Source organism: Gordonia sp. 852002-51296_SCH5728562-b (assembly GCF_001665475.1).
In the GTDB taxonomy this organism is placed as follows: domain Bacteria; phylum Actinomycetota; class Actinomycetes; order Mycobacteriales; family Mycobacteriaceae; genus Gordonia; species Gordonia sputi.
Window position 1 is genome coordinate 1 of sequence record NZ_LZMI01000001.1, and the last position, 55,489, is coordinate 55,489.

The 55,489-nt window shown below is 64.7% G+C and carries 62 protein-coding genes, 1 tRNA gene and 1 pseudogene (1 of these 64 cut by a window edge); 30 read left to right on the plus strand and 34 right to left on the minus strand.

All coding sequences use genetic code 11. The features are described 5' to 3' along the window. The first annotated feature begins 808 nt into the window (after window positions 1-808). The 7 genes from A5766_RS24205 (at window position 809) to A5766_RS00035 (ending at window position 8,829) form a co-directional block, all read left to right on the plus strand. On the plus strand, window positions 809-1,021 hold the full coding sequence (locus tag A5766_RS24205) for a helix-turn-helix transcriptional regulator (RefSeq protein ID WP_156527317.1): 213 nt from the start codon (window positions 809-811) through the stop codon (window positions 1,019-1,021). A gap of 147 nt (window positions 1,022-1,168) precedes the next feature. Then, complete coding sequence (locus tag A5766_RS00010) at window positions 1,169-3,298, plus strand: DNA primase family protein (protein WP_064902901.1); 2,130 nt, start codon at window positions 1,169-1,171, stop codon at window positions 3,296-3,298. After that, the gene (locus A5766_RS00015) at window positions 3,295-3,699 is read left to right on the plus strand and encodes a VRR-NUC domain-containing protein (protein WP_064902903.1); all 405 of its coding nucleotides are present in this window, start codon (window positions 3,295-3,297) and stop codon (window positions 3,697-3,699) included. The genes A5766_RS00010 and A5766_RS00015 overlap by 4 nt, the downstream gene beginning before the upstream one ends. Further along, complete coding sequence (locus A5766_RS00020) at window positions 3,696-4,952, plus strand: hypothetical protein (protein WP_064902905.1); 1,257 nt, start codon at window positions 3,696-3,698, stop codon at window positions 4,950-4,952. Before A5766_RS00015 ends, A5766_RS00020 begins: the two co-directional genes overlap by 4 nt. 1,130 nt (window positions 4,953-6,082) lie before the next feature. Further along, entirely contained in the window at window positions 6,083-7,990 is a 1,908-nt protein-coding gene (locus A5766_RS00025; RefSeq protein ID WP_064902907.1) for a hypothetical protein, read from the plus strand. Then, the gene (locus tag A5766_RS00030) at window positions 7,987-8,259 is read left to right on the plus strand and encodes a hypothetical protein (protein WP_064902909.1); all 273 of its coding nucleotides are present in this window, start codon (window positions 7,987-7,989) and stop codon (window positions 8,257-8,259) included. Before A5766_RS00025 ends, A5766_RS00030 begins: the two co-directional genes overlap by 4 nt. A gap of 45 nt (window positions 8,260-8,304) precedes the next feature. After that, on the plus strand, window positions 8,305-8,829 hold the full coding sequence (locus tag A5766_RS00035; RefSeq protein ID WP_064902911.1) for a hypothetical protein: 525 nt from the start codon (window positions 8,305-8,307) through the stop codon (window positions 8,827-8,829). An 87-nt stretch (window positions 8,830-8,916) separates the two neighbouring features. Here A5766_RS00035 and A5766_RS00040 read toward each other — a convergent pair whose 3' ends face one another. Together A5766_RS00040 and A5766_RS00045 are read right to left on the minus strand one after the other, a co-directional pair. Next, complete coding sequence (locus tag A5766_RS00040) at window positions 8,917-10,404, minus strand: type IV secretory system conjugative DNA transfer family protein (protein ID WP_064902912.1); 1,488 nt, start codon at window positions 10,402-10,404, stop codon at window positions 8,917-8,919. Between the two features lies 1 nt (window position 10,405). After that, a complete protein-coding gene (locus A5766_RS00045; protein WP_064902914.1) occupies window positions 10,406-10,681 on the minus strand; it encodes a hypothetical protein in 276 nt (91 codons plus the stop codon). Between the two features lie 201 nt (window positions 10,682-10,882). On the opposite strand from A5766_RS00045, the gene A5766_RS00050 reads away from it, so the two are divergent. From A5766_RS00050 to A5766_RS00100, 12 genes are all read left to right on the plus strand, one after another. Then, complete coding sequence (locus A5766_RS00050) at window positions 10,883-11,104, plus strand: hypothetical protein (RefSeq protein WP_064902916.1); 222 nt, start codon at window positions 10,883-10,885, stop codon at window positions 11,102-11,104. After that, window positions 11,101-11,979 carry a hypothetical protein gene (locus tag A5766_RS00055; protein ID WP_064902918.1) on the plus strand — a complete coding sequence of 293 codons (879 nt, stop codon included), beginning with the start codon at window positions 11,101-11,103 and terminating at the stop codon, window positions 11,977-11,979. Before A5766_RS00050 ends, A5766_RS00055 begins: the two co-directional genes overlap by 4 nt. Next, the gene (locus tag A5766_RS25250; protein ID WP_269449441.1) at window positions 11,976-12,104 is read left to right on the plus strand and encodes a hypothetical protein; all 129 of its coding nucleotides are present in this window, start codon (window positions 11,976-11,978) and stop codon (window positions 12,102-12,104) included. Before A5766_RS00055 ends, A5766_RS25250 begins: the two co-directional genes overlap by 4 nt. After that, window positions 12,101-12,289 carry a hypothetical protein gene (locus tag A5766_RS00060; RefSeq protein ID WP_064902920.1) on the plus strand — a complete coding sequence of 63 codons (189 nt, stop codon included), beginning with the start codon at window positions 12,101-12,103 and terminating at the stop codon, window positions 12,287-12,289. Before A5766_RS25250 ends, A5766_RS00060 begins: the two co-directional genes overlap by 4 nt. A 1-nt stretch (window position 12,290) precedes the next feature. Continuing rightward, complete coding sequence (locus tag A5766_RS00065; protein WP_064902922.1) at window positions 12,291-13,349, plus strand: hypothetical protein; 1,059 nt, start codon at window positions 12,291-12,293, stop codon at window positions 13,347-13,349. After that, the gene (locus A5766_RS00070; RefSeq protein ID WP_064902924.1) at window positions 13,336-14,286 is read left to right on the plus strand and encodes a hypothetical protein; all 951 of its coding nucleotides are present in this window, start codon (window positions 13,336-13,338) and stop codon (window positions 14,284-14,286) included. The genes A5766_RS00065 and A5766_RS00070 overlap by 14 nt, the downstream gene beginning before the upstream one ends. After that, a complete protein-coding gene (locus A5766_RS00075) occupies window positions 14,283-15,260 on the plus strand; it encodes a hypothetical protein (RefSeq protein ID WP_064902926.1) in 978 nt (325 codons plus the stop codon). Before A5766_RS00070 ends, A5766_RS00075 begins: the two co-directional genes overlap by 4 nt. Before the next feature lie 16 nt (window positions 15,261-15,276). Beyond that, window positions 15,277-15,615, plus strand: a complete 339-nt coding sequence (locus A5766_RS00080) for a hypothetical protein (protein WP_064902928.1) — start codon at window positions 15,277-15,279, stop codon at window positions 15,613-15,615. Between the two features lie 66 nt (window positions 15,616-15,681). Beyond that, window positions 15,682-16,113, plus strand: a complete 432-nt coding sequence (locus A5766_RS00085; RefSeq protein WP_064902930.1) for a hypothetical protein — start codon at window positions 15,682-15,684, stop codon at window positions 16,111-16,113. 174 nt (window positions 16,114-16,287) lie between these two features. Next, window positions 16,288-16,746, plus strand: a complete 459-nt coding sequence (locus A5766_RS00090; RefSeq protein WP_064902932.1) for a hypothetical protein — start codon at window positions 16,288-16,290, stop codon at window positions 16,744-16,746. Beyond that, window positions 16,743-17,066, plus strand: a complete 324-nt coding sequence (locus A5766_RS00095; protein WP_064902934.1) for a hypothetical protein — start codon at window positions 16,743-16,745, stop codon at window positions 17,064-17,066. The genes A5766_RS00090 and A5766_RS00095 overlap by 4 nt, the downstream gene beginning before the upstream one ends. Next, entirely contained in the window at window positions 17,063-17,521 is a 459-nt protein-coding gene (locus A5766_RS00100) for a hypothetical protein (protein WP_064902937.1), read from the plus strand. Before A5766_RS00095 ends, A5766_RS00100 begins: the two co-directional genes overlap by 4 nt. Window positions 17,522-17,545: 24 nt before the next feature. Here A5766_RS00100 and A5766_RS00105 read toward each other — a convergent pair whose 3' ends face one another. Together A5766_RS00105 and A5766_RS00110 are read right to left on the minus strand one after the other, a co-directional pair. Further along, window positions 17,546-18,478, minus strand: a complete 933-nt coding sequence (locus A5766_RS00105) for a hypothetical protein (RefSeq protein WP_156527318.1) — start codon at window positions 18,476-18,478, stop codon at window positions 17,546-17,548. A gap of 159 nt (window positions 18,479-18,637) precedes the next feature. After that, window positions 18,638-18,937, minus strand: coding sequence for a helix-turn-helix transcriptional regulator (locus A5766_RS00110; RefSeq protein ID WP_064902941.1), 300 nt, complete (start codon window positions 18,935-18,937; stop codon window positions 18,638-18,640). Window positions 18,938-19,329: 392 nt separating this feature from the next. On the opposite strand from A5766_RS00110, the gene A5766_RS00115 reads away from it, so the two are divergent. Next, a complete protein-coding gene (locus tag A5766_RS00115; RefSeq protein WP_082965402.1) occupies window positions 19,330-19,776 on the plus strand; it encodes a GNAT family N-acetyltransferase in 447 nt (148 codons plus the stop codon). A gap of 33 nt (window positions 19,777-19,809) precedes the next feature. On the opposite strand, the gene A5766_RS00120 is transcribed toward A5766_RS00115, so the two are convergent. Continuing rightward, a complete protein-coding gene (locus A5766_RS00120; RefSeq protein ID WP_064902945.1) occupies window positions 19,810-20,100 on the minus strand; it encodes a hypothetical protein in 291 nt (96 codons plus the stop codon). Further along, entirely contained in the window at window positions 20,078-20,806 is a 729-nt protein-coding gene (locus A5766_RS00125; RefSeq protein ID WP_231894493.1) for a DUF6308 family protein, read from the minus strand. Before A5766_RS00125 ends, A5766_RS00120 begins: the two co-directional genes overlap by 23 nt. A 339-nt stretch (window positions 20,807-21,145) precedes the next feature. On the opposite strand from A5766_RS00125, the gene A5766_RS00130 reads away from it, so the two are divergent. Together A5766_RS00130 and A5766_RS00145 are read left to right on the plus strand one after the other, a co-directional pair. After that, window positions 21,146-21,793 carry an MspA family porin gene (locus tag A5766_RS00130; RefSeq protein ID WP_064902947.1) on the plus strand — a complete coding sequence of 216 codons (648 nt, stop codon included), beginning with the start codon at window positions 21,146-21,148 and terminating at the stop codon, window positions 21,791-21,793. A gap of 1,627 nt (window positions 21,794-23,420) precedes the next feature. Beyond that, complete coding sequence (locus tag A5766_RS00145) at window positions 23,421-24,095, plus strand: SMI1/KNR4 family protein (protein WP_064902953.1); 675 nt, start codon at window positions 23,421-23,423, stop codon at window positions 24,093-24,095. Window positions 24,096-24,117: 22 nt separating this feature from the next. Here A5766_RS00145 and A5766_RS00150 read toward each other — a convergent pair whose 3' ends face one another. Beyond that, a complete protein-coding gene (locus A5766_RS00150) occupies window positions 24,118-24,684 on the minus strand; it encodes a recombinase family protein (protein WP_064903019.1) in 567 nt (188 codons plus the stop codon). A gap of 261 nt (window positions 24,685-24,945) precedes the next feature. Next, window positions 24,946-25,851, minus strand: coding sequence for a DUF3883 domain-containing protein (locus tag A5766_RS00155; protein WP_064902955.1), 906 nt, complete (start codon window positions 25,849-25,851; stop codon window positions 24,946-24,948). Window positions 25,852-25,991: 140 nt separating this feature from the next. On the opposite strand from A5766_RS00155, the gene A5766_RS00160 reads away from it, so the two are divergent. Then, window positions 25,992-26,765, plus strand: coding sequence for a hypothetical protein (locus A5766_RS00160; protein ID WP_064902957.1), 774 nt, complete (start codon window positions 25,992-25,994; stop codon window positions 26,763-26,765). A gap of 2 nt (window positions 26,766-26,767) precedes the next feature. Here A5766_RS00160 and A5766_RS00165 read toward each other — a convergent pair whose 3' ends face one another. Continuing rightward, the gene (locus tag A5766_RS00165; protein WP_064902959.1) at window positions 26,768-28,057 is read right to left on the minus strand and encodes a 5-methylcytosine restriction system specificity protein McrC; all 1,290 of its coding nucleotides are present in this window, start codon (window positions 28,055-28,057) and stop codon (window positions 26,768-26,770) included. After that, the gene (locus A5766_RS00170) at window positions 27,999-29,870 is read right to left on the minus strand and encodes an McrB family protein (RefSeq protein ID WP_197501248.1); all 1,872 of its coding nucleotides are present in this window, start codon (window positions 29,868-29,870) and stop codon (window positions 27,999-28,001) included. Before A5766_RS00170 ends, A5766_RS00165 begins: the two co-directional genes overlap by 59 nt. A gap of 111 nt (window positions 29,871-29,981) precedes the next feature. Here A5766_RS00170 and A5766_RS00175 point away from each other — a divergent pair, with 111 nt between their 5' ends. Then, window positions 29,982-30,761 (plus strand): sensor domain-containing protein, encoded by a 780-nt coding sequence (locus A5766_RS00175; protein ID WP_064902961.1) that lies wholly within the window; start codon window positions 29,982-29,984, stop codon window positions 30,759-30,761. 269 nt (window positions 30,762-31,030) lie between these two features. On the opposite strand, the gene A5766_RS00180 is transcribed toward A5766_RS00175, so the two are convergent. Genes A5766_RS00180 through A5766_RS00190 form a run of 3 tightly spaced genes read right to left on the minus strand, consistent with a single transcriptional unit; the run spans window position 31,031 to window position 33,346 of the window. After that, window positions 31,031-32,056, minus strand: coding sequence for an ImmA/IrrE family metallo-endopeptidase (locus tag A5766_RS00180; RefSeq protein ID WP_064902963.1), 1,026 nt, complete (start codon window positions 32,054-32,056; stop codon window positions 31,031-31,033). Beyond that, a complete protein-coding gene (locus tag A5766_RS00185; protein ID WP_064902966.1) occupies window positions 32,056-32,964 on the minus strand; it encodes a hypothetical protein in 909 nt (302 codons plus the stop codon). Before A5766_RS00185 ends, A5766_RS00180 begins: the two co-directional genes overlap by 1 nt. A 19-nt stretch (window positions 32,965-32,983) precedes the next feature. Continuing rightward, window positions 32,984-33,346 (minus strand): hypothetical protein, encoded by a 363-nt coding sequence (locus A5766_RS00190; RefSeq protein WP_156527319.1) that lies wholly within the window; start codon window positions 33,344-33,346, stop codon window positions 32,984-32,986. Window positions 33,347-33,518: 172 nt separating this feature from the next. On the opposite strand from A5766_RS00190, the gene A5766_RS00195 reads away from it, so the two are divergent. Beyond that, window positions 33,519-34,103: a hypothetical protein gene (locus A5766_RS00195; RefSeq protein ID WP_064902970.1), complete on the plus strand. Its 585-nt coding sequence runs from the start codon at window positions 33,519-33,521 to the stop codon at window positions 34,101-34,103. Between the two features lie 180 nt (window positions 34,104-34,283). On the opposite strand, the gene A5766_RS24570 is transcribed toward A5766_RS00195, so the two are convergent. Next, window positions 34,284-34,568, minus strand: coding sequence for a hypothetical protein (locus A5766_RS24570; RefSeq protein ID WP_064902972.1), 285 nt, complete (start codon window positions 34,566-34,568; stop codon window positions 34,284-34,286). Window positions 34,569-34,575: 7 nt separating this feature from the next. Further along, complete coding sequence (locus A5766_RS00205; RefSeq protein WP_051997857.1) at window positions 34,576-35,205, minus strand: TetR/AcrR family transcriptional regulator; 630 nt, start codon at window positions 35,203-35,205, stop codon at window positions 34,576-34,578. Between the two features lie 61 nt (window positions 35,206-35,266). Here A5766_RS00205 and A5766_RS00210 point away from each other — a divergent pair, with 61 nt between their 5' ends. Next, complete coding sequence (locus A5766_RS00210; RefSeq protein WP_138985162.1) at window positions 35,267-35,896, plus strand: DUF998 domain-containing protein; 630 nt, start codon at window positions 35,267-35,269, stop codon at window positions 35,894-35,896. A 271-nt stretch (window positions 35,897-36,167) separates the two neighbouring features. On the opposite strand, the gene A5766_RS00215 is transcribed toward A5766_RS00210, so the two are convergent. Then, the gene (locus A5766_RS00215) at window positions 36,168-37,334 is read right to left on the minus strand and encodes a hypothetical protein (RefSeq protein ID WP_064902974.1); all 1,167 of its coding nucleotides are present in this window, start codon (window positions 37,332-37,334) and stop codon (window positions 36,168-36,170) included. A gap of 171 nt (window positions 37,335-37,505) precedes the next feature. On the opposite strand from A5766_RS00215, the gene A5766_RS00220 reads away from it, so the two are divergent. After that, window positions 37,506-38,537 (plus strand): hypothetical protein, encoded by a 1,032-nt coding sequence (locus A5766_RS00220; RefSeq protein WP_064902976.1) that lies wholly within the window; start codon window positions 37,506-37,508, stop codon window positions 38,535-38,537. Between the two features lie 42 nt (window positions 38,538-38,579). Here the strand turns inward: A5766_RS00220 and A5766_RS00225 are convergent. From A5766_RS00225 to A5766_RS00300, 16 genes and pseudogenes are all read right to left on the minus strand, one after another. Beyond that, window positions 38,580-39,582 (minus strand): annotated as a pseudogene (locus A5766_RS00225) (IS481 family transposase). Window positions 39,583-39,588: 6 nt separating this feature from the next. Then, complete coding sequence (locus A5766_RS00230) at window positions 39,589-39,963, minus strand: nuclear transport factor 2 family protein (RefSeq protein WP_064902978.1); 375 nt, start codon at window positions 39,961-39,963, stop codon at window positions 39,589-39,591. A gap of 35 nt (window positions 39,964-39,998) precedes the next feature. Next, complete coding sequence (locus A5766_RS00235) at window positions 39,999-40,793, minus strand: SDR family oxidoreductase (protein ID WP_331710674.1); 795 nt, start codon at window positions 40,791-40,793, stop codon at window positions 39,999-40,001. Window positions 40,794-40,863: 70 nt separating this feature from the next. Continuing rightward, complete coding sequence (locus tag A5766_RS00240; protein ID WP_231894494.1) at window positions 40,864-41,391, minus strand: TetR/AcrR family transcriptional regulator; 528 nt, start codon at window positions 41,389-41,391, stop codon at window positions 40,864-40,866. 206 nt (window positions 41,392-41,597) lie between these two features. Further along, window positions 41,598-42,398, minus strand: a complete 801-nt coding sequence (istB, locus tag A5766_RS00245; RefSeq protein ID WP_064902984.1) for an IS21-like element helper ATPase IstB — start codon at window positions 42,396-42,398, stop codon at window positions 41,598-41,600. 45 nt (window positions 42,399-42,443) lie between these two features. Beyond that, the gene (istA, locus tag A5766_RS00250) at window positions 42,444-44,072 is read right to left on the minus strand and encodes an IS21 family transposase (RefSeq protein ID WP_064902986.1); all 1,629 of its coding nucleotides are present in this window, start codon (window positions 44,070-44,072) and stop codon (window positions 42,444-42,446) included. A gap of 199 nt (window positions 44,073-44,271) precedes the next feature. Next, window positions 44,272-44,571, minus strand: coding sequence for a PadR family transcriptional regulator (locus tag A5766_RS00255; protein ID WP_039993498.1), 300 nt, complete (start codon window positions 44,569-44,571; stop codon window positions 44,272-44,274). A 19-nt stretch (window positions 44,572-44,590) separates the two neighbouring features. After that, a complete protein-coding gene (locus tag A5766_RS00260; protein WP_007237546.1) occupies window positions 44,591-45,862 on the minus strand; it encodes an APC family permease in 1,272 nt (423 codons plus the stop codon). Between the two features lie 231 nt (window positions 45,863-46,093). Beyond that, entirely contained in the window at window positions 46,094-47,458 is a 1,365-nt protein-coding gene (locus A5766_RS00265) for a 5-methylcytosine restriction system specificity protein McrC (protein ID WP_064902989.1), read from the minus strand. After that, the gene (locus tag A5766_RS00270; RefSeq protein WP_197501252.1) at window positions 47,458-49,245 is read right to left on the minus strand and encodes an McrB family protein; all 1,788 of its coding nucleotides are present in this window, start codon (window positions 49,243-49,245) and stop codon (window positions 47,458-47,460) included. The genes A5766_RS00265 and A5766_RS00270 overlap by 1 nt, the downstream gene beginning before the upstream one ends. Window positions 49,246-49,432: 187 nt before the next feature. Further along, window positions 49,433-50,332, minus strand: coding sequence for an MT-A70 family methyltransferase (locus A5766_RS00275; RefSeq protein WP_064902994.1), 900 nt, complete (start codon window positions 50,330-50,332; stop codon window positions 49,433-49,435). A 142-nt stretch (window positions 50,333-50,474) separates the two neighbouring features. Beyond that, the gene (locus tag A5766_RS00280; protein WP_064903001.1) at window positions 50,475-51,035 is read right to left on the minus strand and encodes a hypothetical protein; all 561 of its coding nucleotides are present in this window, start codon (window positions 51,033-51,035) and stop codon (window positions 50,475-50,477) included. A gap of 128 nt (window positions 51,036-51,163) precedes the next feature. Beyond that, window positions 51,164-51,874, minus strand: a complete 711-nt coding sequence (locus A5766_RS00285; RefSeq protein ID WP_064903003.1) for a DUF2786 domain-containing protein — start codon at window positions 51,872-51,874, stop codon at window positions 51,164-51,166. Window positions 51,875-51,925: 51 nt separating this feature from the next. After that, window positions 51,926-52,681: a hypothetical protein gene (locus A5766_RS00290; protein ID WP_064903005.1), complete on the minus strand. Its 756-nt coding sequence runs from the start codon at window positions 52,679-52,681 to the stop codon at window positions 51,926-51,928. Continuing rightward, window positions 52,678-53,034, minus strand: a complete 357-nt coding sequence (locus tag A5766_RS00295; RefSeq protein WP_064903007.1) for a hypothetical protein — start codon at window positions 53,032-53,034, stop codon at window positions 52,678-52,680. Before A5766_RS00295 ends, A5766_RS00290 begins: the two co-directional genes overlap by 4 nt. After that, the gene (locus A5766_RS00300; RefSeq protein ID WP_156527320.1) at window positions 53,034-53,573 is read right to left on the minus strand and encodes a hypothetical protein; all 540 of its coding nucleotides are present in this window, start codon (window positions 53,571-53,573) and stop codon (window positions 53,034-53,036) included. The genes A5766_RS00295 and A5766_RS00300 overlap by 1 nt, the downstream gene beginning before the upstream one ends. Window positions 53,574-53,747: 174 nt before the next feature. On the opposite strand from A5766_RS00300, the gene A5766_RS24215 reads away from it, so the two are divergent. Next, window positions 53,748-53,875: transfer RNA gene (locus A5766_RS24215), tRNA-Ser, on the plus strand. A 111-nt stretch (window positions 53,876-53,986) separates the two neighbouring features. Beyond that, on the plus strand, window positions 53,987-54,361 hold the full coding sequence (locus tag A5766_RS00305; protein ID WP_231894495.1) for a hypothetical protein: 375 nt from the start codon (window positions 53,987-53,989) through the stop codon (window positions 54,359-54,361). Between the two features lie 10 nt (window positions 54,362-54,371). Here the strand turns inward: A5766_RS00305 and A5766_RS00310 are convergent, their stop codons facing one another. Both A5766_RS00310 and A5766_RS00315 read right to left on the minus strand, forming a co-directional pair. After that, complete coding sequence (locus A5766_RS00310) at window positions 54,372-54,857, minus strand: SRPBCC family protein (RefSeq protein ID WP_005208156.1); 486 nt, start codon at window positions 54,855-54,857, stop codon at window positions 54,372-54,374. 4 nt (window positions 54,858-54,861) lie between these two features. After that, window positions 54,862-55,224 carry an ArsR/SmtB family transcription factor gene (locus tag A5766_RS00315; RefSeq protein WP_005208154.1) on the minus strand — a complete coding sequence of 121 codons (363 nt, stop codon included), beginning with the start codon at window positions 55,222-55,224 and terminating at the stop codon, window positions 54,862-54,864. Between the two features lie 105 nt (window positions 55,225-55,329). Here A5766_RS00315 and A5766_RS00320 point away from each other — a divergent pair, with 105 nt between their 5' ends. Beyond that, window positions 55,330-55,489, plus strand: the 5' portion of a protein-coding gene (locus A5766_RS00320; RefSeq protein ID WP_064864217.1) for an Rv2732c family membrane protein. 305 nt of this gene lie beyond the right edge of the window; 160 of the gene's 465 nt are visible here — the first part of the coding sequence; it begins with the start codon at window positions 55,330-55,332; its stop codon lies off the right edge, out of view.

Below are 55,489 nucleotides of genomic sequence, written 5' to 3' on the forward strand. Positions count from 1 at the left end.
GTTGCAACGCGTACCGCAGGGCGGGTCGCGAGGAACACATCGGACAGATGCAGGGTGGCACCGCAGCCCCGGTTGCCTCACTTCTGACGTGCCTGTTGCAACGCGTACCGCGGAGCGTCTGTGTCACTTTTGCGTGGTGTGCCACACTTCCTGCTTCCGAAAAGTGGCACACCGTTACGGACTGTTTCCGCTGGTGGAAGGCTCTTCGCTTCTCTTACTGTGTAACTTTTCAACCTCGAGGATCTAGAAAGTGACACACCGTTTCCGTCTGTTTCCGCTGGCAGGAGGCGTATGAAGCCGTCTGGACGGCGGTTTGTGTCACTTTTCCCGCAGAGTTCTTTGCGTCCATCGAGCCGAAGCTCCGTCGCGATGGGCTCTGTGCGAAATGTGAGAAAAGTTTTTCCGCACCCCCCAAAAGTGGCACATGACACCCGATTTGGTGCCTGACCTGCGGAAATGGTGTGTCACTTCTGATCGCTAAAAGTGGCACACTCGACATCTCGTCACACCGTCGCCGCCAGATGCGTGTTGCCCGATGGCGTCTGCTGGCTTCCACGACAGCTACCCATTGATGTGATGTTCGTCACATTTGGGCCAGTCGTTTGGGTACTTTGTGTTATCCGCCTCGGTTTCTCTCGAGGCTGCCTCACCTCCCGCTACGGGTCGATCTCGGCGAGAAGTGTGATATTCGGAAGGCAAATGCACCCGCCGTCGTAATCGATTGCGCGGCATGACATTACGCGACTGACGTGCGTAGATTCGGCTCTGCAAGGCACGAACCGGCACGAACCGTCACGAAAGGACCGGGATGAACGACCATAAGCAGCTGACGATGTCGCCAAAGACGCTAGGTCGCAGCCTCGACCGCTCCACCGGCACGTTGAAAAATTGGCGCATGCGCGGCATCGGCCCGCCGTACATCAAAACCAGTGATGGCGGTTCGGTTTTGTATCGCATCGAGGACGTGACCGCGTGGCTCGAAGAGCGTGCCGCTGCAACGGCGGGGACTCCCGCCGCCTGAAAAAGCAAGAGCCCCGGCGGCAACCGGGGCGTCTTGATCAAACTCGAGAACAAAGGACTGACTGGGTATGTCTGCAACAACTGTTCCCTATCACGATAATGATACATCTTCTCCTGCGCCGCAACTGCTTCGAGCAGGTGAGTCACAGTGACCGACTACACCGAAGACAGCCACTTCGACGAGGAGCTCGCTGCCCAGGAGGCGGCCGATCTCGAGTACGAGGACTCCGACACCGAAAACCACTTCGAGCTCGCGGCTTGCCTTCGCGACGCTGACGGTCGCCGGTACACCAGCTCCACGGCGAGGCTCGCGGAGCGTGCGTGCACCGAGTATCTGGCAGAGTCGGACCTCGACACCTTGCGCGCCGCCGCTCCTGCACAGGTGGCCGACGCGCTACTCGGCCGCATCAACGACGCGATTCTGGCGCAGAACGCCGCCCTCAAGGCCGACGAGCTCGTCGGTTTGAAACTGGTACCCCTCAAGGAGCTCAGATTCGCCGAGATCGCCCGCCTCATCGCGTCGCTCTATCACGTGTGCCGATTGAAGCCGAGCAGCAGGTCTACTGATAAGGAGCTGGACCTCGTTGGGGTGTATGACGACGACCCCGCCAGCCCGCATTACGGCACCTACCAGACCTCGCTGGAGGATCTGCGCGCGATCGCCCGGCGCTACTGCCCGGACCTGACAACCAAGGAGTTCGCCGAGCTCATCGCGGCGCTGCGTGACCAGGTGCCGCGCACCGTCCGCGGACAGAACCCCAACCTCATCGCGGTGCGCAACGGCATCGTGGACTACTCCACCCTGCGTGTGGACGACTCGTTGCCATTCGACGACCCGAACCGGGTCATCACCATGCCCACGTTCCTGCCGTTCTCGCCCGAGTACGTGTTCCTGGCCAAGCTCGACACCGACTGGAACCCCGACGCCGAGAACGTCACCATCCACAACGACGCCGACAACACCGACTGGGACGTCGAGAGCTGGATGCGCGGCTTCCACAACAGCGTGGATGCCGACGGCGACGAGGTCACCGCCGACGAGGAGATGATCGAGCTGCTCTGGCAGATCATCGGCGCCGCCACCAGGCCGTACGTGTCCTGGAACAAGGCCGCGTTCCTGTACTCCACCCAGGGCAACAACGGCAAGGGCACGCTGCTGAGCCTAATGCGCAACCTGCTCGGCGTGGCCAACTACGCCTCGATCCCGCTGGCCGACTTCGGCAAGGACTTCCTGCTCGAGCCGCTGACCCGCGCCAGTGCGATCCTCGTCGACGAGAACGACGTGGGCACCTTCGTCGACAAGGCCGCCAACATGAAGGCCGTGATCACCAACGACGTGATCACCATCAACCGCAAGTACAAGGCCCCCATCGCCCACCAGCACTTCGGCCTGATGGTGCAGTGCCTCAACGACAAGCCGCGCTTCTCCGACAAGTCGGAGTCGATCTACCGCCGGCAGCTGTTCGTGCCCTTCACCAAGTGCTTCACCGGCGCCGAGCGCAAGTACATCAAGGACGACTACCTCAAGCGCCAAGAGGTCCTCGAGTACGTGCTCAAGCGGGTGCTGACCATGCACTACCACGAGCTCGCCGAGCCCGAGGCCACCAAGCTCATGCTTGACGAGTTCAAGGAGGCCAACGACCCGGTGCGCGCCTTCTGGAACGACGTGAACCGGCAGTTCAGCTGGAATCTGCTGCCCTTCCAGTTCCTCTACGACCTCTACCGCGGCTGGATGGGCCGCAACATGCCCAACTCCAAGCCGATCGGTCGCAACAAATTCATCGACGAACTGGTGGTGCTGGTCAGCGCCGACGAGACCGGGCCGTGGAGCTGTGAGGACCGCACCGCCCGACACCGACCCGGAGCCAGCATGATCCAGGCCGAACCGCTGATCGTCGAGTTCGACCTGGTCGACTGGATCAACCAGAGCGCCCCGCCGAGCAAGCCCCTGCTGCGCGCAACGCTGCACTCCGACCAGTTCAAGGACAGCTACCGCGGCCTCGTTCGTCGAGAGAAAGACCCGATGCTGGCCATCGCCAACGAAGCCGGACACCGCCCGTCGGCGGGCATCGGTGGCAGCGCCACCGCGACGAGCCACGCTGAATCCAATCCTGTCGGTGAGGAAAACCAGACCAGCACCGAGAACACAGAGAACACCGGACAAACCGCATCACAACTAGACGCTGAGGTCCGGGCCGCAGTCGCCGGCACAAAGCTCGACGGCCTGTTGTTACCGCACTCCGGACAACCCGCCGTGGTGATCGGTGCGGAGTCATGACCGCCACTACACCCCGCGAGCGCGTCATCGAGACATACCTGCGTGACGCCTGCAAAGCCCGAGGTGTCCTCTGCTACAAGTTCACGTCGCCCGGCCACATTGGCGTCCCCGACCGCGTCCTCATCGGACTCGACGTCGACGGCCAGCCCATCACGATTTGGGTCGAGGTCAAGCGACCCGGTGGGCGACCCCGCGCCTCTCAGCTGCATTGCCACGCCGAGATGATTCGCCACGGTGCCCGCGTCGCCGTCGTCGACACCCGAGCCGGCGTCGACGCACTCCTCGACGAGACGTTCGGGCCGGTCGGGCGCGACGACCGGACGGCACGGAGCGGGGACCGGATCAAAGGTGTCGCGGTAGTTGCCGCGATGGGCACCAGCACGAAAGGAGGACCACGATGAAGATGGTCAATCCGTTAAGTCTTGACACCGATGTCGAGACCTACGGCTATCGCTACTACTTCGCGACGCTCGTGGGATTCGCGACCCTCTCGGTGGCCGGCAACGTCCTGTACGGCGTGGCCCCGACGGTGCCGCCGTGGGTTGTCGCCGTCAGCCATGGCGCGCCGCCTCTGGTGTTCGCGCTCATGGTCCACCTGGGTGCCGTCATGGCCAACAGCTTCGGTGGAGCGATGAGGCGGCCCGGGCCGCGACCAGAACACGGCGAGCGCCACGTCGACTGGTCGTCGGTCATCGTGGTCGTGCCGCTCGTCCTGGCGGTGACCGCGGTGGCGGCGATCGCTCTCTACGTCTCGTTCGAGGGTTTGACCGGCCTGGCGGCGACGATGGGCTGGGGTGCATATTCGTGGACGCTGCCACTGCTGCTCGACATCCCGGCGGGGGTGGCCACGCTCGGCGTGCTGCTCGCGACGCACGCCATGCGGTCGGACGAGCATGCGGTCGACGGAGCGGATCGGCAGTCCGTTACCGCCCCACGGACCACGTTGGTCACTGACCAGGGTGACCACGTCGCGGACCGGCCCGTCGCCGTGGTCACTGACCACACGGACCAGTCAGTCAATGACCAGCTGACCAACCCAGTGACCACGGCGACGGACCAGGCGGTGACCACGCCGGTCGTACTCGTCACTGACCAGGTGGACCACCCTGTGACCAGCCGTGCGGATCGGGCGGTGACCACCGCGACGAACCGGGGTGATCATGCCCCGGTCACCGCCGCTGAGCTGGTCGAATCCGTGGTCAGTGACCGTCCGACTGCGGTCACGGACCACCGTGACCATGACGGTGACCGCGTGGTCACGGACCGGGTGACCACGCTCGACGGACCGGTCACTGACCACGATGACCAGGTGGTCACTGACCAGCTGACCGCTGTCGCGGACCACACGGTGACCACGGCGGGAGAGGAGGCCACCGAGCCGGTCACGGACCAACCGGTGACCGTCCCCCTCGACATCCGATCCGTCGCCGAACGTGTGCGGGAGGAACGCGATCTCGACGTCGCCGTCGACGTGCTCGCCGAGGCGCTCGGTCTGTTGGCCGAGGGCATCAGTCGTCGCAAGGTGGCAGATCAGGTCGGCGTGGGATCACACAACACTGTTAAGAGGTGGGCTGACGCGGCCGCCGACCTCGATCCCGCCTACGCCGCCGCGATCGGGCGGCCCCGGGAGCCGGGCTTGGTTGCCGTGGGATAGCTCGCGACGACCGCCTGGGAAGACCCCGCCGGTATGTTCCGGCGGGGTCTTCTGCTGTCCACGATTCGGTAGGTAAGCCTTTTGTGCGCCTTCGTGATTGGCTATCCCGAAGGCGAAACATGGTTATGTCGAGGGCATCTCGAAGGCGTGGTCGCCCTCAACCTGCCTTCCGTCCGTCTTCACGTGGCTCAAAAGGGTGTCTTGCCTTCCACCTGCCTGTGTGTTGCCTTCCGTCTGCCTTCTACCTGCCTTCGATACCGCCAACGCGGAAGGCATCCCGAAGGCGAACATATTGCCTCCGTTATTGTTTCAGCTCGATTCAGCCGGTTCTGCGTTATTCGATTTCGATATTCCTCGCGGCCTCTGGCACCCGACACCAACCGGGCCAGTTGACCGGCCGTCGCCCGGACCATTACCCCGCATCCGCACTGTCCCAGCGCTCCCGGTCCGGTACCGCGCCGGGGAGGGCCCAGTACCCCCTCGTGCCATCACGGCCGCATCATCGCCCACGGCACCGCTCTCGGCGTCGACCCCCCGATCCAGTCCTCGCCGACGCGGGCCTCGATCCACTACCCCGCGCCAGCATCCCCGGCACAGCGCACGGCTCAGGGATGGCGTACGCGGGCGAGCGCGTGCGCGAGGCCCGTGTACCCGGTGAGCCATCCGGCCGTGCCGGTCCTTTCGGCGCGGGTCTCCGTGGCCGGGCTCTCGGAGCGGTGCCCTGTCACAGAGCTCTCTCCCGCGCGGGCGCGGGCACCGTGTTGACATCGGCCACGTGGTGGCCGATCCACCACCCGGCGACAGGACGCGAGCGAGCGAGCGTTCGGAGGCGGTGGTGGTTGATGCTGGCGCGCAGCGCCATCCGGGCGCAAGCCCGGTCCAGGTCCCCCGGCGAGCGCCAGCGAGACCGGCCGCCCGAAGGGCGGCATGGGACAGGCGAGCGCAGCGAGAAGGAGCGCAGCGACTGTCCTGTCATATGGGGCCTACGACACCGATGCGGATTCCCTTTCGACCCTGTATAGTTATCCGCATAGTCGCATAAAGATGCAGTATCCGAGGCGGTGGGCGGGGAGCGAAGCGAGGGGCCCGGACCGCTGCTTCGGGATCGAGTCGAGAGAGGAGGCGCGGGTATGGCAACGGATCGCAAGAGCCGCGCCTCGATGGATCACTGGGGTTTGCGCTCCCGCGGAGCGGGGCAGGATCGGGGGCGGCGCGCGGCGATCATGCGTGAGGCGGAGCGCAAGACCGCGGGCATGGAGGAGACGCTCAAGCAGGCGGCGATGAATCCGGCAATCAATCCGGAGATGACATGGATGAACGTCGACATGGTCAACGACGGCGACGGCGGCTTCCGCGAGATGCGGTCGATCGAGGAGGCGCTGCAGTACGGCGACGCCCGGGTAGCGCGGATGGTCAAGGCACCGAAGGCCGGGTCACCGAAGCCGGATGCGAAGACCAGAGATGCTCGCGAGGGCTCCGGCGAGCGGATCGGCGACACCATCGTGGGGCAGCTGCCGCTCGGAATGTGCGAACCGGACGGCACCTATTTCCAGCCTCGCGATCCGAAAACCGGCCGCGGCAAGGTGTACGCCAAGGGCTCCAAGGCCGGTGAGCCGATTATGCTTCCGCGTTATCGCGCCAAGGATATGGGCGAGGCAGTGCGATACTTCGAGGCGTTTATCTCGTTTCAGGCTGCTCTACTGCCGGGCGGCCAGGAGAGCATTCACTGCTACTCGATCCAGTTCGACGAGGGCAGACCACACATCCAGATTCTTGCTGATGTGTTCGAGCCGGATGTCTCGAAGAAGAATCCGCAGGGTCTGAAATCCGGATACCAGAGAGCTTTCGGATCGCACAGGTCGGATCGGTTGATGCAGTCGACGGATCGCCGGACCGGTACGCCGCTGTTCAATGCGGACGGGTCACCGAAGATGGCCCGAGAGGCTGGCAGCCGCAAGATGTCGCGGTATCACGACGAGCTCAAGGCCCACATGCTCGAACTCGGCTTTGACATCGAGTCCGAGATTGACGTGGACCGGCACCTGCGCCGGCTCGATCTCGCCGATTACCAGGCCCTGCTGGACGCGCAGGCGGAGCACGAGGACTTGATCGCCGAGGACCTCGCGTTCGTTGCGGCCACCGCGAGTGAGATCGAGGATCATCAGGCGGCCGCAGTTGATGCGCTGGTCTATGCGCACGAGATGGCTGCCGAGGTGGAGCGGGACGAGATGCAGCTGTCGATGCGTGAGACGGCCTGGGCCGAAGAGGCCGCCGCGATCCGCCTCGCGCTCGACGATAGGGTCGCGGAGATCGACGCCGCCACGGTCGCGCGCACCGCGGAACTGGATCAGCGCGGGGCCGCGCTCGCTGAGCTGGCTGCAGAGATTCCGCGACTCCGCGCCGCTGCCGTCGATGAGGGTCGCGCCGAAGGCCGGGCTGCCGGCCGCGCCGAGGTCCGGCAGGAGCTCGACGCCGCACTGGTGGCCAGCGATGCGGCCGAGCGTGCGCGCGTCGCCGCTGCCGAACACGAACGTCGACAGCAGGAGGCAGCCGACCGAGCCGAGGCCGATCGTGGCGCGGCGGCCGATGATCGCCGTGCTGCCGCCGCTGAACGCCAAGCCATCAGCGAAACCCTGGACCGGGTCGACGATCTGGCCAGCCGGGCTGAGCGGTGGGCGGCCTATGACCACGCCAAGGTGACCGAGGCTATCCCCGATCCGCACATGCGTGAGGCACTCGCGATGATCCCGGCCTACGAACAGACCCCGCAGGGGTTTGTGCGCGGCCCGGACGGCAAGCCGGTGCAGAGCACGGCGCTGGATGTCGCCGGGCAGCTGGCACCGGCGCTGGCCGAACGGGACCGCCAGGCTGCGGCACAGGTGCGCCGGGCCGGCCGCGACGTTCGCGCCGAACTCGAGCGGCGCGCCAACGGCGGTTCGCTCGACGACGCGCGGGCCCGCATTGAGGCCGGCGAGCAGACGATGGCGCGTCAGGACCGAGAACGCGGTCCTGATCAGTCCCATGGATTGGACCGGTGATGGCGACGGACGAGCAGAGATATGGCGCGCCGATGATCGCTACGCCTTCGGTCCGCGAGCAACTCGCCGCGGCACGCGCCACAGCTCATGGAGAACACCGCTGCGGTTGGTGCAGCGAGTTGGCCGTGATGGTCGGCACGGTGTACGACCGGCCCCCGGGCCGCGACTTTCCATTGCTGCCGTGCGACGACTACGCCTGCTGGGACCACATCCGCGACCTGACCGAGCGCATGGTGCGGCGGCGGGCCGCGCTACCGCGTTGGGTTTGAGAGCTTCCCGGCCGGCCGGTCGGGATATATAGAGAGGAAGAACCGGTGCCCGAGAACGACACTGCCGCCACTGCGCGGTTGCGTGAAGCAGAGGCCCAGGCCCAGCGAGAGGCCGAGTCACGCCGGCAACGGCGTGAGGGGCAGGACACGAGCGATGAGATCGATGAGCAGCGTGAGGTCGACCAGGCAATGCGCGCTGCCTCCGGCCAGGAGAAGCGCGACACGACCGACATCGACCAGGACCGCCTCGATGAGATGCGGGACATGCTGAGCCGCCCTGGCGGCGAGGCCGCGGTCCGCAAGAAGTTTGGTGACGGCGCGATGAACAGCCCCGAAGCCCGCCTCGTTAAGCAACAGCAGGCGACCGTGAACTCCCGTGTCCGGCAGCAGATCAAGGACGCACAGGAGGCAGTCGACGCCGATCCGGCCAAGACAGCTGCCTCTGCTGCGACGGGTGTCGACACCGACGCCATCAGTCGCATCGAGCAAGCCGAGAAGACCATGGCCGAGCAGGATCGGGCCCGGTCGCGCGGACTCGATCGGGAAAACAGCCTGTCGCGATCACGGTGAACGGAATGCAGACCCCGACACCACCAGAGCCCACACGCGCAGCGAGACCCCCGGAGATATTCTCCGGGGGTCTCGTCGTAGTCGGTGTCATCCACGTAGGTCAGTTGCGTCCAGGTCGGGCAGCCGAACACGGACGCCTGCCATGCCGCTCAGCAGGAGTCGGCCGTACCCGGGTTCGGCGACGGTGAGGTCGGCGATCGTCATCGCCTGCCCTCGCTCGCGGGCATGGCTCGCTTGCGCTCCGGTCCGGCTGGCGGTTCCGCGTTCCTCCGTTGGGGTCAGCGTGACTGCGCGTTCCATCAACTCGATCTCGTTGGCACCAATCAGGAGCAAGAAACTCGGGAACGTGTTGCGCAAGATTTCGCACGACGCATCGCTCCAGACTCGTTTGAACTGGCTTGAGTTCTGCAGCCCGCCAAGCAACCTGATCTTCCAGCCGCGCCCCTGTGAAACCCACGACTCGAACAGCCGAGCGGGCGGAGCTGCAGCGTTGGCCAACTCATCCAGGACGTACAAGATGGTGCGCAGATCGTCGTAGTGCTCGCTCCAGTGCTGCGTGATCTGAGCCAACGTAATCGACGCGGGAGGTGCTGCGGCTCCATTTGACGGCGCCACGATATACAGCGTCGCGCCACGCTCGGACAGCATTGACGGCTCGAACGGCCGGTGCCCCGTGGCGACCGTGTCCAGTGACCAGCTCGACATCGCACTCTGACAGTTCATCCCAATACTGTCGCGCTGTTTCGCATCCATGCTTCGAGCTGCGAGAAGGGATTTCACATGCCTTGATCCGAGTGTGAGGCATCGTCGGATCGCGACGCTCCAGTTCGCTGACTCCATGTCGCGAGGTTCGGGCGCTGCGGCGGCGGTAGAGTCGGCGTCGACGCCCTCCTGCGTGACGCCCACACCGGATTGCTCGACGCCCTCCATCGGATCGGCGGCGTTGGGCCCCACGTCCTCACACGCGTCCAAGGCCCACGCGACCCCGCCGCCCCATACGCGCCGTCGGGTGTACGGGTCGACGTACCAGCCACCCGCACGCAGGAAACACGCTAATCGCCTGCGCGCCAACGATTTCCAAAATGAGGAGTCGCCGCCGCCTCCACCGTCGCCGCCGTCACCCATCTCGAGTAGCAGATCAGCAAGCTGGATAGCATCGTCGTCGCAGGTTAAGGCGGCGCACGGATCTGCGGAGACGGGGATGGCGTCGATGTCCCGCAACTCGCTGGGGCGTACTCGTCCCGCCAAATCCATGACGTAGACAGGGCCGTACTTGCTCCGACGTTCGATCGTGAGCTCGCACAGGTCGCCCTTGGAACTCATAGCCACGACTGGCCGCGGCCCCCAGGCCAGCACATTGGGTGCCAAAATCGAACGAGTTTTCGAAGCTCCTGTCTCGCCCGCCACCAGAACGTGTGGTGGACCCGCGGCGAGGTCGCCGTCCTGTTTTCCCCTGTTGCGCCAATCACGCACCACCGATTGGCCATCAGGCAGGTCGATGATGCCGACGTACGGCGCGTCGGGGAGCGCTGGTGGCTTCGCCGAGACGGAGCCGTTCCGGTTCAAGATTCCCATGTCATCTCTCCTTGGTATCCGCGTGCCCCGGCGTCGCTGCCCACCGTGCCGCGATAGCGGTGGCGCCCGCTACGGACGCACGCTCGGCGGCTTGATCGCGCGCCTCGTCGACGAGGGCCGCGAGATCGTCGGGGCCGATAGATGCGGCCGCCCACAACAACAGCGCCCTTGCCAACAACCCGGGCGTGATGCCGTGCTCGCGCGCCAGTTCGCGGAGTTCGTCGAGCTCGCCGACAGTCAGTGGCACCCCCTGCCTGGTGGTCAGTGAGTCCGACATTGGTTATCTCCCTTGGTTATTCGAGACTCTCGAATCATGCTGTCTACCTGCGACTTTCGGTCTGCCGATCCCTGGAATGTAGTTATTCCGGTGCGTTATTCCGTTGTGCTGCAACACATTTGAACCTTGCGGTGCGTCACGTGTTGAGCGTAGCGTAACCGGCAATAGCGGTACAGCCACAGGAATTGGAAGGAGGCAGACATGGCGCAAGGGACACAGAGCCGCAGCATCATCGGGATGATCGTCAACGCCAAAACCATTGTCGCCGCAGTCATTTTCGTCGCTGGCGCATTTGTTGGCGGCGGCCTGGTCGGTGACGAGAGCGGCAAGGACGCGGACCGGCAGCGAGCCACGATTGAGCACTGCTTGCCGCTTCAGACGGCCGGTCAGCTGGCCGCGTGCCTCGAGGGGAAGCTGCAGTGAAGGCCACTCGCTACGAGCGCGAACGGGCGAGCTGGCTCGCTCGTCACTCGAAGGACGGCAGCGTACTCCGCCGCCACTCGCAGCTGCTCGATCGACAGGCACGCCGAGCCGAGCTGGATGGCGCGGGCGTCGCACAGCCCGCGGGTCAGGACGAGGTGGAGCGTCACTGGCTGAGAACGCATCTTTTCGGCGACGCTTACTCGAGCAACAAGATGCTCTTCGCCGTGATCATCGCAATCGTCGCGGCAGTGACCGTGCTACCCGGCCTGGTCATCGGTGCGGGGATCTACAGAATGCTCTGGTTGCTCTCGCCGCGAATCACCCGGCCACGGATGTGGCCCGGTGTCGCGGCAGGTATGGCAGGTGCGGCTGCGGTACTCGTCGTCATGTTGTGGATGGCGGACGTGCCGATGCGCTACATCAAGATTCACCTGGATCGTTACTTCCCGTCGAACTTCTTCGAATGGAACTCGATCTCGTCATGGGGGTGGCAGGTCGTCGTCGCCCTGCTGCTCGCGACTTGGCTGATCTGGTCGTGGGGGTGGGCCGGGGTGCCGCGCAAGAAGCTGGTCGCCGCCAAACAGCTCCCCGACGGCTCGTGGGAGCGAGTCCCCGACAAGGACCTCGTCCGCCTCGATCCCGGCGTCGATCCGGACGAGGAAGAAGAAGTACGACCCGAGCCGCAGCGCCAGCTTGAGGCCCCGAAGCCCAAACCCGCGCCCGTCGAACCAACTCCGATCACGGTGCCGAAGCTGCCGGAACTGACACCTGATGAGATCGCGGCCCAGGAGATGGCGATGACCGAGACATTCGGCTTCGGTGACGACGCCGAGCCGGAGTTTGATCATGACGACGAGAAGGACGAAATCCAATGACTGACAGCATGATTACCGACAAGGCCACCGACACCGCAGCCATCGACGATCTCGCCGCCCTGCAGCTCGCGTTCCATTTCCTCGACACCGACGTCGACGACGAAGACGACGAGGTCATCCAATGACCCGCGGACACCTCGTCGGCATCACAGCCCTCCTCGTCGTCCTCAGCCTCCTCGCCCTGATCATCACCGGCGCCGTTCTCGGCGGCGGGTGGCGATGGGCCGGGGCGGGCGCGGGGGCGACATGTGCGGCGGTGATGGTCATCGGGGTTGTGGCGGGCGGACGAGACAGCAAGGGAGACAGCTGATATGACGAACCAACAGCCAGTCAACGTCCACATTCAGACCGGCACAGGCGAGGTACTGCGCATCGTCGGAACCATCATGGGTTTTGGCGGGATCGGGATGATGGCCTGGGCTTTTGGCCAAGGCTCATGGGCACCGTACGTCAGCGTCGGGGCGACTGCCGCGCTGGTGTTTTTCATTCGACAGCTCTGGGGGCGGCAGCTGATCGGGCTGCCGACTCGCTCTGCCACCGGAAGCGACGGTTGGGTGGTCGCCGACGCCATGTCGGGCGCGGCGCAGGGCCGTCTCGCTCGGACCAAACTCCCCACGCTACTCGCGATCTCGGTCCTGTACGGCGGTGCGTTCCTCGCGGCGCGAGAGCTGATCGCGGTGGGGTTGCGACCGATCACCGGGGGACCGGTCGCCGGTTACGCCAGCATCGCGATCACTGCGGCGCTTACCTTCTTCGTCGGCCAGATACTCCGCCGTGCTCGCACCACCGGGGCCGCCACTCAGGCGCCCGCCTGGGCGGCTGTGATGGCAGGTCGCGAGGACCAAGGTGATGAGGAGTTCGTGCTGGCCGTCGCCCGGTGGGTGGCCCAGGCGGCCACTGCCTACCTGCAGCGGTGCAACGTCGCGATCCTGGCTGTGGTCTCGATCGGATACGGAGTCGGCTTCTTGGGCGTGCGGCAGGCGATTTCGATCGGCCTGCACATCTTCGCGAACCTATACATCGCTGCTGGTGTTTCGCTTTTGCTGGGATCGGTGGTGGTCATGCCGGCGCTGTGGCCCAACATGATCGCGAGCCTGCGGCGCAACGGCGTGATCCGTTCGGCTCAGCCTGCGGCGGTGGCGGTACAGCAACCGTCCGCACCTGCACCAGCGCCCACGCTGGCACCGGTCGTCGAGCCTCCGCTTGCCCCCACACCTACAACCACGCCGAAGGCCGTCGAACACCCGGCCGCACCCGCTCCCGCCGCCGCACCCAAGAAGGTCCGCCGGGTCCGCAAGGTCGAACAGCCCACGCAGGTGACGGTCGTGCGCAAGACCGGGAAGAAGGAGAACTCCGATGTCCAAGCATGAGTTTCGCGATGAGGATGGCAATGTCATTGATCCGAGTGAGATCGAGAGCGGTGGCTATGAGGTAGTCGATGGCGCTCCTGCCGTCGAGCAAGCACCCGCACCGAAGCGCAAGCGCGGCAAGGTCGTCGCGGCCAGCGCCGCGGTCATCGCCCTGCTCGCAGGTGGGGGCGGCGCCGCCTACGTCCTGACCAGCGGCCACGGTGGCGGCCCGGCACCCGTGGCAGCACCGTCGTCGAGCGCGTCGGTGGTGGCTCCGTCATCGTCGACACTGGCCTCGAGCAGCCCGTCGAGCTCGGCACCCGCGGCCAACGGCGTCAACGCGACCCCGCTGCCGCTCCACGCGTGCCTGCTGGGGGAGGCCGACGGTGTCAACAGCGCGCAATGGCCGGCTGGTACCCCGCGCCCGAGCCTGGCAATGAAAGTAGTTGACAGCGTGGAACTGCCGCCGACATTTACCGGCCTTGCCAGCTCCCAGAAGTCCGACGCCGAGCACCGAGTCCAGATCCTGCAAACAGCCCCGGATGCACTCGGCATCTACTGGGACCAGCGGGATTCCGGACTCGGACCCGCGTGGTGGAAGGTGAGCGTCGAGACTCGCACCGGTCGCCCTGTCGTCGCTGGCGAGGGTGCGGGCACCGGCAACGACCGAGACTTCCCGGGTGCGTGCACGCGCACCTTCGAGAGCGGCACTTATCTCGTTGTGGGGCGTGGCATCCCCGGTGGCGCACAGGCTCAGCAACCGGGTCAGATCGCGCTGTCTGCGCTGAAGGTTGACGCATCGTCGCTGCAACCAGACGCGCCGCAGATTGTTTGGGCGGTCGCGGGTAACCGGCTGCTCAAGACTGAGTTGGTAAGGACCGGCACTGGTGCTGTGAGCGATCCCGAGTCGAGCGTATCCGCGTCGACCAGCCCCGAGCCCGGGGATGGTGCGCCATGAGCGACGAAGAGGTTTTCATCGACGAAGACGGCAACGTCGTCGATCCGGCTGAACTCGCGGCCGGTGAGTACGAGGTCGTCGACGATGCCGCCGGCACGGTGTCAAATCATCCTGCTGCACAGCTGATGACGGAAGTTCCGACATCGACCGGCCCGACGCCGAAAGCGCCGAAAGCTCTGCTCGCTGTCGGTGCAGCAGTTGTGGCGCTGGTCCTCGGCGGCGTGGTCTACGGCGCCCATTCGATCGGTAGCCAGAACACAGCGGGCGACATCAAGTCAGCCGCACAAGGCAAGAAGAATGAAATCGAGTCTTCCTACCGCAACGAGTCGTCGTCGGTGCGAGGCGGCGCCGAGGCCGAGCGCGCCGGGATCATGCCGGTCACCGCGTGTGGTGGCTACACCGGTTCGGGCTTGGCCGCGGCAGCGTGGACTGGTGATCAGCGGCCGTCGATGCGGCTGAAGATCACGAGCATTACCGACCTCCCTTCCGGATTCCGAGATCGGGCCGGTGATCTCCTGAAAGATGGCGCATCGCAGCCCTCACCGATCTCGACCTGGGCAGACCCTTCACAGGGTGCAGGGCCTGACGGCGGTACCGGCCCCCGCGTAGTGCTCTTGCAGCTGACCACGGATCAGATCGGTGCTTACACCGGCAGCGGAGGTGCGACTGAACAAGGCGGGAGCTGGTGGAAGGCAACGGCTTCCACCTCCCCGGTGCGCATCGCCGGTGAAGGCCCGGGCACCGGCACCGATCAGCCGATGCGCGGTGCGTGTCGGACCGACTTCCAGCCTGGCGATTACAACGTCGCCAGCAACGGCTCGACCGGCGATCGCACCCGACTCGCGGCGGTCATCGCCAGTGGTGAGTCGAAGAGCACGACCGCCTGGGCCATCGTCGGCACCAAGTTGGCCCAACTGACCCTCGAGCACGACGGCTCTGCCAGCTCGAGTCCTGCACCTACCCCCGAGAACTGAAGGAGCACAACACCCCATGAACACGAAATCACGCATCGTCGCCAGCACCGTCGCCGTCTCGGCAGCAGTCGGTCTGGCCACCCTCGGCGTCGGCCACGCCAGCGCTGCGATCCCAGACGGCCGATACATCCTGACGAGCACAGCCGGCGCCCACGCCCCCGCCACCGTGCACGCTGGCCATCTCAGCTACCTCGGCGAGGACCTGCCGCTGGTCCAGACGCCGGGCGGCGCGACGGTCGAGGCGGCGGGGTCGGCGATCACCTACAGACTCACCAAGCGGGGCCGTGCGTACAGCGGCCCGTCCACCGTCCTCGGAGTGCCGACGGGGGTGACCATCACACTGACACCGCGGTAGGAGCGAACGAAATAAGCAGCTAGACAACGTAATTCGACAATGCAAGCATCGAAACTAGGAGCCAAGATGAACAACAAGATCAAGACCGCAACCGTCGCACTCGCCGGAGCCGCTGCCATCGCCGGTCTCGGCGCTCTGGGCACGGGCACCGCCGCCGCCGATGTGCCAGCCGCCGGCAACTACACGCTGACCATCGATGGCAAGAGCCTGCCCGTCGCCGCGCACGAAGAGCCCGGCGACATCACGCGCCTCGTCGTCACAGGCGGGCCCCAGAAGGGTGCGGTTTACTCCGCGGTCGAATCCGCACCGGTCGGCCCGGGCCAGATCGATGCCTACGGCGCGGGTCTGCACATCGGCCCCGCTGGCCCGCTGACGGGTGGACCCACCATCGGCCGGGAGACCGTGCTCCACCCGGTCGGAGGCGGCGCGTGGCGCGGTGAGGATCGCATCGTCAACATCGTCATCCCAGGCACGTCGGCCACACTGACGCCACGGTGACACCTGGTGCAACGGGATTGCGAGAGCCCCGAGTCGGAACTTCCGACTCGGGGCTCTTGTTTTGTCGACTAGGCTCAAGACACTCCTGCGTGGACCCTCCGGGCCGCGAAAACTCGATACCCCCGACGCCATCACGGCGTCGGGTGCGAGCATGCGCAGACCACGAGGAGCCACATGGACCGGAACTACGACCCTGACTTCGACGCTCTCGTTCGCAACGTCGCCGGTACGAGCCAGACGCCGGCTCGCTACCTCGCCGACGAAGTAGAGGCCATCGCCAATGAGCTCGGCGTGACGTACGCGGTGAGGGACTACTTCGTCGGCCGCGACGGTAGAGAAGCGCGCGCCGACATCATCGTCGGCGATCCGGCCTCACCCGCCGTCGTCGTGGCGGTGGCTGGCTTCGACGCCCCTGGCTGGACCCTGACGTACGCGCAGCAGGAGATCACCACGATGGCCCGGGTACATCTGCCGACGACGGCGGCACTGGTGGTGATCGATGGCGCCGGTTGGGCGCGACGCCCCGGCGAGCTGCGCCGAGTACACCGGCTGCACGCGGATGGCCACATCGACGGTCTCTACACAGGATCCTCACTCGACCAGTTCCGCGATCAACTCCGGCAGGTCTCGTGACCACCCGAACCTGGCATCCACAGGTGCGACTCGCACGGGGATTCTCCGTCGACGAGCAGATGGTGGACATCATCGAGATGTGCTTCGATCATGGCTGGATCACAAGGTTCTCGTGCCAGGGCGGTGACGAGATGTGGGAGCGCAAAGTGAGCTGCCCCGCCTACATCGCCTTTGCCCGCCAGGACCATCTGGCCTTCGTTGACCATGTGGCACAACACGTTCCACCGGATTCGCTCGAGGTACACGGCGGCAGTGTGTCGGCCGTGTATTTCGAGCCGCGACTGATCCCACTGGTCGAGCGAGCATTGGCGCGGCCGTGATCCCGCTCGACATCACTGCATTCCTGGCCGAGGTGCGGTCGGCGTCACAGCTCGCCGACCGCGACCTCGAGGCAGAGGTCGCGGGAATTGTCCGTGACCTGGGGCTGCCGCACGTTGTGGGCGGTGTGTTCGCCGGCTCGGGTGGCAGCGCCCCGGCCAGTGTCGTCGTCACCGCACGCGGGGTGCCGTTTCTCGCCGTGACCGTGTGCAGGGAACCGGAACCCGTCGAGACGCTGGCCGCCGTGGTGTCGATGTCGCAGGTGGTGTTGGTCGTCGTCGACGCTGCCAACTGGCGATCCAGCTGGCCTGCGCTGCGACGGGTGCACCAGCTGTGGGAGCGCCGGATGATCGCCGGCGTCTACACAGCGCTGAGCATGGACGAGTTCCGCAGCGACGCGGCACGATTCACCGTGCTGCGTCGGATCCCGTCCGAACGACGCACGATCGGGCTCTGACCGACGAAATAGTCTCTCTACCAGTTACTTCGGTTCGCAACGGCTGACGTCGGCGGACTGCCCCAGCTTGATCCAGTCGTCGGAAGCGTAGAGCGTCGCGTGGTACAGCTTTGTGCCGCCGAGCAGGAGCACCCACAGCTTCGTGTCATCAAACTGGTCGCGGAGAATACTGATCGCGGCGTTCGCGTTCTTCGCCGTCCCATGTGCCGCGGCGGGAATGTCGATGCCGCTCTTGGCCTCGATTCGGTAGTAGCCGTAGTCATTGGACGTAGCCTCTGCGGCGGGCTGGGTACCGAAACTCTGGCCGCTGTAGGTCGTGGTCGAAACCACCCGGCCTGACGGGTCGAAGATGGTGAGGGTTTCGTTCGCGGGCGCGTTCACGGCGTTGGCCCCGAGTCTGCCCGCACCGACGCCGATATTCTTGTCGGCGTACTGAGTCAGCCGGACTGCGTCGATCGGGTCGGACAAGTCAGTGATCTGTGTGACCAATGACGATAACTGCGGTGGGAGGTCGTACGCCTCTGTCAGCATCACAACTCGCGTCGGCTGCCTGGACCCGTTGCGGGTCCAGGTTTCATCCCACTTGGCTTGGCGCAGACCGTCGATGTTCTTATACCTGCTGCTGGTCTCGTCGACCCAGCACCTGAACGCTGAGCTCTGTCCCGCACCCGGGTTGGCGGCATTCGTTGTGGTCTTGTCGTCACCACCACCGTTCACCAGCGCAACGATGATGCCTACCAGCGCGATAACAACCACGACCACGGTGATCGCGACGAGTGCAGCGACGGGCTTTGACAGCACTCGGCGCGGCGCGGTGGGTGCGGGCCTCCCGGATAGCTGAGCCAGAGTCTGTTCCGTGATCTCAGGCGCGCTCGGATCATCAAGCTGCCGGTCGTACCGAGCGCGACGTTGCGGGTCGCCGAGAATGACACGCGCAGTCTCAATCCTGCTGCGCATCACGGTGTCCCGTGGATCGGTGCGGGCCAACTCGCTGGTCAGCTGCGCGGCTAGAGACTCTGGCGACTGTCTCCGGTCGAGCTTGTGTATCAGGTACAGATCTATAGAGTCGGGCATGGTGTTGTCGTCCCCTCGTGTCGTGAGGGGGAGAGTGCGGGGTCAGTCTCTGGGCTCGAGCGTCTTGGCCGCTGCCGGGTCGGATTCGACCGCGGCCCATAGTTCTGACGGCTTGATCCCGAGAGCCCGGCATAGCGGGAACACGCGGTCCGACGACAGCGATGCCTCGCCGGATTCCAACCGCATGATCGCGGACCGGGACAATCCGGCCCGCTCAGCGAGTTCGGCCTGTGTGAGGCCCGCCCGCTTACGCGCGTCGATGACAGCGTTTGCCAGCGCCTCACGCTGCACGCGTCTGTCCTCCAGATCGCGCTCGCTGAACTGCGTCCTCGGTGCCGGCACCAGGCCAGTTTTCCATGCGCATGCCGCCGAACCCCCGCATCCTCTCCCTCGGGTGGTGATGATGTGTCTGCAATGTCGCCCTAGAGCGACATGCTCACCATACGGGGAGCGGGACAGAGTGCGACCGCGCCGCACCGAGTTCATTTGGCTGAACGAGCGGGGTCAGTTGTTTCCGACCGCTACTCAGCCGAAGTCCCATTAGCCTTGGGACCGTGGGGAAGAACAGCAAGCAACGTCGGGATCGAAAGAAGCGTGCGCGGAAAAGGCCGGAGGCACCTGGTGTCGGGAAGCGCTCTGAGGGTGCTCACGCGGTGAATGAGTCGGATGGGCCACGGGAGCGACACTTACGATTTGCGCGCCAACTCGTCGGAGATGGATTCACGTTCGCGCGGATGGAATCGGGTCAGCAGAGCGACGTCGAGGCCTTGGTGCGTGAGAACATTCACGGCGTTGGTTCGACTTGGACTATGCCCGAGGGGGATGGTTGTGCGGTGGCGCTTGCCCAGGATGGCACGATCGCCGGATGCCTGGTGATGGGGCTGGGTCAGGTAGGGGATGACTTCCTGGCGATCATCCAACACCTTGTCGTGGACCCTGAGTTTCGAGGTCGAGGAATCGGCACGGTCCTACTCGGAATCGCTCCGCAATTGGTCAGGCAATTCAACGGAGGTGCTACCGCCCACTGGCTGGGTCAGTGCGAGGAATCGATGCGCTCGTTCTATGCGGCGGCGGGGTTCACGGCACTCCAGCCCGATGAGCCGATAAGCCTTCCGTTCGCCAAGGGGTTGGTGGGCAACGGCAATCCTGAGTACAACTGTTGGTTCTACAGTCAGCGATGAGCCGGGCCGTCCTCGGTTGGGTGTAGCTGGGCGTCAACGTCCGGGACGGCTGAAGCCGATGCCGTGCGGAACCGCGCGGGCCGCTTCGGGGTGGTTCCACCGGTACGCGTCAGTCACATCCTGAAGCTGATGCTCAGGCCGGTTCGGATCGCGGTAGCGGGTGTCATTGACCAGCTTTCGATACTTCTCGGCGTCGGTTCGGGTCGCGGCGCGCCCGGCCTCGGTATCCGCGATGTCGGCGCTCAGGTCACGCGCGGTGCCCTCGGCAGCCTCGGTGAGCTTCTCGCCCTCGTAGATCAGGTCAAGCCAGTACTTCTGGTTCATGCTCGGTGATGCTACTGGTGGCGGGTTGTCGAGTGTCGGTTTCGTCGACCGGGCTGCGACCGCTGCCCCACATCCACGCGAGGATGTCGAACACCCTGATGGCGCTGATGTCGTCGCCGACGTCTGCCTTGTCCCGCAACGCGATCAGATGGCTGTGCAGCCGGCGGTCGTCGGCGTTGAGCGCGGCCCGCAGGTTGCGGTAGAAGCTGTGCTTGCCCGGGACGTGGCCGACAGCCGTGGTGACCACCGAGTCGATGACGGGCAGCAAGTGAGGTCGCTTGCGCGCCAACAGCTTGCTGGTCTTGGTACGCCCGACGTCGTGGTTCTGACGGACCTGCGACCACAGCGCCTCGGCCTTCTCGAGTACCTCGTCGCTGGCGTCGACGAGTTCGATGTCGGTGGGGATCTGACGCAGCAGCGTGCTCAGGCCGTTGCGGTAGTCCAGGTCGCGGTCGCCGAGAATCCGCAGCGAGGTTTGGCCGGGAATGTTGACGCTGAGCAGCGTCACCGCCACGAGGTCGTCACTGGTGAACTCGTTGGTGACCCCAACTCGGTCGCCGCCGCCGGCGAACCGCTCGAACCGCGACCCGGAGAACTCGGGCACACCGTCGACGCCGACGGCGAAGTATCGGCGCAGGGCGTCGATCGCGATGCCGGCGTGTTCGGGATCAAGGATGGGCGGCAGTCGGAAACCGTCGATGGTCATTCGGGGAACCTACCGACGACACTCGCGGACCAACACCAGAATGCGAATGTGACCACAATCACTTAGTGGACCCTCAGCAGCCATCCGAAGGCTGCTTTCGTGAGCATAACTACAGGTCGGGAGCGTGTCCGGATTAGGACTGTGGTCCGCTTCGCTCGCATCGTGTCGAATCTCCGTAACCGGGTGTTGCGAACCTGAGAGGCGCCTGACAGTCTGCCTCGGCAGCGAATGAGCGTTCGCGGTCTGTAGCGGTGTCGGGGGACGCCCACCCATGTCGTGGGTGTGGCGTGACGCCCCGTCTGGTTCCACACGTGGATGTGTGGCGGAAGGTGGGTTCGGATGGTTCGTCGACTGGGAATGTCATTGGCGGCGTTGGCAACTGCTGTGTCGGCACTGACCGTCGGTGCGGGGGTGGGGCAGGCGACGCCGACACCGTTGGCCTCCAAGCACGATCATCTGGTCACCGACGACAAGTGGACGTTGGACCTGAACGCCTCGGAGCTTGTGGTCAACCCGATGAGCAACTTGGCCAACAGCGCCGCCTCCCGCGAGGGCTGGGTGTCATCGAAGGTCAACGCCACCATCTCGGGCAAGGGCACCCAGCCGGTGCAGTCGGCAATCCTCGAACAATTCCTGGTCATCGGCTGTCAGGTCGACGTCACCGACGGCGCCACCCTCGGATTGGGGTTTTCGGTCGGTCCGAACGTGGGTGTGACGATTAGCGGCGTGCCTGGCGCCACTCTCGGTGCGTCGGCGTCGGTGTCGCCGAGCATTTCCACCCAGATCAAGCCGGGCAAGATTTCTGAAATCTCGTTGGGTAAGAAGCAGTTGCAGACCAACCGCGCCTCGGTGCGCGTCAAACGCGCCCGCGTGTCGGTCGATGGCTGTCTGGGACCGACCACGGTGCGCATCATCGCGCGGCTGTCGGTGTCCACACCCACTGCCGACGACACGATCAACGTGTTCTCCGCCCGGATGTGGCTGTAATTCGATGGGAGCGAAGATGAACGCGGATCACAGCATGGCGTCGACATCGAGGGGCAGGCTCACTGCTGCCTTATCGGCCGTCGCGGCGACTGTTGTCGGGATCGTGGTTGCAGCTACTGCGCTGACCACTGGTGGCGCTGGCGCGGAGACCCCGGCCGAACGGTGCGCCCGAGAAACCGCGACCTACAACCAAGCGTGGAAGCAAGCCTGGGTCGCCGCGCACCCCGGCTCAACGATTGACGACGCGCCCGCGCCCACGCCTCCTTACATATGCCATGATCCCGGCACTCCTACCTCGAGCGCTCCGTCGATGCCGTCTGTCACCGCGCCGAGTATCCCGACGACCTCATCGCCTGGACAGGGCGTGCAGCCCACAGCGCACGCACCAACGGACATCCCCGCTCCCGGAACGACTCCAATCGTGCCCGTGCCTGGCGGGTCAGCTCAAGAGGAACCGGAGAGCTCGCGCGCCGAAACTGTGACGATCCCGATTGGCAGCACCGGACAGTGGATCAAGTTGCGCTTACCAGGTGGCATGCCGGGAGTAGCCTTCGCTCGCACCGATCGGGGTAGAGCGCTCCAGCAGCTATCTATCCGACGACAGCCCGGAACGTCACCCGTTCAGATACCAATCGAATCATCAATACCTGCTGGCTCGTTCTGGCAGAAACTCGACGGCCAGCGCACAGCACTGATGGGACCTGGCAATGTCATGCTGACGATGCTACTCACCGATGGTTTCGATCTCGGAGTAAGGGGCAAGGATCTTGCTGCCGTATTTAAAGGCACTTCCAGTATTGGGACATTGTTGTCCCAGTCGCGGAACCCTGCGGATGCGAACGGGTGCACATGGACTAATGGTGGTGCGCTTTCAACAAACTGCGTGAATGTGACAGGCAGCGGCACCCACATCGACTCTATCCAAGGGCAGATTGGCCCAAGCGCCACACGGTCCCTCGGTTCGAACATGTGCGATGGAGAGGTCGAGTTTTCTTGGTACGACGGAAACGGGAATCGCCAACAACGGACCAAAGGGACGCCCGGTTGTACCCCAGTCGTACCAGGTATGCTCTGGTCGCAGACCCTGAACGTTGATGCGGACGCCAAGGACGGCTCGCAAGTGTGCACGCGTAGCCGGAGTAATTTAACTCAGGGCTCGTGGTCGCCATACGCCTGCGAAACGGTCAAGAGCTGATCGATGAAGTTTGAATCGAAGAAGAGCCTTGTTGGGTTCTCAATTGTCCGTGTTGCGGCCGGACTCTACATAGCGCTGTACCCCATCAAGAGCTGGGTCGGGCTGTTTCGAGGCACGGTCGAGGTGTCCGCCTTTTCGGTGATGTATCTTGTCGCGACGCTAGTTGTCGGAATATGGATAGCTGCACTGGGCGTGCGCGGTCTTCGTAATCTCAGAAAAGATGTTTAATCGTGAAGTTGTTGCTCACGCCTGCGGTCCACCTGGCTGCGATAGTGACAATCCTTTTCGTCATTGCCACGGTGTTCGCTCTGGTCTCGTTCGGAGTGGTTTTCTGGTGGCAGCCGCTGAGCGCGATCGTGTTCGGCGGAGTCTGGTACGGACTGTCTCGCCTTCGCGCGAGGACCAAGACCCGGACCGAAGGAAGTCGTTGACGTGATCGCATGGTTGGCCCTGCTGCGGCCCGCGGACTCGTTGGAGAGCGGCACCCTGGCCGAGGCGGTGGTGCACGCAGTCTCGACGGTCGGTGGCGTCGACTTCCACGAGGTCGTCGCTCGGGGTCGCGTAGCTGTGGAACCTGGGATCCGTTGCGACATCTACGAGTTGCCGACCAACGACCTCGATGACCTGGCGGGACTCGCCGGCACCGACGTCGGTACGGCGTCGGTGTACGACGTTCGCCGGTTCACCTATCGGCCGGGTATTTCGCTCGAGGAGGTGCGCGCGGCCGAGGAGGCACTCGGTGAGCCGTTGCCGCCGCGGTGGGTCACCTACCTGACGGGGTCGAGTGTGCTCGAGTTCGTCGAGGGCGAGGAGTACCTGCATCTCTACTCGCCCGCCGACATCGCCGATGTGACCAACGCCTACTACGAGTGGGTGCCGCGGATCGGTGCGGCGATGATCGCTGACGACGGCGGTTCGGGGCGGCTCATGCTGGATACGCGCGTCGGCGACGGCAGCCCGGTCGTGTACTTCTACCCCGGTGGCGATGACGGGTGGGGGGGCACCACCGTGCAGGCCGACAGCATCGACGCCTTCATCCTATCGGCGGAGGCGGGCACGTTCGAGATCGTCTTCGACGACGCACCGGAGTACCGACCGCGCCTGTAGTTGGCTCGATGATCCGGACTTCTCACGCTGACGCGGTGCTCTCAGCGATCACCCGGTGCACAGTCCCCACCGAGACACCGACCCCAGCCGCGATCTCGCGGATCGACTCGTCGCGGTCGCGGCGGGCGAGGATTGCCGCGCGCTTGTCGTCGTCGACGACGCTGGGCCGGCCACCGACCTTGCCGCGCCGGCGGGCGGCCTCCAGGCCGTTGCGGGTCTTGCGGCTGATGTCGCGACGGCGGTCCTCGGCCAGCGCGAGCGCCAGGTCCAGAACCAGTGACCGCTCGGTGTGCTCGCCGGCGGCGACGCCCTCGAGAACCTTGACGCCGATGCCGCGCTCGAACAGGTCGGTGAGCACGACCAGCCCCTCGAGCAGGTTGCGGCCGAGACGGTCGACCTCCTGCACAGTGAGCAGGTCGTTGGGGCGCAGGTAGTCCAGCGCGGCTTTGAGGCCCGGCCGGTCGTCGACGCCGAGCTTGCCGGAAACCTTCTCCTCGAACACCTTCACGCACAGCGGATCAAGCGCGTCATGCTGCCGACGCGTCTCCTGCTTGTCTGTGCTCACCCGCACCAATCCGACGAGCGACACGGTGGCCACCTCCGTTCAGCAAACGTGTTCGCAATCCTGCGCCCAGGTTACCATTTATTGAACGGGTTGTTGAACATTTCGGCCCAGGGGCGCGCCCCGAGGGGCAGCGGTGTTCGCGCTGTTCGACCAATGACCGTTTGTTGAACGAAAAGCTACGGTCGTCGCTCGTCGACGGTCGCAGCGGAGTGGTCGTGGGTTTAGATCCGGCGGTGCGAGGACTTGCTTCGGTTCCTTGCGGAGCACGAGGGTCGTCCCGCCCTTTTACTCGGCCCCGAACTCCCAGCGGTACTGCAGCGCCGTGAGGGTGCCGGTGTCAGGCTCGAACGGCATGATCAGCGTCTCTCCCTCGTCTTGGTCGATCCCGCCGTCGTCGGTGAATCGCATACCCGACCAGATGCCGATCATGCACTCGCCGGCGTGCCGACGCGCGTGCTCGATTTCGCCGCGCGTCAGGAACACAGATTCGCCACCGCCTTGCGTGCCCTTCGCCTCGAGGTAGAGCGTCTGGCCGTCTCTGGTGGCGATGGCGTCGTAAGGGCCGGAGTACCTGGTGTCGCGAACCGTCCAGCCGTCGTCACGGTAGTGCTGCATCAACCAGTTCTGTGCCGCGTCCTCGATGGCCTTTCGCCGCGCCGCGTTGGCGAGGAATCCCTGGCCAGGGCTCGATGCCTGATTCGCGCTGACGTGTTCGGTCCAGAGTGTTTCGAGGTCGTCGACGATGTCGGAGCGGATTTGCGTTCCACTCGCCATGGGCGCCCAGTTCTGTGCTGGGAAAGTCGCTTTCAAATCATCTGTGGGCAGGAGATCTTCGATCTCGACGAGTCGATCCCAAATGACGCCGACATAGTTGGCCGGGTTGCCGCTCCCATCCCAGTGCGCGTCGGTGTGGATGATCTCCCCGATGGAGCCGGCGTCGCCGGTGAAATCAACTGCTTCACCGCTGCCGACGATGCCGCGACCATGATTGCCCTGGCGCAGCATGAACACCAGGTCGCCGGGGTAGATGCCAGAGGTTCGGCGGCCGGTCGACCAGTTTTTATCGGCCGTGCCGTCGCTCTCAGTGGCCAGCACACACTGCCCATAGTCCGACCACGGGTAGTTGTCGGGGTTCCAGGTCAGCAGGAACGCACGTCTCTTGCCTCCGCTACTCTGTCGCTCTTGGTCCATGACGCACAGTCTCGCAGACACAGACGACGACGCGTACTGACGACCGTTCTGTGGGCAATCGAGACCTCTCCTTGCTGGTAGCGAAGATGAGACTCATCGAGCGATACGATCCGGTCGGATAGTTGCTATAGGTTTCTCTCATGACCAGCGAAAAACAGGTGGAGCCGGCCACAAAGTTCGAGCAGGTCCTGCGCGCATCGGCGCAGATGCCTGGGGTACGGATCAACAGGACCAAGTACCTGCGAAGTGAGCTCAAGCGGTTCTGCTCTGACGAACAGATCGACCAGGCAGTGGCCACGAGTCCCGCTGAGGCTGGTGTGCCGATCGATGTCGTGAATCGAATCGCCAACAGCGTGATCAAGAACGAGACCGGCAGGGTGACGGCCATTTCTGCTGCTGCCGGTGTACCAGGCGGTTTCGCGGCATTCGGCACCGTGCCGGCCGACATCGCGCAGTACTACGGCCATGTGCTCCGCGTCGTCCAGAAGCTGGCCTACATCTACAGCTGGCCGGAGCTCTTCGCAGAGGAAGGCGACGGTCTGGACGCGGCGACAGAGAGCATGCTGACCCTGTTCATCGGCGTCATGTTCGGTGTGAACGCCGCCCAGGCTGGGGTATCACAGGTATCTGCACTCATCGCCAAACAGGTCGCCAAACAACTTCCGAGGCAAGCGCTGACCAAAGGCACGGTCTATCCGGCGGTAAAGAAGGTCGCGACACTCATGGGAGTCCGCATGACAACGCAGATATTCGCAAAGGGTGCGGCGAAGATCGTGCCGCTAGTGGGGGCGGCAGTCTCGGGTGGACTGACTTTCGCGACTTTCATGCCGATGTCGAAACGGCTGCAGAAGCATCTGGCGAGCCTGCCGCTGACCAACCCCAGCCACGGCGCACCGAAGGCCACGGTGGATTGATGTCATAACCGCGCCTTGTCCGCCACGAGAGCGCGCAGCGCTTCGACACACTCAGCCTCAGTGATCGGCATCCGCGTGAACACGACCTGATGTCCGAGCTCGGTGCGCCACGGGCCTCGTGTTTCGGCGTAGGCGTCGGTGGTCTGCTCGGGGAACCGCACATAGGCGAGGGCTCCCAATGGTGGGGTGCCAGTGCTGTGCGCGGTGAGGTACGCGTTGAGTTGGTAGAGGTCCTCGCGATCGACTCCCCGTGGATCAGCCAGCGGCTTGTACTTGGCATCGATGATCGCTACCGGGCGCTCGACTGGTCCCACGACGATGTCCGGGTAGAGGCGGCCGAGACCGGAGTGGGGGTAATGCTGGCTACGTAGTAGAGGATGTCCCGCATCCAGGGCTGTACCGTGCGTGACGTTGGCGGCGCCGAAAGCTCTTCTTGCGCAATGCAGCAAGAACAACTCCCACAGCTCTGCGACGTCGATGAGCAGGCCGTCGGCAGAGTTGCCGGTCGCTCGTGACCGGAGCCCCTGGTGCTTGGCGATCTGGTGGGATAGCTCGGCGACACGCTTGTACGGCATGGCGATCGGGGTGTACCGGACTTGTGAGAGTTCCCGTCTGGCGGGCAACTTTGGTCGGAAACCGACCGCCGCGCGCAGCCTTGGCATGATCTCCTCGACCCGATCTCCCCGCCAGTCGCTGCGGCGCATCAAGCCGTCCAGGGTCCGATCAGCGACGACGATGGTTCTGGCGATCGGGTTAGCGATGTTCTTGGGGCGGTTGACCGAGGCAACTTGGGGACGACCGGACGCGCGCAGACGCAGCGTGTGTGCGACATCGAGTCTTCCTCTCGCCACCTCGGAGACGTGGGTGCGGGGCGCACGCAGACCCGGCAGCCCGTGACGCGCGGCGTTGACGAGCTCAGCTCTCCAGATGGCGGCAAGGAACTCCGCGATAAGGGCTGAGCTACCCACGTGATCGCCACTGTGCGGCGTGATCCTCACGTTGAGGGCGGCCCCCGCCCAGTGCTTGATAGTCTCGATTCCCAGTCGGGGCCTGATCTCGATCGCCAGTCCGTCCCAGTACATTTCGCCGACATAGCGACCAGCCCGCCACGTACCGGTCGAATCGCAGGACACGATCGGCCCGGGATCATCGGCTGCCACGGATCGTCCCAACCGCGTGGTGAGCCCGCCTGGGGCGACTTCTTCCCGTGCGATGTCGGTGAGCCGCCGCGTCTCATCGGGCGTGGGGTCGCGGTCTGGGCTGGCCAGATCTGCGAAGGTCAGTCGGTCCATAAGGACAGGAACACCTTCTCGAGGTGGTCGAGTTCGGCGTCGCGAATGTCGGAGCCGGCCAGGTACTGCTCGATAAGCGGCTTGAGGGACCTTGCCCACAGGTCGGTGAGTGGCGGTTGCGGTCTGCCGGTCTGCCTTTCGCCGTCCAAAGGTAAGTGCCGTTCGGGGGCCTGTTGCGACGCCCCTCGAGCCATCTGCCGATGAAGAACACGACGTCTGCGAAGTAGGTGTGTCCAATCTGGAACTGCCGCCCGAGCTCGGACGAGGCCGCGATCTCGTCATTGAGCGCCTGAGCACTCTTCGCAAGCGCCTCGAGCTGGGACGCGGCGTCGTCGTGCGTGAAGCGTGCCGGGAGTTCCACCAGCCACCGATCGGCGATGATCGCAAGGAGGGTGTCCGCCTCGAAGGGGCACTCGCGCCACAGGAATCGACGGCGCAGCGCGAAGTCGAGGGTCTCGACCGACTGGTCGATCTCGTTCATCGTGCCGATGACGTAGAGATTCTCCGGGATCACCAGGACATCGGGGTCCTGGTCGTGGTCGAAGCCGGGGAGCTTGCGCTCCTTACCGCGCTGTCCTGCCTCCAGCAGAGAGAACGCCTCACCGAGCATCTCCGATAGGTTCGTCCGGTTGATCTCATCGAGTACAAGAACCCCGGGGAGCGGTGGCAGGCCTTCGCCGTGATCCTGCTCCGCGAGCCGGTCGACGAGATTGGGTAGAAAGCCCGGGCGGTAGCGGGTGACGTCGCCCTCTAGGCGCAGCCCCCGGATGAACTGTTCGTAGCCGTACCCGGGGTGCAGTTGCAGCCAGGAGACGTTGTCGCTAACCGCCTTACCCACCGCGGCAAGGTTCTCGAAGTACTGTTTCGGCCCCCAGGCGTCGAGCGCCGCGCGGCGGATCACTGTCTCCGCTAGGCGCTCGGCCTGCCAGGTCTTACTCGTGCCAGGCGGACCATAGAGCACGATCTGCTTCTTCCACTTCAGCGCCTCGAGGTCGCCCACACCCTCGCTATCCACGCCAGCTGTGGCGCTCCATATCTGACGGAGATCGCCGGTGTAGAAGTCGACCTCGTCGGTGCCGAGGAAACCCTCGATCTGTCCGCGTATCGCCAGGAGCCGCTCGTCAACGTCGATCGGGGCGTCGTCGGGCAGGAGGCTCGCGAAGGCACTCGCGATCTCGCGCTTGTGGGTCCCGCTCGAGATCCGCTCGAACTCGTCGGGGCGCAGTAGGTGCAGGAGGATGTGCCGCATCTCCCGGATCGGAAAATCAGTGGAGTCTGCGAAATCGCGCAGTTCCCATGGATTGTCCAGCAACTCCGCTCGACGCTGAGGCGTTTCCCGCTTGAAGCGCAGCACGAAATCGATGAGGTAGCCCACCTGCAGGTCGCGGCGCGTGTTGAATCCAATGCCCGGATGACCGATCCGCTGACCCATGGCCCATATCGGATCGCCAGCGGCGGGTAGCTCGATCCCCGAGCTCTCGAGTGAGTTTTCCAGCACGGTGAGCTTGGTGCGCTCTGACACAGAGCTCGCGAACAACAGGTGGATGAGAATGACCTCCGTGCCGAGTAGGCGGGTTTGCTTGTCGGCTCCGTCCATCTGCTTGATCCACTTCGAAGTGAAACGCCCACCCCCCGCGTCTCCCTCGAGCGGCTTGCCGTTGAACCGGTCGTTGAGTTCCTCGACGACACCGAGAGCCCACGGACGGCAAGCGTCGGGGAAGAGTAACGACCTGTCGTCTAGGAGGCAGGTAACCTTCCACTGCTCGATTGTGGAGTCGATCAGTTCTCGACTGTGGCCGCCGAACCTCGCCATCCTCGCCTCATCCTCTGCGCTCTGTGCCTACCGATCCCCAGTGAAGGACGATACCGAGATAGCTCGCAGCAACTGTGTCACACCAACACGACGCGGTATAAGTTCTACCGCATGACCAGATTCAGACAACGCCAATGGTCGTCGAGCGCGTTGTTGTTCATCGGCGCACAGGTGGCGTTGGCGATCGCCGGGTGCTCAACCACGACCGAGCCTGTCGCCAACTCTTCCGAGTCGAGTAGGGCTGCACACCAGGCTTATCCGTACGCCGCGGCCTCGTCAAGTACCCCGTCGAGCGCAAAGTCTGTCACGCGGTCGCCTTCGCCCACTGCCGCGCCCTCTCCGATCGCGGCCAAGGATCTGCTCCTGACCGAGAGCGAACTGATCAACGGTCAATGGGCGGACGACGACGACACCGAGCCGGAGAACCTGCCGGACGTGGAGTCGACCTCTCGTGAGTGCATCAACCAGTACTCAGTCCTCAACTCCGCACCCGAGCAGACGAGTCGAGCGGCAGCGGCATGGCGCAGGCCCGCCACAAGTGAGCAGGTAATCAGTCGTGCTCTGGTCTACAGCGACGCTGCGGCGGCCGAGCGGACGTTCGACGCGTATCAAGCCCGAGTGGCCGACTGCACCACGTGGACAGTCAACGGCGCATTCCAGATGAATCAGACGCAGTTTCCGGTCGACCTCGGCGATCAAGCCGTCGGGCTTCAGCAGAGCAGTCAGGCACCAGATGGCAGCGTCCCGCCACTTGGCTACGACTACACCGTCACTATCCGACAGGGCAACGTGGTGATCTCGGTGAGCAACTCCACTCGCAGTCTGGATCTCGGGGGCCAAATTGACACCAAGACGCTCGCGGAGCGGTCGGTGGCTAAGGCGCATCGCTGACGAACCTCCACCGGCATTCCGGTCAGATCGCCTTGGCACGCCCAAGCGTGTTGACTCGGGCGAGTTCAACTGGATTGTGTGAATCGAAGCGATTACGAACCCTGTTTTGACGGAGAGTCCGACTTCTCAACCACTCGGTCAGGGTGTACCCGTATGGGTCGAACATTTGATCGAGGATGCTGGTACCCCCGCTCGAAGTGCGGGGTGCCTGTCGGACACCCATGAAAACAGTGAGCCAAGGCAGACGCAGACCGGGCTTCCGAATCCAATCAGAAGCACTCGTGGTGGCCGGACTGCATCTCAGCTTGCGAGTACTCCATACAGCAATCGCCACATATGGTCGTTCGTCTCAAGGTCGTTGCGCAGGAGCACTTGTGGCACGCTGGGCAGCGGAAGCTGGCGCATGCGTCGCACCGGCCCTCGGACCGCGACGGCTGGAAGGCTTCACCGCAGGACTCGTCTACGCACTCATGGTCCGGATACACGATCTTGCCCAACCCGCTGACGGTGGTTGGTCGCAACGCGATGAAGACGTACTGACCGGAGAAGTCCATTGCGGCTTCGATGTACATGCAGTCGAGGAGGCTGCCGGTCTGGTACTCGATACCTTCCGTGAATGCGCCGCGCGCCGGTCGCTCCCATGCCTCGGACGCCAGTCGGCGAAAGCCTTCCTGGCGGAGCCCCTTCGGCGGGGGCAAGTCGTCGTAGGTCGTGTCCGAGGTGATCACTACGCCGTCGATGTCGGCCACCGCGAGCAGCCATCGCGATGATCTACTTCGCAGCATGTCTTTGGCGCGCTGCAGCGTTGCAGAACGGCTGGCGTTGACGCGACCGTAATACCCAGCCATGAAATCCGCGGGGTGCAGGGCGACCTCATGGTGATCATCGTCGGTCAGTGGCATCAGCACCTGGACGGCGACCTGGTTCGACACCGCTTCCTCGACAGCACGCCGCTGCTGCGAAGGCAGGTCCATCAGCACGCACGCCCAGTCCAGGTGCTGCTGCTGAAGGTGGTGGCCCAACTCGTGGAGCACCGTGAAGTTGTTTCGCCGGCCCATCGCGACGTGCAGATGGATCGTCGGCGGCTGCGGACGGTAGTAGCCGCCTCCGCACTGGTCCGCAGGCAACTCGTCCTCGAATACAAGGTCGAGCTGATCGGATTCGGCAAGCGTTCCCAGCGGGTCCGTACGGAGCGTATCGAAGTCGAACTCGGAGCAAGTCTGAACGAGCGCCCTGGCCACTTCTTCTGCGTAGGCGACCGACCCGCACGCCTCCCAATCGATCATCGGCGGCATCAGGCCGGTGCCCGGCCCGTCCGTGCGATCGCGTCGCGCAGCTTGCGGTCGATCGCATCGGCGGTATCGGCGTCATCGCGTGCCGCGAGCGTGTACTCAGAGCGAGCAGCGCCGCGCACCTCGGCTTCGCTCCACCCGGTCGCCTCCATTCTTTCTTTGATGGCTGGCTTGAACCGTGGCGCCGCGAGACGGGTCACTACTCCAGCCAGCGGATCCGGTTGGAGTAGTGTCGTCTCGACGACGCCCAGGTGCTCGGCGAGAGCCGCAAGCTGCTCGTGATCGATCGCCTCAACACCATCCCAGATCGGACGCAGTTGCTGCGGGGACATGCCTAGCAGCTCCATCGTGGATTTCGACGAGCCCCCTGCGGCCAGGACTCTCTCAGAGTCCAGGCGCATCTCATCCTCGCCTCCGGCCATGTGGAAGCAGAGCTCAGACCAGTGCTCGACCAGGGCTCGGTCGGCATCGCGATTGTCCTCGTCCCAAGCGGATCCTGGTGCCGCAGGGAACGCCGGTTCCTCGCCATCCTCCAGGGCGAATGCAAGAGGGCGGATCACATCGCCATCAAGGAGCCGGCCGAGGTTCCGATCGAGGAGATGGAGGCCGATTCCGGTCTCGCGGGACGGCCACAACGTGACCGGAATGCCCAGCGGGGAGTTCTCGATGACGAGGCCAGGGGCGAATGACGCCTCCCCGGGCAGCGTCACTGGCCATGCCAGGGTGAAGTCATCTCGGGCGGCAGCGATGAGCGCGATGCCCAGAACCTCGTTATCCCAGGAGAGAATCCATAGGTCGCCGGGCCTCAGTGAGTCGGCGTTCACGCCGTCGTCCCACACCTTATGCGCAGACTCGGGCACGCCAGCCGGGCGGTCGCCAGCCACAAGATCCTCCTTGGTGGATTCGAGCAAAGAATCGCCAGAGTACAGGTCAGCAGTCGTGAAGACGATTCCTGAAGACCTCTTTGACGTCGGGAAGCTGATCCTTGGGCAATTTCCCAAGGTAGTCGCACACCCCCGGAATGCCAGTCCTCTCCTTGAAGACCGGGTGCACGTATCGAGCTGTCCACCAGCCGTGCTTCTCAAGGCCGAGTTCCGGCATGGGCGCACTGTCGCGAGCGTCGCTGTCCCTCGTCCCGGACGTCACTCGGGGCAGGCCGGTCCACACCGTATCGTCGCGGCGTTCGGCCATGCAGGCGAGTGGTCGAGTTGCCTTGCCAAGCCGACTCGGGTGCAAGACAGCTGCTTTGGTGACCTGGTACAGGTCAGCGAACTTGGCTTCTGTTCCCGGCATGCAGGGATGATACAAGTCGGTGCCGACAAGAAGCTGGCCGCGCTAGCGGTGTGCCGTACGAGCGAACTCATGCCTGATTTGATGTCGTACCTGACCATTAGCTTGATCCCGCCGGCTCTCGCAGGACTGAGGATGAGCCTCAGTCGCTGTCGAGTAGAGGTAGGAGTCAGACATGTTCCACGAATTCAAGAAGCTCTACGGCACGGCGGCTGTGCCCGCCATTCGCTTCGAGGCCGTCCAAGACCTCACCGCGTTGGACTGGCGGAAGGTCGACGATCCCAGCGAGATACCGAGCGAGCCCGGCGTGTACGCCTGGGTCGATACGGAAGGGTTCGTGCGATACCACGGCTCAGGCCGAGGTGCCGCTGGCCTCCACGGTCGACTACGCAACCAGCTGAGCTGGCGACGGAACCAACGGGAGCGGATCGCTGCGGCGGAGACCGACGACGACGTCGACCGGTGGTTCCGGGCTGCGATCGAATCCCCGGCGATTCGTCTAACGGCGGAGACCGACTGCGAATTGTGGGTGGCGGTCGCGATGGACCCACCGTGGGTACTCGGCACAGCCGAAGACGACGATCTTCCCACGACTGCACTGGGTTGGGAGACCTTCATCTCCGAGTTGTCGCACCTGACGACCGGTCGCCGGTCGCTCCTCGGCGGCGGGGCGTGGGAGTCGAAGCCGGGCACACTTGGCGAGAAGATGGAGCGCGTCGCCTGGTCCCGCTTGCAGCAGGTGCTGAAGTACGGCAAGTGAATACGTGGCGTCCGGGTCGAGAGGCCCGGACGCCCATCACACTTCTGTAGCGATCGAATCGCTGAAACGCAGTGTCCGTTCGTAGCTCCCTGAGCGCGACACGCGACCGGACGGGCCTTGCGGACGGAGGCCGACACAGGTTGTGACTTGCGGCGATAAGTGTCGTGGTTCCCGCGTCGATTATCGTCCGATGAGGAGTGCTTCTTGGGCGGCGTCGACGGCCTCGGGGATGAGGCGCGTCTGCTTGTTGATGTCGAGTATGCGATTGAAGAAGCAGATCGTCGAGTTGGAGAAGGCGAACGAGATCCTCCGGTCAGTGAGCATGTTTTTCGCGACCGAGCTCGGCCGCCCCTCGTAGAGATGATCGCGTTCGTCGACAAGATGCGTGGTCGTTTCGGGGTCGAGCTCGTTTGCCGTGTGATGCGGCAGGCCGAGGTGGGGTTCCCCATGTGGGATGCACGCCACCTCTCGGTCAACTGGCCGGATCTCCGCCGCTCAGGTGGGCGAAGTGGCGACGGACGATGGTGGCGGCGCGGTGCGGCGGCATCCGGTCGGGCTCGGAGGCTCGAGCGACTGCGAGACCGTCGAGGACGGCGAGCAGATGCCCGGCTTCCTCGGCCGCGTCGAGCTGTGGGAAGAGGTCGGCGATGAGGCCGCGCAGGTAGTTCTCTGTCAGTGACCATCCGGCAGCAAAGGCATCGGCGACGGCGCCACACTGCGTAGCCTTCGCTGCGAACCACAACCAGACGATCGTGGCGTTAGTGTCCCCGGCCTCTCCATCGGGAGCCTCAATCGCGTTGGCCAGGAGTTGACAGAAGGCGAGGAATGCAGCAGCTGCCCCCTCCTCGGCCAGCACCCGATGGGTCAACTCTTCAGCACGCGACTTGAACTGGGCGGTTACGTGATTGGCGGCGGCGACCAACAGAGCATCCTTGGTGGCGAAATGATACTGAACGGCACCAATAGAGACACCTGCCTCAGCAGCCACTCGCCGCACTGACAGACCGTCAAGACCGTCACGGACCAGCACTTGCACGACAGCGTCCATCACCAGCTCCCGGACGGAGTTGCGGCCACTTCCGGTCATTGCTACGGTATCCATACGTTCGTATGGTACATGAGGGGACGTAGTGAATCGATACCGCGCCGGAGCCGTGGCTTGGATGGCCAGCGCTGTGATATTCCCTGTGCAGCTGCTGGTCGCGCTGCGGTGGCCCCAGGGGTACTCGGTGACGCACAACGCCATCAGCGACCTCGGGGTCGTCGGTTGTGGGCAATTCTCCGAACAGGGCCAGCAGGTGCGCGACGTTTGCTCTCCATGGCATCCACTGTTCAACGCCGGCATGGCCGCATCCGGTGTGCTGATCATGATCGGCGCGATCTTGATGTACGGCTGGTGGGACAGCCGCTCAGGTCGAGCTGGGATGATCTTGATGGCGCTGACCGGGCTCTTGGTCTCGATCGTCGGCCTGGCGCCGTGGGACATATATCCCGGGGCGCACGATAGTGCCGCACTCGGCCAAGCGGTCGCACAGTGGCTGGCAATGGGCATGCTCGCCGCAGCTGCTGGGCCGGGGCGCTTCCGCCAGCTCACAATTGTGGCCTTGGTGGTGTCAATAGTCGGGTTCGCAGCGTTCCTCGCGGCGCTGGAGGGGGCCGAGGTGCCTTGGTTGGGGCTCGGCGGCGCCGAACGGATCTCCTTTGACACGCTTAGCCTCTGGACGGCCCTTGCCGGTGTAGCTCTCATGACAAGCCGCGGAGTTCGCGATAAGGCTTCAACCAGCGCCTGCTGACAGATCGTCGGTCCAAAACAGAAGGGGGCTCACCGTTCCCGCTACGTGTTGGCGATCGTCTTGCGGGACGCCGTCCCGCAGTCATCGCTCCGGAGCCACAACGACGGGGCCGCCATCGAGCGTCGGAAGATCCCCGCCAATGAGCGGACGAAGTCACAGACCTGGCCCAGCGGGTGGCGCGCGGCGTCGTGTTGGGTGTCCCGCTGAACGACCGGCTTACGGACGGGCGGCTGGGCGCGGCGATGAGGTGGTCAAGACCAGCGCTCGGTCCTCACACACGCGACGAGTCCTTTGGCGAGAATGGCAGGAGCCACCTGTTCGATGGGTTGATGATCCGCTTATCCCGCTGGCGCGCGGGAAGTGGCACTGCTCGGATCGGCGGTCGATCGCTAGGGTTGACCTCGACGTCGGGCATGAAGTTGGCGTGCATCGTGATGTCGATACCGGTGAGAGTGCCGTCGAGCCGCTTCTTCGTCAGCTCCAAGACCGTCGTGCGGACGACACTGCCGGAGGCACGGACCGGCCCTGTTATGCAGCTCTGCACGTCGGCTCGTGTGAAGAGCACGACCTGTCCTGATGGACCGGTATAGCGTCGCCTCGCCACTTGCCAGAGGTCGGCGATCGCGTGGTAGATCATCGTGGCGGTGGAGAGGTCCTGGTCCGGTAGTGATCCGGTCATGCTGATGTGGTGCTTGGGACCGTTCTTTGGTGCACCCGGCTCCGCGGGTCCATGCAGGTAAGCGAGCAACCCACCGTCGTGCAGGCGAATCTCGTCGTCGCCGGTCTTGAGCGTCATCGCACCCGTGTCTACCCGGACGGTCGTCAGGCCGTGTTTGGCCGCATTGTAGAGGAACGATTCGCTCAGGAAGCGCGAGGCGCTGTAGCCCAGAAGCAGTTTGATCGCGTCGACTGTGGCGCTGAACTCCTCGTCCGTCGCTCGGAGCGCCGCGTCACGCGGGTCCGTCCCGCCCAGGAACACCAAGGCGATGTCGGACTCGTCGAAACCGTTCTCCCGGCTCTTAGCGACCTTCTCCTTGAACTCGGCGAAGTTGGTCGAGGCCGACATCCCCAGCCAGGGGCAGTCCGGCTTCTCGGCGTGTGCGTAGAACAGGCGGAGGAGCATCTCGGCCGCGTGGTGGAAGATCATGACCGCCTCGGTGGCGATGTAGCGCTCACGCACGTCATTTGCAGGCGGTCCGGTCGGGTCCATACCCAACGAGCCGATCCTGCGAGGCGTCGCCAGCAGCGGAGCGATCTGCTCGGTCGGTAGCGCCATGAGCGAGAGGGCCTCGATTCGCAGCCGCAGGAACTCGGCGGGGTCGGCGGTGTAGAAAGTGGCGTTGAGCTCAGGGAACAGCTCCGGTGCCAGCGGCAGGGGGTTGTCCGCGTCGGTTGACGGCTTCGGTTTTGCCTTTCGGCCCTTGGAGCTACGAGACATGTATCAATCATGCTTGCGAGCCGGCGCAGGGGAGTACGCGAGGTGCAGTCGTCTGCGGGACAGTTCACCGACCGGCTTGCGGACGATGTTTCACCGGCTCCGAGTCGACAGTTGGTTGTCGGTGCCCGCGGCTATTGTCCAGGCCACCATCGCCTACACACCGGAGGCCTCATGTTCGACGCCCACGTCCTCAAGGTCCTTATCGCCTCCCCCGGCGACACCGCGCCCGAGCGCGACGCGATCGAGCGTGCGCTCCACGGCTGGAACAGCTCTCGCGCCGAGCGCGAGCAGATCATGCTCGCCCCCTGGCGCTGGGAGAACAACGCTGTTCCCGAACTCGGCGGGAGCGCGCAGAGCATCATCAACAGTCAGGCCGTCGATTCATGTGACGTCGTCCTCGCGGTCTTCGACGCGCGGTTGGGGACTGCGACCGAGGCCGCGGTGTCGGGAACAGCCGAAGAGATCCAGCGCGCCCACGCGTCGAACAAGCCGGTCCACGTCTGGTTCTCAACCGAACCCCTTCCGCGTGACATTGCGCCCGAAGAGCTTGAGCGCCTTAATGACTTCAAGGCGCAGATGCGATCTGCCGGTCTCCTGGGAGAGTACGGCAGCCCGGACGACCTGCAGCACGAGGTGCGCAAGGCGATCGAGTACGACCTGACCAAGCTCGATCTGGGTCGTGTGACCGTGCGGTCGGGCACCAGCGCCCAAGCGCGAAAGGTCGTGACATCGGTTCTCCCCGTGGCCATTTTCGGAGAAGGTATGTGGCGCGTGTCGCTGGCGAACAACAGCGGTGCGCCCATCACCGGCATTGAGGTCGACGTCCGCGCGACGGTATCGGGCGACGCGGTCGAGGTTGTGCCGGCGAAGTCCCGCATCGACCTCGGCAGCGTGGCCGGGAATTTGATCGGCGAGGTCTTCGGGGGCGCTTTCGGGACAGGAGCTTTCGGCCCCGCACTCAGGGGGTTCGGTGGGATGGGCGGTAGCGCAATTTCTCCCATGGCGAAGCAGCGCTTGCAGGGTCAGTTCAATGACTTCATGGCCGACGGATTCGAGACCGCACTCGCCGCGCAAGGAGGCACTGTCATCGTCTATGCCTCGGACCCGCAGGCCGAGCTGTCTGTGACGGTGACCTTCGATGACGAGAACAGCGTCAGGTGGACTCGGGTCGACAACAGCGAGCCCGTTCAGGTGCATGCGTAGCGGGCAGCTCTACCCAGCTGTCAGTGCTGGTGTTCCGTGTGGCTAGGTGTAGGAGGCCATGACGTTGTTGACTTGTGAAGGTGTCGCGGAGGCTGGCGGCTGTCCGCCGTGCGCACTGTGGGGCCGGTGGTAGTTGTAATGGAGGTTCCAGACCTCGAGCGCAGTAGCCCTCTCTTGCTCTGAGCGCCAAGTTCGGGCGTAGAGAAACTCCTCGGCGAGGATCCGGTTGTAGCGCTCGATTTTCCCGTTGTGCCGCGGCGTGTACGGGGTGATCCGTTGGTGCCGGCTCGCGCGCATCGCATCGGCGAACGCGGCGGCGCGGTAGCAGGAGCCGTTGTCTGTCACGATCCGTTCGAGTCGTGTGATGCCGTGGGTTGCGAACCATGCTCGCGCGCGATCGAGGAATGCGACGGCGGTCACCGCCTTCTCGTCAGGCAGTGCCTCTGTGTAGGCAAGTCTCGAATACCCGTCGATCGCAGAGTGCAGGTAGACGTAGCCGGTCTTTGCGCCGCGTGTTTTTGTCCTCGCGACGGCCCTGGCTTCTGGGCTGTTCTTCCCGTGCACGCGCCAGCCGCCGCCGTCGGGGATGCGACCGGTCTTCTTGACATCGATGTGCACCATGTGGCCGGGGCGTTTGGCGATGATCTTCCTCGGTTCGCGGTTCGTGTCGCCGTTCGGGTCGATGAACTTCCGCCGGTTCAAGCCGAGCTGTGCGAGTAGCCGGGTGATCGTTCGGCGACTTACTGGGGTGCCGTCTTGGTGAAGCTCGAACGCGATCCGGGAGGCAGACCATTTGTGTTGGCGGCGCATTGCCTCGATCTGCTTCACCAGTCGGCCTGGTGGCGCTGGGCTGGCGCGCTGGAGCGGAGGAATGATCGATCAGCCCGAGCTTGCCATGTTGCTTGTAGCGGTTCACCCACTTGGACGCTGTCGCGCGGGAGATCCCCATCTCGGCGGCCACGTGTGCGATCGGGCGGGTGCGAGATCGCTGGATCAGCCGATTTCTCCCTTCGACGGTGAGGGGCGCGTTCGCATGCACCTTCATGGCCGCTCAGTTCACGCCCATGAACATGTATACGGTTGTCACTTGGCCGTCGGCGTTGCGGAACACGACGTCGACGCCGCGGCCGACGACGTCGCCAGAGGGGGCTGTCATCGACCAACGCAGCAGAAGCGCGTCATCGGCGGGGAGCTGCTGGTCGTAGCTGAACGTGAGTCCCTTGGACATGATCATGTCTTCGTGAACGCGTGCGATGTGCGCCGCAATCTCTGCCGTCCCGCGGAGGGTGATTCCGAGGGATGAGATCACGAGCTTGCCCTCGGGAGCCCACAGCTGCTCGATGATGTGGCGTCGCTGGTCGGGATTGGGCTCGGTCCAGGTCGACAAGTAGTGCTGCTGGAAGTCGATGGGGGCGTTGGTGTTCATGGGTTCTCCTCAGTGGATCGGTGAGTGAAGGGCTTTTAGATGGTCTTGACGGTGCCGCCGTCGATGACGAGGTCAGCGCCGAGGATGCTCGCGGTCGCGGGCGAGGTGAGCAGGGTGATGAGAGCTGCGACTTCGTCCGGTTCCACCAGTCGGCCACCAGTGACGCCAAAGGTCGCCGGAAGCGCGGCGAGGAAGTCGGCATGCGTTGCTCCGAACGTCTCGGCGACCTTCCCGCCGAATCCGTCCGGGTCTCGCCAGAGGCCGGTGCCGACCGGGCCGGGCGAGACGGTGTTCACGCGCACGCCCTGCGGGCCGAACTCCTCCGCCAGCCGCTTCCCGAAAGCTGTGAGAGCGGCCTTCGCCTCGCTGTAGCCGACCGGGCCGGTCGCCGGGACCCGAGCGTTGATCGACGACACGTTGACGATCGCGCCACGCCGCTCGATCAGCGACGGAAGCGCCGCACGAGATGCCCATACCGCGCTGAACAGGTTCAGATCGAGCAGATTTCGCCACTGCGTGTCGTCGGCGTCTAGAAACCCGCCGAGCTTCAGCTGGTCGGCATCGCCGGCACCCACGTTGTTTACCAGGATGTCCAGGCTATCCATTTCCACGAGCACTTCATCGACAACCCGTCGGGCACCCTCCGGCTTCGAGAGGTCCGCCGCAATGCAAAGCGAAGCTACCGCTTCGAGTTCGGGCGTGATCGTGCGCGCTGCACCGACCACGCGCACACCTTCAGCTGCGAGGGCCCGAACCGTAGCGAGCCCGATTCCCCGACTTGCTCCCGTCACGAGAGCCGTCTTGCCATTGAGCGAGAGTTCCATCCTCATAACCTTTCTTGAACTACTGGTCTAAAATATGGACATGAAGAAGCCCGGCTCGATCTTCCGGGGCGAAGCTCTAGAGCACCGCCAGCGCAGTGTCGATGATCCGATGCAGCGCCGGGGCCTCGTGAGTCATCGCCAGCACGCGTAGACCTGCGAGCGTGTTCGCCACATGCTCGGCCAGCGCCTGAGCATCGCGGTCGCGAGGCACATCCCCATCGACCTGGCCCCGCCGAATGCGCCCGGCAAACCAGCCCGTGGACTCGTCCTGCATTCGTCGCAGCTTCTGGGACATCTCTGCATCCTCGCCCGCGAGCTCGACCGCGGTGTTACCGATCAGGCACCCGCGACGCTGCGGCTGTGCAAGATCTCCATCGACCACAGCCTTCAAAGCAGCCGAAATACACTCGCGCGCGGTACCAGGCTGCGCCATCCAATACTCGGCCGTCTCGATCACCTGTCGGTGATAGAGGTCCAGGCATTGGTCGAAGAGCGCGCGCTTGTTGGAGAAGGCGTTGTACAGGCTTCCCTTCGCGATCCCCGTAGCCTCGGCCAGCCTGGCTGGCGACGTGCCGGCGTACCCATGGGTCCAGAACTCCTCCATTGCACGCGACAACACCATGTCGTCGTCGAAGCTCCTCGGGCGTCCCATACCGCGAGACTACCCATTAATAGTCCCACAGGTCAAAAATCGTGTCAGCAACGTCATGGCCAGCAACAGCTAGGTGCGCGAATGTCAGCGTCACTTGTTCACGAATTTGAGCGTCACTGAGGGCGGGATCGGGCTCGGAATGTTCACGAATTTGAGCGTCACTCGGCAGGCGCTGCGGTTCCGTCGGTGAGTCGGTTGCGGGTGTGGGCGAGGCGGTAGGAGTCGGTGCCGGTTTCGATGATGTTCCCGCCGAAGGTCAGCCGGTCGACGATCGCGGCGCAGAGGCGGGGATCGGTGAATGTTTTGGTCCAGGCGCCGAAGCTGTCGTTGGAGGCGATCGCGACGCTGTTTTCCTCGCGTTCGGTGAGGACCTGGAAGAGTAGCTCGGCACCGCGGCGGTCGAGTTCCATGTACCCGAGTTCGTCGATCAACAGCAGGTTGACGCGGCCGTAGCGGTTGATGGTCTTGGTGAGTTGCTTGTCGTCGGCGGCTTCGACCAGCTCGTTGACGAGTTTGGTGGCGAGGGTGTAGCGGACGCGATAGCCGGCCATCGCGGCCTCGGTGCCCAGGGCGATGAGTAGATGGCTCTTGCCGGTGCCGGAGTCGCCGATCAGGCACAGCGGTAGGCCTTTGCGGACCCAGTCGCATTTGGCGAGGGTGTGGATGGTCGCTGGGTCGATGTTCGGGTTGGCGTCGAAGTCGAACATCCGCAGCGACTTCTCCCGCGGGAAGCCCGCGGCCTTGATCCGTCGTTCGGAGCGTCGTCGGGCCCGGTCATCGCACTCGGAGATCAGTAACTCAGCGAGAAACGCGCGATAGGACATCTGATCCCGTGCTGCGTCGTCGGCGACGTCGGTGAAGTGTGAGCGGATCGTCGGCAGCCGCAGCATGCGGCAGGCGGAGTCGATGGCGGCGTCAGCGGCTTGTTCGGTCAGTCCGGAACGGCGGGCAGTAGTCACAGCGGAATCTCCCAGGTGATGTGAGGTCTCGGTCGGGGTGGCGACCTATTCGGCAGGCCGGTGGCGCAGGAGCTGGTCGTAGGCGGCGACGGAAGGAAGCGGACGAGTATCCGGAGGCAGCGAGGCGAGGCGGTGCGCGGTCAGCGAGATGACACCCTGCTGCTCTGCGGGGGTGTCGAGATCAACGGCCGCCTCGGCGGTGTTGGGGTCGGTGTCTGCTTTGCGGGCCTCCAGGGCAACGGCGTCGGCGGTGAGCGCCCCTGCGGAGAGCGCTGCGGCGAGGCCGGCGACGACCTGTTCGTGCCGCATGTGCCGGTGCAGAAGGAGTACCTCGATGAGGGCTCGGGTGCCGGTCTGGTCCCCGTGGGCTTTGCGGGCGGCGGCCCACCAGGCGTCGTGGATCGGGGTGAATTTCCCGGCGGCGCGGGCCTGCTCCAACGCCGTCGCACCCGGTAGGGCGCCGGGTTTGCGGAGCAGTCCTTCGAGGTAGTGGTCGAGCTCGAGGCGGGTGCCGCCCTTGGCCAGCAGCCGCTCGTGACGGGCCATGATGTTGGTGCGGCCGTCGAAGACCTCCAGGTGCGAGGCGTGCAAGAGGACCCGCACCTGGCGGCCGATGAGCCGGACGGGGACGGAGTAGCGGTTGGTGCGGACGGTGACCTGGGCGTAGCGATCTACCCGTGAGGTGAACCAGGTCCCGGTCTCACACTCGCTGTCCGGCAGCGCGGCGAGCAGTGGCTGTTCGGTGGCGAACATCTGCCCGACCGTCTGTATCCGGTCCCCGATCCGCCGGGCATCGTCGGCCTGGTCATAGGCGTCGATCAACTGGTTGAGCTCGTCGATCGAGTCGACCTCCGGAACGGGGACGAGGTGGTTGCGGCGGAACCAGCCGATGTCGCCCTCCACACTGCCCTTCTCGTGAGCGCCGGTCACGCCGGGCTGGCAGTAAAACGGCTCGACCCCAAAGTGCGACCGCACGCCAGTCCACCGCTGCGACTCGGTGCGGGCCCGGGAGAACCCGATCACCGCCGCGACCGCGGCTTTGAGGTTGTCGTAGCGGATATGCCTCGTCGGGACCCCGCCGAGCACGTTGAAGGCGTGAGCGTGGCCCTCGAAGAACGCCTCCTGGCCGGCGGAGATGGAGACCCGGTGGACCGCCTTCCCTGAATACGACAGGCGCAGCGAGAACAGGTAGCAGATCACCAGCTCTCCGCGGAGCTTGATGCTGATCTCGCCGAAGTCGACCTCCGCTTCCTCGCCGGGGCGGTGCACCTGCGGAATGAACACCGCCGCTGGTGCCCGTCCGGCTTCGACGGCGATCTGTGGCTTGCGCTCGGCGACGTAGGCGCGCACCCGCGCGTAGGAGACATCCGTCATGCCGTGCTCGTCCATCAGGCGGGTGTGGATCCGGCGGACGGTATGCCGCTGCTTACGGGGCGCGTCGAGATCGGCGAGCAGGATCGCGTCGATCGCCGTGGCGTACTGGTCAACTTTCGACTGTCGGCGCGGATACCGCTTACGCTCGGTCGGCCACGCCGACCCGGCGGCTTCGTCGACGGTGTGCCAGCTGACCTGGTACTTCGTCTGGATCATCCGACGCGAGACTCCGTCGCGTAGGTCACGGCGGATCGCCGCGAACAGCTCCACCTCCGACATCGACGATCCGGATCCAGGCATCAGCAGGCTCCCAGCTGCTCACGTTTTTCAACCCCAGGACACCAGCATCATCCCACCACCTAGGCAGTGACGCTCAAAATCGCGGACACCATCTTTGCCGAGCGTCACGCCAAGTTGCTCGTGGACGCACCGCAACCTTAGGCCCAATCTCCCAATCGCAGAAGCACACTCGAAGCGGATGGGTATCCAGGTGCAGGGTTCAGCGGTCCCGAATTTCCTCGGACAGTTCAATGATGACGGCGCGAAGGCGAGCGAGTTCCTCGACGCCGGCCGTAGTGGCTGTGTAGACGCGTCGCACCCGCCCGTCGACGACATGCTCCGCTGAGCTGAGCAGTCCGCCTTCTTCGAGGCGTTGCAGAAGCGGATAGAGGGTTCCGGGTGAGATGCGGTAGCCGTGGTGCGCAAGTTCCTCGGCCATCCACGCGCCGTAGACACCGCCGTCTTCGGCGGCGTGATGCAGGACGTGGACCGGCACGGCGCCTCGCATAAGGTCGCGCACCAGGTCCATGTCGGGCACCCTACCGAACCTCGTCTCGCCTGCCCGTGAGCTGCTGACGGATCACGTAGACAACGGCACCGAGCCCTGCCACCACCGCTCCGGCCGCGACGGACTGCCAGGGCAGGGTGAACGCGAGGAGCACGCATCCGCCGGCGCCGACGATCGGTATCAGTCGCGCGGGCCGGCCCTCGTCGGGGCTGAGCGTCCACGCTGATGCGTTGGCGATGGCGTAGTAGAGCAGGACGCCGAACGAGGAGAAGCCGATCGCCCCGCGCACGTCGACCGCGAGCACCAGCGCAGCGACGACGACTCCGACGGCGATCTCGGCGTGGTGCGGCACCTGGAACCGCGGATGCACCGCCGCCAGCGGAGCGGGCAGGTGTCCGTCGCGGGCCATCGCGAGGGTGGTGCGCGAGACGCCGAGGATCAGCGACAGCAGCGACCCGAGCGCCGCAACAGCACCTCCGATCGCAACAGCTACCACCAGCCCGGGCACTCCGGTCGCCCGGGCGACATCGGTGAGGGGCGCGATCGATGTGGCCATCGCGGCCGGACCGAGAACCGCGAGCGCCGTCGTAGCGACCGCCGCGTAGACCAGCAACGCCAGGCCCAGCGCCGTCGGGATCGCCAGCGGGATCGTGCGCTGCGGATCGCGGACCTCTTCGCCGAGCGTCGCGATTCGCGCATACCCGGCGAAGGCGAAGAACAACAACCCCGCAGCCTGCAGCACCCCGTACACGGTCGCATCTGAACCGATCGCCAACTTGCCAGCGTCGAGGGCGCCGACCCCGATCGCGGAGATCACCACCGCAGTGAGTACAGCGAGCACCACAGCGACGATCCCCCTCGTTAGGATCGCCGATTTCTGCACCCCGCGGCAGTTCACCACGGTCAACGCGACGACGGCGGCCACCGCGACCGCGCGGGCGTGCTCCGGCCACGCGTACGCGCCGACGGTCAGCGCCATCGCCGCACACGAGGCCGTCTTGCCGACTACGAAGCTCCATCCGGCCAGGTAGCCCCAGAACGGTCCGAGGCGCTCACGCCCGTAGACGTAGGTTCCGCCGGACTGGGGGTATCGCGCCGCCAATCGCGCTGAGGCGACCGCGTTGCAGTACGCCACCACCGCCGCGACCAGCAGGCCGATCAGGAGGCCAGATCCTGCGGCGGCCGCCGCGGGGCCGAGAGCGGCGAAGATCCCCGCGCCGATCATCGACCCGAGACCGATCACCACCGCATCAAACACACCGAGTCGACGCGCCAACCCGTCGTTCACTGCCCCAGTAGCCATCACTCCGCCTCCGCTCGACCGCCGTGCATCCGTGAGAACGGTAGTCGATATCTGAATCCGATATCGACTGCAGGAGATGAATTGCCTGGGCGTTCACCACAGATTCACCGAAGCCCTCGGCATAACCGACAAGCGTGACATCCCCAGCCCCGCACCGAGTGACGCTCAAATTCGTGAACACTACCCCTGTCCAAATTGGGCGTGACGCTCAGATTCGTGAACAAGTGACGCTCAGATTGGCGGACATAGCCATCCGTGGATGTTTGCCAACTCGAGCAGAGATCTGCGGAATTGCCCGAGGTTGTCCCGGGCGTACGGACCGATGTCGATGAACATCAGCGGAACAGATTCGCCGAAGCCCCGAATCTCCATCGGGGCCGGCAGCGGAACTCCCGCCGAAAGGCTCACGGGAAACAGCAGCCCTGAGGCGATCGCGCTGTCCGACCAGCGTGAGTGGTGCCGGTAGGCGACAGCTTGATACACATCCGCGCGGGAGATGGCGATCCGTAGCTTCTTGTCCACGACGACCACCGAGTCGGTTTCGGATGTGACCGCTGGCTGTCCGGTCAGGACGTTCTTGTACTTGGTGTCCAGGAGCAGCACTCCGGTGCCAGAAAGAACGATCACGAGGTCCGGATCAACCTTCGAGGCTTTGATCTTGAGCCCGGTTTCGTCGTGCACGGAGGCGTTCGGACGCCGGCTCTCGTCCATGTCGATCTCATCGATCATCGAAACGATCCCGCGCACCGACTCCTGGAAAAGGGTCGGCATGTCCCACATGAACGACTCCGTGGCAGTTGCACCAGCGTGCATGCCGGTGAATTGGCCGGCGAGCAGGCTGCGTGTGGCGCGAAGGACCATCGCGTAGTGACGTTGGGGACCTCGGGTCGATGTCGCCCGCAGCAGCGAGGGTGTGACAGAGACATCGGACACGTTGGCGAACTTGGGAAGGACGGCGGCGACCTGTCGCCGCACAGCCTTGCCCGCGGCTGTCACCGGCAGGCTGTGACTGAGCGCGGCAGCATGCCGCAGGCCCGCCTTGAGGACCTGATTGTTGGGAGTGTCCTGGGTCTGCTCGATCGTGCGGCACGGAATCTCGTTCGCTCGCCCTGATGCGAGGTGCTGTGTGACGTATCGATCGAGCAGTATCCGACCCTTGACCTTTCCGTTGAAGACGCGGTCGGTCGAGCGATAGTCACGGCGCAACCATCGCGAAGCAAACCTGTTGATGGCGCTGACGTGCCACACGAGCAAACAGGCGGTGGGGTCCTGGCGCAAGGCCGACAGAGTGGGCTGATCGAAATCGAGCATCCGGAGGGGCTCATGGTGCTGGCCGTAGGCGTAGTCGGCGAGGAAGAACATGTCCGCGTCGGCCAGCTTCGGTTCCACGGTGAGAGTGACGTCGAGATCACCTTCGACGATGCGACTGACGCCCACATTGTCACCGGCAGACAGGGTCCAGTCGACATCGCCGGGCGAGCGACGGACTTTGCAGTCCGCGGTACGCCAGAACTCGCTGGGAACCTGCTCGGCGATCACCCCGTCGATCAGAACCGAGCCACGTTCCGTGACAGTGATCGGATGAGAGTGGGCCATCAGACCGGTTGAGGCGGGTCGTCGATGGCAGGCTGCCCGACCGCCGTGGATGCGGGAAGACCGGCCAGTCGAGACGCGAGTTCGCTCGCCTGCTCACGCTGTGTCGCATCTTCGGAGATCGCCAACTCGGTACGCAGAGCACTCAGAGCTGCCGTGTCGATCTCACCCTCCATCTCGTATTCGCCCAGCAGCGGCAATATCTCGTAGATGAAGCGGCTGGCCAGCACTTGAATGGACGACTCGTCCCCGTCGGAAGAGGCGAGGAAGTAGGACGGACCGACCTTCAGGCCCGTGGGGGCGTCGGCGAGTGCGCGTCCGGTGATCTCGGATAGGCGCAGGGCGGCGAGTCGAGTGGCCTCGGAGTCGAAGTCGTAGCTGTGGATGGGGGTGTCCGTGGCCGCGACGTTGAGGAAGACGAAGCGGCGGCGAAGTGCGTAGTCGATGACCGCGATGCTGCGGTCTGCGGTGTTCATCGTTCCGATGAGGTGCATGCTCGGCGGCACCGAGATCGACGCATTCCCATCGACCGCGTACGGGGTTGCTACGGCCTCACCCCGGTACTCCAGTGCGTAGAGCAGTTCGCCGAAGATGTTCGGTATGTTGCCGCGGTTGACCTCGTCGAGGATGAGAACCAATTCCAGGTCGTAACCCTTGTCGGCAAGCCGGTTGCCGACCGCGGTCATGAAGCTGAAGAGCTTGTGCCTGGGCGTGAAGGTGACTCCTCCGGAGGCCGGTTCTGCCACGAGAGACCGGACGAAGTCGGTGTAGTCGTAGCCCGGATGGAACTGGACGATGTCCCACAGCGCCGACAGTCCGCGACGCACGACCTCGTCGGCAACCGCCTCGATGGTCCGCTCATTGGCGGGCAAGGAATCGAGAATCGATTGCAGACGGCTCGCCTCGACCCGTTCTGCGGTAGCCCATTTCACATACTTCCGGGCGACGAAGGTCTTGCCCGCGCCGGGTGGGCCCTGCAGGACCACCTGCCCCTTGCGTCGAAGCTGCGTGGCGAGTTCGTAGAGGTCATCAGGCAGTGCGCTGCGCGCCGAGGGCGACGCCGCGTCCTCGTTCGGATGAAGCGCGTCTACGAACTCTGCGGGGGACAGCCCCAGCCAGGCGTTCGCGCCGATCGCCAGCGCGAGTTCTGCCTGACGGCCCGGAGCTGCGACGATCTCCTGGTGACCGAGTCGCTCTGTGACGAGCGTGACCACTGCTGGGGCGGCTGCGCGGGTGGGAAGCAAATGCTTGACCCCAACGATCGAACCGCCGTGCTTCTCGGGTTCGATGAGACGGCAACGCTCCAGCAGACTCAAGATGTTCGTCGTCGACTTGCCGTCCTTTGGGAAGCTCGAATCGTTAGGGGCGTAGGACTGCAGCGCCTCGCCGAGAGTCTGGCGGTTGATCATCTCGACATCAAGGCGACCGTCGTCGTCAGTTAGGAATCCCTGGGTGATCGTGTCCAGCCTCCTGTCGGCGAGATTGAGTGCCGCCCAGAACAAGAGGTACTGATAATCGGCCGAATCGCGAGCCGCACGCAGCAACTCGTTGTCGATCACGACCTGCGACCCCGGTTTGGTGCTGCTGTCTACGGGCGGGTCGTAGTCGACGAGGTCGTTCCACAGCGGCGCTGGTGTCGAGCCCGCAATGACCGTGTCGTCGGCCAGCAGTTGCTCGACTTCGGCTGCCGTCGTGGCTCCGGGGACGACGCCGGCCAGCTTCTGCATCGTTGCCTCGGGCGAGGTGAATTTGGTGAACGAGATCTTTCCCACTGTCGGCACAGGACTCACGCGACACAGTCTTTCATCACGTGACAAGCCCAGGTGGGATTGGCCGGTGCCGCGAGTCTGAGTCCGACGCGCAAGTCGAAATGTTCGTGTAAGTCGATGGGGAAGCGAGTCGTCCATGCGCCGGTGGGTTGCATACTTACACCCTGCCGCACCCCGGTGAAAGAGTGCGGCACTTCTCCCGGTCGGGTCAGGCGGTCTTCTTGGTCGATACCTTCTTGGCCGCCACTTTCTTGATCGGAGCCTTCTTCGGTCGGCCCTGGCTGCGCAGCTCGACGCCGCCAGCCTTGAGGAGACCACGCACCCGGGCGATTGAGTAGCCGGTCTGCTCGACGAGTTGGTCGATAGATGCCTCGTTGTTGGTGTATTCGTCGGCGAGCACCTTGGCCAACTGCTCGCTCAACCACGGGCTCAGTCTCTCGTTGGGCTCGAGCGTCGGGAAGGCCTCGATCGCACCGCCGGCGTAGCCCTTGTGAGTCTGACCCTTGGGTGCTGTTTCTTCGGCAGCCTCGTTACCCCAGGCGCTCCAGCCGGGCCGGGCATACCGCGCGAACATCTCCAGGTACGGCCCTGGCGAGCAGGATTCAATCAAGTCGTACTGCTCGTCGGGCTTGCGGGAGTGCTCGCGCTTGCGGGTCTCGATCATGTTCACGGTGCTGCGCGCGGGGGCGAGAGTGCGCATGGAGCCCTTCACGCCGAAGAGGATGGGTTCGGTGACGTTGCGGAAGTAGAACCCGACGCCGCGGCCGTCGGGGCCGCCGTCCTTGCGGCGCTTGGCCCAGATCACGTTGGAGACGTAGCGGAAGCCCCAGGCCTGGAGCACCTCGATGCCCTCCAACAGCAGGGCGTTGGGCACCCACAGGTACAGGTGCGCGTTGTCGGCGGTCACCGAGTCCACCGGCAGGGCCTTGATCTCCTCGAGGTCCATGGTCCCGTAACGGTCCAGGCGGCGGTGCTCGGGTGCGACCTTGCCGGTGCGGTTGGCAAAGCGCCAGGGCGGGTCGGCCAGCACGGTCTGGAAGCCGCCGGCCACCGTGGGCAGGGGTGCGATGTCGGCGGCGGGTGGCAGTGTGTCGATCGTCGGCGTCATGGGAAAGATCCTATCGGATAAAGATCTACTTGTCACTATTAGATCTTTATCCGTGTCGTCGGTGTCCAGGCCGAGATCGAGCTCCTCTTGCGGCATGGTGAGTTGGACGCAGCGGACTGCCCGCTGGTTCCCTGTCGGTGTGTTATGACGCAGCGACGAGATCGCGGAGGATGCGCTCGCAGGCGGAGGAGGGCGTGATCTCCTCGATGACGCCGAGCGGCAGGACTCCCGGCGGCAGGCACGAGTCGCTGGCATGACCCATACCGAAGACCACGATGACGCCGAGGCGGGTCAGCTGAATCGCGAGCTGTAGCAGCGCATTCCGGTCGGCGTCGATGGATCGCAGTGACCGGCTGTAGTCGATACCGCCACCGCGGTAGACGACGAGCACGTGACCACGGCCTCCACCGGGACCCACGTGCTGGGCCTGTTCCACCATCGCTGTCAGTGTGGTGATCTGCGGCTCGTAGGTGCAGTACTCGTATCCGGGCAGGCACACGAGGTGCTGGGCGTCGACGATGTTGGCACCCCGACCGAGCACGTGGCACACGTCAGCCAGGGTTGAGCCCCCGCTGGCGGGGCCGAGCGTCGTGACCCGCAGCCGGGGCAGGTCCAGGGGCACGGTGGGTGGCAACGGCGCGGCGAGTCGCGCGAGGTGCGGAACAACACTCGCGAGGGCCGGGATGGGAATGGTCTGCGACACGATGCCCCTGGGTATGGTTTGGCGGCCAGCATATCGCCAGGTGGGGCGAGTAGTCGATGCTCGCGATGAGCGGGCGGTCAGTTGCGTGAATGATCGACGGCGCCGGCTGATGCCGTCATGGCCACGATCTAGTCAGTCAGCGAGTGGTTCATCGCGGCGGCTGACCCGTCGCGATGACCGTGGGCGTAGCCGGCGGCGCTGTAGCTCGTCAGCGGCCCGGCCTTGCGGAGGCGCCCCGGATAGTCTTTCTGCCTGCGCGAAAGAGCACGGCGGGCGTCGTCGTCATAGATCACCAACGCACCCGCACCGGCGGACTCGATCGCTCTAGCCTCCTGCTCCTCGAGCCGTTCCCGCACCCGCGCGGCGAAACCGGCGACCCATGATCGCCGGTACCTACGCGTCTCGCCCGCAGTGGGGTTGCCCGGCGGGCGGGCGGTTTCGACGAGTCGCACCGCCTGGGGCTGGAGGATTTCCCACAGGGCCTGGATGCGGTGGATGTGGCGCCGGACCCCGTACACCTCGACCTGGTAGCGGTCTGGGTACGGGTAGTAGACGAGCTCGCAATGCATCGTCTGGATGAGGCCGAACAGCAACAGTCCCTGCTGTGGCACATACTTTCCGTCGATCATGACGGTCCACTTGATCGCGTCGGGGATCTTCGCACTCGCGTCCAGACCACGTCGGGCCTGTTCGATCGTGGCAAGTTCAATGCCGTATTTCGCCATCAATTCGAATGCGCGGGCGTGGAACACGGCCTCCTCGGGCGTCCCGGCCACACTCTCGGCCTGACGCAACAGCTTGGCGACCTTCGTTTGCATCTTGCGGGTCCGGGCGTCCATGAGGGCTCCAATCGGTATGGGGGTCAACGGAATTGGATCGCGGGCAGCGTTTCAGTCGGCGTGGAACACCAACACGTGCGCACTGCCGCTGGCCTCCCACATCGCGACCGTCGACGGATCGAGCTCGCGATACCGCAGCGCCGCCTCGGCAGCGGCCCGGTCGGGGTAGATGCCGAGCAAGGTTGCCGGGCCATCGGCCGTCGCCGCCCACGCCTCGGCGGCCTGGCGCATGGCTCGATCGATGGGCATCGCGTACGGATCGGCGCGCGGCTCGATCTCGAGGTAAGGGGATTCGGGAGGCGGCGGCTCGAAGCCGACCTCGTCGCGCTCGAAGTCGCCGTGGTCCTCGTCGTCGAAGGTGTCCGGCTCACAGTCGGTGCAGTGGGTCGGGTGAGGAGACCACTGCCACTCGCCGTTCTCGCGCCGGACGACGTATCGCCCGTCGGCAGAAACGAACTCAGTGTCGTCGTCGGGGTTGTCGGGCGAGCCTGGTTGGGAATCTTCGGCGATGTGCGGGTGCAGATGCTGCACCGTCTGCTCGATGCCGACTCCGACGGACGGGCCGATCAGATCGCGATAAGGGTTGTATGGTCTGCGCTCGCGGTGCGACTGGTCGTAGAGGTTGAGGCGGGCGGTCAAGTCGGCGATGCGCTGCTCGGGCGTCATCGCGGCCAACCTCGCACGGGCACGGCAGGCCCGGCACCCGATGCGATCGTGTGCGGTGCGCTGGCCGCACCTGTCGCAGCGCAGAAGCGCCTGCGCGGCTGGCGGAGCGGGCGGGCCGGTCAGGTCCGGATCGTCGGTCATGCTTGCTCACCCTGCTCGCGTGCCTCGAGTTCGAGCGCCCGAGCCTCGGCGTCGATGAGTCGATCGAGCGTCTCGGACCTGCACCGTCGACACGTCTCTTGAGCGTCGTAGATCGCGGCCCGTCCGCACCGAAAGCACCGCTCGAGATGCACGGCTGTCGGGTGCGAGGCGGTCGTGGCCATCACCGTGCCGATCACATGCGCGACGATGATCCGCCTGTGGTCGACGTCGACGAGAGTGGCCAGGTCCAGTAACAGCGGTAGATCCTGCTCGGCTTCGGCCACGATGCGGTCCTTCTCGTCTTCGGTTGCGGCAGTAGTGATTCGGCGCAGTATCACTGTCAGGCCGCTCATCAGAGCATCTCCGGATCGGTGATGACGCGGACATCGTCGGGGCGAGCCAGCGCGCAGGTCATGATCGAGAGCGGACCGTTGCTGCGGCGGTCGGTGAGGTGTAGGTGGAACAGGAGGCGGCCGTCGACCAGCGCCTCGCGGCCGACGATGTGGCCGGACACGTCGGGACCGAGGTCCAGGAGGATGTCGCCGATCTCGAGCTCGTGGGCTTGGCGGCGCAGCAGGCCGTAACCGGCGGCGGCCAGGGTGCGGGCGGCGGCATCGCGGACGAGTGGGACGCGGTCGGGAGCGATGAGGGCGAGCTCGGAGACCAGGACGCCCAGGTGCGGCGATTGGAGCGGCCACGCGAACAGCTGCTCGATGGTCGCCGCAGGGTCGTCGGCGTCGGCGATCTGCCGGGCGGCGTGGGCGATGAGAGGTGCCGCGCCGGTCACGGCGAGCTCGACGGGATCGTCGTCGGTCTGCTCGATGAGAGTGTCGACTCGCTGCCGGATCAAGTAGGCGAGCGGGGGTGTTTTAGGCGGGGGCGTTTCGGGCACGGTGAAGCTCCAGGTGGGTGGTGACAGCGACGGTCTGCAAGCGTCGGTGTGGCGCCGGAATCAATGCCAGTGAGAGCGTGCCGAACGGGGGTCCGGTGAATATCGCGGTCGGGCCGCAGCTAAGCGGCAAGTGGCACAGAAGTGGCACACAAAACTGTGCCATAGAGCTGTGGAGGAGGCACGCGAAGGTGAGAAACTAGCTGACCAGCGAAATTACTGCCTCGAAAACGCGTTATATGCCGCGCTCGTCTTGAAAGCGAGCGTGGGTAAAACCACCGGGGGTTCAAATCCCTCCGCTTCCGCAGATGAGTCCACGTTGCGTGGGATCCAGAGGGGCATTTTTGTACCCCTGCGTCCCACGCAACTGAACCTCGTTCCGGCGAACGACGCGTGCGCGTGATCGCTGAGACCGTATGGCACAATTCCGGCCTGTGAAGAAGGTGATGGCAAGTGCATTGATCGGCGGCGCCGCTGCCACAGGCGTTCTCGTGGGCGGCGGAGAGGCGCACGCCGACGTCACTCCTGGTACGTACCGATACTGCAACACCGAGTTCCAGGGTTTTCACGTTCCGGTGCCGTGGTGCTCGGACTCGACGGTTCGCAATCACCGGTTTGGTGTCACCCCCAGCTTCCGCGGCTACCCCATCACAACCGTTGGCAAGTACGAGTACGTCAGTTTCGGCCAGGGCAACGGACTCAAGATGTACAAGACGCGCAACGGATATGCCGGCTCGCAGTATCAGGGCAACAAGGTCATCGCCAAGTTCGTCTTGACACGCAAGCGCTGAGGTCGCGCGGTCATTCGGCCAGGAACTGATCGATCTGGTTGAGAGACTGCGTCGCGCCCTCGGCCATACCCATGTCGAGGACCTTCTGCAGTCCCTCAACCGTTTCGTAGGTGCTCACGTAGGTGGCCACCGTGCGGCCGTCCCTGTCGGTGAACGAGTATGCGTTGTGCGACAACGGAAGTGACTCGATCGGCGTGAAGTCTTCGTCGGCGAAGCCGTCGCGGAAGGTGAAGCTCGACGGCTTGTCGACGGCGTCGACGAGCCAGTAGCCCGCGTACTTTTCGCCGTCGGGGCCCGTCATGTAGTACGTGACACGCCCGCCCGGCGCCAAGTCGTGATCGACGAATGTCGCGGGGTATTCCGGTGGGCCCCAGACCTTCTCGAGCTGGCGCGGATCGGCGTAGATCTGCCAGACGCGTTCCACCGGAGCGGCGAACTCGGCTGTGATGGTGATCGATCGGTCGTCGAGATTCTTGGTGACGTCGATGACGGGCATTGTCTCAATCCTTGTCGTTGGAAGGCGTCGACGTGGTGTCGTCGACAGCAAGTAATGCGTCGATTCGGTCGATGCGGCCCCGCCAGACCTGCTCGAGCTCGTCGAGTAGGTCCGACACGGCGCGCACGGCCTCGACGTCGCCGGAGGCGAGTTGTTCACGCCCTCGGCGACGCTTGGTCAGCAGTCCGGAGCGCTCGAGCACCGCGACGTGTTTCTGTACGGCGGCGAAGCTCATGTCGTAGTCGGCGGCAAGTGTCGACACCGACTGCTCCTGCGCGAGCACACGCCGCATGATGTCGCGGCGGGTCCGGTCGGCAAGCGCGTGGAACAGTGCGTCTGCTCGATCCTCCGTCGCTGTGCTCACCACACGAACATACAACTGATCGGTTGTATGTGTCGAGCTTTGGTGGGATTCGCCTGCAATGCGCACCCGGGTCCTGCGCCCCGAGTCCTTGCGGTGGACACTGGTGGGATGCGCGACGACGGGAGAGGTGTAGACCGCGACGAACTGGACCCACGGCTCGCCGATTCCCTTCGCGGAATCGAACGCAGGGTCATGGCAGAGGTTCCGCTCCGCGGGCGTGCGGTCGCCGCTGTCTGGGTGGCCGTGGTGGTGCTTGCCGGCGTGAGCG

Coding starts and splice junctions, on each gene's coding strand:
- A5766_RS00020 (WP_064902905.1), top strand. CDS start 3,696: ATGAAGATGGTCAATCCGTTAAGTCTTGACACCGATGTCGAGACCTAC.
- A5766_RS00205 (WP_051997857.1), bottom strand. CDS start 35,205: ATGGATACCGTAGCAATGACCGGAAGTGGCCGCAACTCCGTCCGGGAG.
- A5766_RS00045 (WP_064902914.1), bottom strand. CDS start 10,681: ATGTCGGACTCACTGACCACCAGGCAGGGGGTGCCACTGACTGTCGGC.
- A5766_RS00065 (WP_064902922.1), top strand. CDS start 12,291: ATGACGAACCAACAGCCAGTCAACGTCCACATTCAGACCGGCACAGGC.
- A5766_RS00310 (WP_005208156.1), bottom strand. CDS start 54,857: ATGCCCGTCATCGACGTCACCAAGAATCTCGACGACCGATCGATCACC.
- A5766_RS00155 (WP_064902955.1), bottom strand. CDS start 25,851: ATGGACCAAGAGCGACAGAGTAGCGGAGGCAAGAGACGTGCGTTCCTG.
- A5766_RS00125 (WP_231894493.1), bottom strand. CDS start 20,806: ATGACCATCGACGGTTTCCGACTGCCGCCCATCCTTGATCCCGAACAC.
- A5766_RS24205 (WP_156527317.1), top strand. CDS start 809: ATGAACGACCATAAGCAGCTGACGATGTCGCCAAAGACGCTAGGTCGC.
- istA (WP_064902986.1), bottom strand. CDS start 44,072: ATGCCTGGATCCGGATCGTCGATGTCGGAGGTGGAGCTGTTCGCGGCG.
- A5766_RS00040 (WP_064902912.1), bottom strand. CDS start 10,404: ATGGGAATCTTGAACCGGAACGGCTCCGTCTCGGCGAAGCCACCAGCG.
- A5766_RS00260 (WP_007237546.1), bottom strand. CDS start 45,862: ATGGCTACTGGGGCAGTGAACGACGGGTTGGCGCGTCGACTCGGTGTG.
- A5766_RS00090 (WP_064902932.1), top strand. CDS start 16,288: ATGGACCGGAACTACGACCCTGACTTCGACGCTCTCGTTCGCAACGTC.
- A5766_RS00075 (WP_064902926.1), top strand. CDS start 14,283: ATGAGCGACGAAGAGGTTTTCATCGACGAAGACGGCAACGTCGTCGAT.
- A5766_RS00195 (WP_064902970.1), top strand. CDS start 33,519: ATGTTCCACGAATTCAAGAAGCTCTACGGCACGGCGGCTGTGCCCGCC.
- A5766_RS00275 (WP_064902994.1), bottom strand. CDS start 50,332: ATGACGCCGACGATCGACACACTGCCACCCGCCGCCGACATCGCACCC.
- A5766_RS00120 (WP_064902945.1), bottom strand. CDS start 20,100: ATGAACCAGAAGTACTGGCTTGACCTGATCTACGAGGGCGAGAAGCTC.
- A5766_RS00265 (WP_064902989.1), bottom strand. CDS start 47,458: ATGGCCCACTCTCATCCGATCACTGTCACGGAACGTGGCTCGGTTCTG.
- A5766_RS00070 (WP_064902924.1), top strand. CDS start 13,336: ATGTCCAAGCATGAGTTTCGCGATGAGGATGGCAATGTCATTGATCCG.
- A5766_RS00230 (WP_064902978.1), bottom strand. CDS start 39,963: ATGAACACCAACGCCCCCATCGACTTCCAGCAGCACTACTTGTCGACC.
- A5766_RS25250 (WP_269449441.1), top strand. CDS start 11,976: ATGACTGACAGCATGATTACCGACAAGGCCACCGACACCGCAGCCATC.
- A5766_RS00295 (WP_064903007.1), bottom strand. CDS start 53,034: ATGAGCGGCCTGACAGTGATACTGCGCCGAATCACTACTGCCGCAACC.
- A5766_RS00190 (WP_156527319.1), bottom strand. CDS start 33,346: ATGCCGGGAACAGAAGCCAAGTTCGCTGACCTGTACCAGGTCACCAAA.
- A5766_RS00305 (WP_231894495.1), top strand. CDS start 53,987: ATGGCACAATTCCGGCCTGTGAAGAAGGTGATGGCAAGTGCATTGATC.
- A5766_RS00060 (WP_064902920.1), top strand. CDS start 12,101: ATGACCCGCGGACACCTCGTCGGCATCACAGCCCTCCTCGTCGTCCTC.
- A5766_RS00210 (WP_138985162.1), top strand. CDS start 35,267: ATGGCCAGCGCTGTGATATTCCCTGTGCAGCTGCTGGTCGCGCTGCGG.
- A5766_RS00130 (WP_064902947.1), top strand. CDS start 21,146: ATGGTTCGTCGACTGGGAATGTCATTGGCGGCGTTGGCAACTGCTGTG.
- A5766_RS00115 (WP_082965402.1), top strand. CDS start 19,330: ATGGAATCGGGTCAGCAGAGCGACGTCGAGGCCTTGGTGCGTGAGAAC.
- A5766_RS00080 (WP_064902928.1), top strand. CDS start 15,277: ATGAACACGAAATCACGCATCGTCGCCAGCACCGTCGCCGTCTCGGCA.
- A5766_RS00285 (WP_064903003.1), bottom strand. CDS start 51,874: ATGGACGCCCGGACCCGCAAGATGCAAACGAAGGTCGCCAAGCTGTTG.
- A5766_RS00235 (WP_331710674.1), bottom strand. CDS start 40,793: ATGAGGATGGAACTCTCGCTCAATGGCAAGACGGCTCTCGTGACGGGA.
- A5766_RS00050 (WP_064902916.1), top strand. CDS start 10,883: ATGGCGCAAGGGACACAGAGCCGCAGCATCATCGGGATGATCGTCAAC.
- A5766_RS00160 (WP_064902957.1), top strand. CDS start 25,992: ATGACCAGCGAAAAACAGGTGGAGCCGGCCACAAAGTTCGAGCAGGTC.
- A5766_RS00240 (WP_231894494.1), bottom strand. CDS start 41,391: ATGGAGGAGTTCTGGACCCATGGGTACGCCGGCACGTCGCCAGCCAGG.
- A5766_RS00215 (WP_064902974.1), bottom strand. CDS start 37,334: ATGTCTCGTAGCTCCAAGGGCCGAAAGGCAAAACCGAAGCCGTCAACC.
- A5766_RS00220 (WP_064902976.1), top strand. CDS start 37,506: ATGTTCGACGCCCACGTCCTCAAGGTCCTTATCGCCTCCCCCGGCGAC.
- A5766_RS00180 (WP_064902963.1), bottom strand. CDS start 32,056: ATGCCGCCGATGATCGATTGGGAGGCGTGCGGGTCGGTCGCCTACGCA.
- A5766_RS00105 (WP_156527318.1), bottom strand. CDS start 18,478: ATGCGCAGCAGGATTGAGACTGCGCGTGTCATTCTCGGCGACCCGCAA.
- A5766_RS00165 (WP_064902959.1), bottom strand. CDS start 28,057: ATGGACCGACTGACCTTCGCAGATCTGGCCAGCCCAGACCGCGACCCC.
- A5766_RS00170 (WP_197501248.1), bottom strand. CDS start 29,870: ATGGCGAGGTTCGGCGGCCACAGTCGAGAACTGATCGACTCCACAATC.
- A5766_RS00085 (WP_064902930.1), top strand. CDS start 15,682: ATGAACAACAAGATCAAGACCGCAACCGTCGCACTCGCCGGAGCCGCT.
- A5766_RS00175 (WP_064902961.1), top strand. CDS start 29,982: ATGACCAGATTCAGACAACGCCAATGGTCGTCGAGCGCGTTGTTGTTC.
- A5766_RS00015 (WP_064902903.1), top strand. CDS start 3,295: ATGACCGCCACTACACCCCGCGAGCGCGTCATCGAGACATACCTGCGT.
- A5766_RS00290 (WP_064903005.1), bottom strand. CDS start 52,681: ATGACCGACGATCCGGACCTGACCGGCCCGCCCGCTCCGCCAGCCGCG.
- A5766_RS00025 (WP_064902907.1), top strand. CDS start 6,083: ATGGCAACGGATCGCAAGAGCCGCGCCTCGATGGATCACTGGGGTTTG.